General features: G+C 71.4%; 49 protein-coding genes and 1 tRNA gene (2 of these 50 running past the window's edge). 20 read left to right on the forward strand and 30 right to left on the reverse strand.

Annotated elements, in window-relative coordinates:
• Positions 1-545: the 3' portion of a histidine phosphatase family protein gene (locus tag IE269_RS18285; RefSeq protein ID WP_189824066.1), read on the forward strand. The gene continues 58 nt to the left of window position 1, outside the view; the window shows 545 of its 603 coding nt (coding positions 59-603); its start codon lies off the left edge, out of view; it ends in the stop codon at positions 543-545.
• A gap of 11 nt (positions 546-556) precedes the next feature.
• Here IE269_RS18285 and IE269_RS18290 read toward each other — a convergent pair whose 3' ends face one another.
• The gene (locus IE269_RS18290) at positions 557-2,014 is read right to left on the reverse strand and encodes an NsdA family TPR-like regulatory protein (RefSeq protein WP_189824067.1); all 1,458 of its coding nucleotides are present in this window, start codon (positions 2,012-2,014) and stop codon (positions 557-559) included.
• A 266-nt stretch (positions 2,015-2,280) separates the two neighbouring features.
• Here IE269_RS18290 and IE269_RS18295 point away from each other — a divergent pair, with 266 nt between their 5' ends.
• Both IE269_RS18295 and IE269_RS18300 read left to right on the forward strand, forming a co-directional pair.
• Positions 2,281-2,814, forward strand: coding sequence for a hypothetical protein (locus IE269_RS18295; protein ID WP_189824068.1), 534 nt, complete (start codon positions 2,281-2,283; stop codon positions 2,812-2,814).
• A 67-nt stretch (positions 2,815-2,881) separates the two neighbouring features.
• Positions 2,882-3,742 (forward strand): spermidine synthase, encoded by an 861-nt coding sequence (locus IE269_RS18300; protein WP_229897936.1) that lies wholly within the window; start codon positions 2,882-2,884, stop codon positions 3,740-3,742.
• Between the two features lie 67 nt (positions 3,743-3,809).
• Here the strand turns inward: IE269_RS18300 and IE269_RS18305 are convergent, their stop codons facing one another.
• The gene (locus IE269_RS18305; RefSeq protein WP_189824070.1) at positions 3,810-4,334 is read right to left on the reverse strand and encodes a hypothetical protein; all 525 of its coding nucleotides are present in this window, start codon (positions 4,332-4,334) and stop codon (positions 3,810-3,812) included.
• A gap of 124 nt (positions 4,335-4,458) precedes the next feature.
• Between IE269_RS18305 and IE269_RS18310 the strand changes: the two genes are divergently transcribed.
• From IE269_RS18310 to IE269_RS18320, 3 genes are all read left to right on the forward strand, one after another.
• Positions 4,459-5,148, forward strand: coding sequence for a response regulator transcription factor (locus IE269_RS18310; RefSeq protein WP_189824071.1), 690 nt, complete (start codon positions 4,459-4,461; stop codon positions 5,146-5,148).
• Positions 5,145-6,569 (forward strand): HAMP domain-containing sensor histidine kinase, encoded by a 1,425-nt coding sequence (locus IE269_RS18315; RefSeq protein ID WP_189824072.1) that lies wholly within the window; start codon positions 5,145-5,147, stop codon positions 6,567-6,569. The genes IE269_RS18310 and IE269_RS18315 overlap by 4 nt, the downstream gene beginning before the upstream one ends.
• An 86-nt stretch (positions 6,570-6,655) precedes the next feature.
• Entirely contained in the window at positions 6,656-7,522 is an 867-nt protein-coding gene (locus IE269_RS18320) for an alpha/beta fold hydrolase (protein ID WP_189824073.1), read from the forward strand.
• On the opposite strand, the gene IE269_RS18325 is transcribed toward IE269_RS18320, so the two are convergent.
• From IE269_RS18325 to IE269_RS18345, 5 genes are all read right to left on the reverse strand, one after another.
• On the reverse strand, positions 7,512-8,624 hold the full coding sequence (locus IE269_RS18325; RefSeq protein ID WP_189824074.1) for a hypothetical protein: 1,113 nt from the start codon (positions 8,622-8,624) through the stop codon (positions 7,512-7,514). The genes IE269_RS18320 and IE269_RS18325 overlap by 11 nt on opposite strands.
• 31 nt (positions 8,625-8,655) lie before the next feature.
• Entirely contained in the window at positions 8,656-10,071 is a 1,416-nt protein-coding gene (locus IE269_RS18330; RefSeq protein WP_189824075.1) for a GH1 family beta-glucosidase, read from the reverse strand.
• A 45-nt stretch (positions 10,072-10,116) separates the two neighbouring features.
• Positions 10,117-11,019, reverse strand: coding sequence for a carbohydrate ABC transporter permease (locus tag IE269_RS18335; protein ID WP_189824076.1), 903 nt, complete (start codon positions 11,017-11,019; stop codon positions 10,117-10,119).
• On the reverse strand, positions 11,019-12,017 hold the full coding sequence (locus IE269_RS18340) for a carbohydrate ABC transporter permease (RefSeq protein WP_189824077.1): 999 nt from the start codon (positions 12,015-12,017) through the stop codon (positions 11,019-11,021). Before IE269_RS18340 ends, IE269_RS18335 begins: the two co-directional genes overlap by 1 nt.
• 65 nt (positions 12,018-12,082) lie before the next feature.
• A complete protein-coding gene (locus IE269_RS18345) occupies positions 12,083-13,429 on the reverse strand; it encodes an ABC transporter substrate-binding protein (protein ID WP_189824078.1) in 1,347 nt (448 codons plus the stop codon).
• Positions 13,430-13,615: 186 nt separating this feature from the next.
• Between IE269_RS18345 and IE269_RS18350 the strand changes: the two genes are divergently transcribed.
• Positions 13,616-14,698: a LacI family DNA-binding transcriptional regulator gene (locus tag IE269_RS18350; protein WP_189824079.1), complete on the forward strand. Its 1,083-nt coding sequence runs from the start codon at positions 13,616-13,618 to the stop codon at positions 14,696-14,698.
• Positions 14,699-14,763: 65 nt separating this feature from the next.
• Here the strand turns inward: IE269_RS18350 and IE269_RS18355 are convergent.
• The 4 genes from IE269_RS18355 to IE269_RS43215 form a co-directional block, all read right to left on the reverse strand.
• Positions 14,764-14,836, reverse strand: a tRNA-His gene (locus IE269_RS18355).
• 124 nt (positions 14,837-14,960) lie between these two features.
• Complete coding sequence (gene orn, locus IE269_RS18360; protein ID WP_189824080.1) at positions 14,961-15,572, reverse strand: oligoribonuclease; 612 nt, start codon at positions 15,570-15,572, stop codon at positions 14,961-14,963.
• Positions 15,573-15,674: 102 nt separating this feature from the next.
• Positions 15,675-16,841 carry a helix-turn-helix domain-containing protein gene (locus tag IE269_RS18365; protein WP_189824081.1) on the reverse strand — a complete coding sequence of 389 codons (1,167 nt, stop codon included), beginning with the start codon at positions 16,839-16,841 and terminating at the stop codon, positions 15,675-15,677.
• A 546-nt stretch (positions 16,842-17,387) separates the two neighbouring features.
• Positions 17,388-17,822 (reverse strand): hypothetical protein, encoded by a 435-nt coding sequence (locus IE269_RS43215; protein ID WP_308436966.1) that lies wholly within the window; start codon positions 17,820-17,822, stop codon positions 17,388-17,390.
• A 352-nt stretch (positions 17,823-18,174) separates the two neighbouring features.
• Here IE269_RS43215 and IE269_RS18375 point away from each other — a divergent pair, with 352 nt between their 5' ends.
• Positions 18,175-18,720, forward strand: a complete 546-nt coding sequence (locus tag IE269_RS18375; protein ID WP_189824082.1) for a universal stress protein — start codon at positions 18,175-18,177, stop codon at positions 18,718-18,720.
• A 178-nt stretch (positions 18,721-18,898) separates the two neighbouring features.
• The gene (locus tag IE269_RS18380) at positions 18,899-19,480 is read left to right on the forward strand and encodes an acetate uptake transporter (protein WP_189824083.1); all 582 of its coding nucleotides are present in this window, start codon (positions 18,899-18,901) and stop codon (positions 19,478-19,480) included.
• A 119-nt stretch (positions 19,481-19,599) separates the two neighbouring features.
• Here IE269_RS18380 and glmS read toward each other — a convergent pair whose 3' ends face one another.
• The 3 genes from glmS to IE269_RS18395 form a co-directional block, all read right to left on the reverse strand.
• Positions 19,600-21,417 (reverse strand): glutamine--fructose-6-phosphate transaminase (isomerizing), encoded by a 1,818-nt coding sequence (gene glmS, locus IE269_RS18385; protein WP_189824084.1) that lies wholly within the window; start codon positions 21,415-21,417, stop codon positions 19,600-19,602.
• 28 nt (positions 21,418-21,445) lie between these two features.
• On the reverse strand, positions 21,446-21,742 hold the full coding sequence (locus IE269_RS18390; protein ID WP_189824085.1) for a hypothetical protein: 297 nt from the start codon (positions 21,740-21,742) through the stop codon (positions 21,446-21,448).
• Positions 21,743-21,852: 110 nt separating this feature from the next.
• Positions 21,853-22,731 carry a DUF4429 domain-containing protein gene (locus tag IE269_RS18395; protein WP_189824296.1) on the reverse strand — a complete coding sequence of 293 codons (879 nt, stop codon included), beginning with the start codon at positions 22,729-22,731 and terminating at the stop codon, positions 21,853-21,855.
• Positions 22,732-22,857: 126 nt separating this feature from the next.
• Between IE269_RS18395 and IE269_RS18400 the strand changes: the two genes are divergently transcribed.
• Positions 22,858-24,525 carry a beta-N-acetylhexosaminidase gene (locus tag IE269_RS18400; RefSeq protein ID WP_438817580.1) on the forward strand — a complete coding sequence of 556 codons (1,668 nt, stop codon included), beginning with the start codon at positions 22,858-22,860 and terminating at the stop codon, positions 24,523-24,525.
• An 87-nt stretch (positions 24,526-24,612) separates the two neighbouring features.
• Here IE269_RS18400 and IE269_RS18405 read toward each other — a convergent pair whose 3' ends face one another.
• From IE269_RS18405 to IE269_RS18430, 6 genes are all read right to left on the reverse strand, one after another.
• Positions 24,613-25,449, reverse strand: a complete 837-nt coding sequence (locus IE269_RS18405; RefSeq protein WP_189824087.1) for a siderophore-interacting protein — start codon at positions 25,447-25,449, stop codon at positions 24,613-24,615.
• A 231-nt stretch (positions 25,450-25,680) separates the two neighbouring features.
• Positions 25,681-26,730 carry an ABC transporter substrate-binding protein gene (locus IE269_RS18410; protein WP_189824088.1) on the reverse strand — a complete coding sequence of 350 codons (1,050 nt, stop codon included), beginning with the start codon at positions 26,728-26,730 and terminating at the stop codon, positions 25,681-25,683.
• A 132-nt stretch (positions 26,731-26,862) separates the two neighbouring features.
• Positions 26,863-28,023, reverse strand: coding sequence for an acyl-CoA dehydrogenase family protein (locus IE269_RS18415; RefSeq protein WP_308436969.1), 1,161 nt, complete (start codon positions 28,021-28,023; stop codon positions 26,863-26,865).
• A gap of 12 nt (positions 28,024-28,035) precedes the next feature.
• Positions 28,036-28,971 (reverse strand): hydroxymethylglutaryl-CoA lyase, encoded by a 936-nt coding sequence (locus IE269_RS18420; protein WP_189824090.1) that lies wholly within the window; start codon positions 28,969-28,971, stop codon positions 28,036-28,038.
• On the reverse strand, positions 28,968-30,950 hold the full coding sequence (locus IE269_RS18425; protein ID WP_189824297.1) for an acetyl-CoA carboxylase biotin carboxylase subunit: 1,983 nt from the start codon (positions 30,948-30,950) through the stop codon (positions 28,968-28,970). Before IE269_RS18425 ends, IE269_RS18420 begins: the two co-directional genes overlap by 4 nt.
• A 17-nt stretch (positions 30,951-30,967) precedes the next feature.
• Complete coding sequence (locus tag IE269_RS18430; protein ID WP_189824091.1) at positions 30,968-32,584, reverse strand: carboxyl transferase domain-containing protein; 1,617 nt, start codon at positions 32,582-32,584, stop codon at positions 30,968-30,970.
• Between the two features lie 272 nt (positions 32,585-32,856).
• On the opposite strand from IE269_RS18430, the gene IE269_RS18435 reads away from it, so the two are divergent.
• From IE269_RS18435 to IE269_RS18445, 3 genes are all read left to right on the forward strand, one after another.
• A complete protein-coding gene (locus tag IE269_RS18435) occupies positions 32,857-34,239 on the forward strand; it encodes a DUF418 domain-containing protein (protein WP_189824092.1) in 1,383 nt (460 codons plus the stop codon).
• Positions 34,240-34,261: 22 nt separating this feature from the next.
• Positions 34,262-34,870, forward strand: a complete 609-nt coding sequence (locus IE269_RS18440) for an SACE_7040 family transcriptional regulator (protein WP_189824093.1) — start codon at positions 34,262-34,264, stop codon at positions 34,868-34,870.
• An 88-nt stretch (positions 34,871-34,958) separates the two neighbouring features.
• Positions 34,959-35,738 carry a phosphatase gene (locus IE269_RS18445; protein WP_189824094.1) on the forward strand — a complete coding sequence of 260 codons (780 nt, stop codon included), beginning with the start codon at positions 34,959-34,961 and terminating at the stop codon, positions 35,736-35,738.
• On the opposite strand, the gene IE269_RS18450 is transcribed toward IE269_RS18445, so the two are convergent.
• From IE269_RS18450 to IE269_RS18460, 3 genes are read right to left on the reverse strand one after another with little or no spacing between them, the layout of a single operon-like run.
• Entirely contained in the window at positions 35,708-36,691 is a 984-nt protein-coding gene (locus IE269_RS18450; RefSeq protein ID WP_189824095.1) for a cation diffusion facilitator family transporter, read from the reverse strand. The two genes, IE269_RS18445 and IE269_RS18450, sit on opposite strands and share 31 nt — an antisense overlap.
• A gap of 20 nt (positions 36,692-36,711) precedes the next feature.
• On the reverse strand, positions 36,712-37,584 hold the full coding sequence (tesB, locus tag IE269_RS18455; RefSeq protein WP_189824096.1) for an acyl-CoA thioesterase II: 873 nt from the start codon (positions 37,582-37,584) through the stop codon (positions 36,712-36,714).
• A 24-nt stretch (positions 37,585-37,608) separates the two neighbouring features.
• Positions 37,609-38,766 carry an acyl-CoA dehydrogenase family protein gene (locus tag IE269_RS18460; protein WP_189824097.1) on the reverse strand — a complete coding sequence of 386 codons (1,158 nt, stop codon included), beginning with the start codon at positions 38,764-38,766 and terminating at the stop codon, positions 37,609-37,611.
• Between the two features lie 253 nt (positions 38,767-39,019).
• Here IE269_RS18460 and speB point away from each other — a divergent pair, with 253 nt between their 5' ends.
• Together speB and IE269_RS18470 are read left to right on the forward strand one after the other, a co-directional pair.
• On the forward strand, positions 39,020-39,991 hold the full coding sequence (speB, locus tag IE269_RS18465; RefSeq protein WP_189824098.1) for an agmatinase: 972 nt from the start codon (positions 39,020-39,022) through the stop codon (positions 39,989-39,991).
• Between the two features lie 389 nt (positions 39,992-40,380).
• The gene (locus tag IE269_RS18470; RefSeq protein WP_189824099.1) at positions 40,381-42,066 is read left to right on the forward strand and encodes a thiamine pyrophosphate-binding protein; all 1,686 of its coding nucleotides are present in this window, start codon (positions 40,381-40,383) and stop codon (positions 42,064-42,066) included.
• A 10-nt stretch (positions 42,067-42,076) separates the two neighbouring features.
• Here IE269_RS18470 and IE269_RS18475 read toward each other — a convergent pair whose 3' ends face one another.
• Entirely contained in the window at positions 42,077-42,511 is a 435-nt protein-coding gene (locus tag IE269_RS18475; protein WP_189824100.1) for a helix-turn-helix domain-containing protein, read from the reverse strand.
• Between the two features lie 14 nt (positions 42,512-42,525).
• Positions 42,526-42,894 (reverse strand): type II toxin-antitoxin system RelE/ParE family toxin, encoded by a 369-nt coding sequence (locus IE269_RS18480; RefSeq protein ID WP_189824101.1) that lies wholly within the window; start codon positions 42,892-42,894, stop codon positions 42,526-42,528.
• A gap of 217 nt (positions 42,895-43,111) precedes the next feature.
• Between IE269_RS18480 and IE269_RS18485 the strand changes: the two genes are divergently transcribed.
• Entirely contained in the window at positions 43,112-44,071 is a 960-nt protein-coding gene (locus tag IE269_RS18485) for a serine hydrolase (protein ID WP_189824102.1), read from the forward strand.
• Positions 44,072-44,173: 102 nt separating this feature from the next.
• On the forward strand, positions 44,174-47,911 hold the full coding sequence (locus tag IE269_RS18490) for an ABC transporter ATP-binding protein (RefSeq protein WP_189824103.1): 3,738 nt from the start codon (positions 44,174-44,176) through the stop codon (positions 47,909-47,911).
• A 206-nt stretch (positions 47,912-48,117) separates the two neighbouring features.
• Here the strand turns inward: IE269_RS18490 and IE269_RS18495 are convergent, their stop codons facing one another.
• The 4 genes from IE269_RS18495 to IE269_RS18510 form a co-directional block, all read right to left on the reverse strand.
• A complete protein-coding gene (locus IE269_RS18495; RefSeq protein ID WP_189824104.1) occupies positions 48,118-48,771 on the reverse strand; it encodes a hypothetical protein in 654 nt (217 codons plus the stop codon).
• The gene (locus tag IE269_RS18500) at positions 48,768-50,024 is read right to left on the reverse strand and encodes a hypothetical protein (protein WP_189824105.1); all 1,257 of its coding nucleotides are present in this window, start codon (positions 50,022-50,024) and stop codon (positions 48,768-48,770) included. Before IE269_RS18500 ends, IE269_RS18495 begins: the two co-directional genes overlap by 4 nt.
• Entirely contained in the window at positions 50,021-50,722 is a 702-nt protein-coding gene (locus tag IE269_RS18505) for an ATP-binding cassette domain-containing protein (RefSeq protein WP_189824106.1), read from the reverse strand. Before IE269_RS18505 ends, IE269_RS18500 begins: the two co-directional genes overlap by 4 nt.
• 156 nt (positions 50,723-50,878) lie before the next feature.
• Positions 50,879-51,337, reverse strand: a complete 459-nt coding sequence (locus IE269_RS18510) for a hypothetical protein (protein ID WP_189824107.1) — start codon at positions 51,335-51,337, stop codon at positions 50,879-50,881.
• 450 nt (positions 51,338-51,787) lie between these two features.
• Here IE269_RS18510 and IE269_RS18515 point away from each other — a divergent pair, with 450 nt between their 5' ends.
• Positions 51,788-52,168, forward strand: a complete 381-nt coding sequence (locus IE269_RS18515) for a hypothetical protein (protein WP_189824108.1) — start codon at positions 51,788-51,790, stop codon at positions 52,166-52,168.
• 92 nt (positions 52,169-52,260) lie between these two features.
• A complete protein-coding gene (locus IE269_RS18520; RefSeq protein ID WP_189824109.1) occupies positions 52,261-53,709 on the forward strand; it encodes a S28 family serine protease in 1,449 nt (482 codons plus the stop codon).
• Between the two features lie 6 nt (positions 53,710-53,715).
• Here IE269_RS18520 and IE269_RS18525 read toward each other — a convergent pair whose 3' ends face one another.
• Complete coding sequence (locus IE269_RS18525) at positions 53,716-54,381, reverse strand: hypothetical protein (RefSeq protein ID WP_229897910.1); 666 nt, start codon at positions 54,379-54,381, stop codon at positions 53,716-53,718.
• 522 nt (positions 54,382-54,903) lie between these two features.
• On the opposite strand from IE269_RS18525, the gene IE269_RS18530 reads away from it, so the two are divergent.
• Positions 54,904-56,336 carry the 5' portion of a glycoside hydrolase family 3 protein gene (locus IE269_RS18530; RefSeq protein WP_189824110.1) on the forward strand. Its footprint extends 412 nt past the window's final position, so the window shows 1,433 of its 1,845 coding nt (coding positions 1-1,433); it begins with the start codon at positions 54,904-54,906; the stop codon falls past the right edge of the window.

A 56,336-nucleotide genomic window follows, 5' to 3' on the forward strand; every position in this document is an offset into this window, starting at 1 on the left:
AGCACACCGGCCGGACCGACATCCCGCTCCTCGACGAGGGCCGCCACGGCGCGAAGGTGCTCGGCGAGCGACTGCACCGCGCCCCCTGGAACGGCCTCCCGGACGTCGAGGTCCGCACCAGCCCCCTGCTGCGCGCCGCCGAGACCTGCGAGATCGCCGGCTTCGGCGACCGGGCGCAGAACTGGGACGCGCTCATGGAGTGGGACTACGGCGCCTATGAGGGCCTGACCCCGGCCGAGATCCATGCCCACAAGCCCGGCTGGATGATCTGGCGCGACGGCGCCCCGGACGGCGAGACCCTCGCCGACGTCACCGCCCGCGTGGACGCGGTGATCGAGTGGGCCCGCTCCGCCGACCGCGACGTCCTGGTCTTCGCCCACGGTCACGTCCTGCGCTCGCTGGGCGCCCGCTGGCTGGGCCTGGGCATCGGCTTCGGCGCGCACATCCGCCTCGACCCGACCTCGCTGTCCGTCCTCGGCTGGGCGTACGGCGAACCGGCCGTCGAGCGGTGGAACGACACCGGCCACCTGGACGCCCAGCGCTGAGTTCGCGCAGGTCAGATCCGGCGCACCGTGTTCGCGTGCCGGGTCAGGAAGGCCCCGATCACCGGGGACCTGCGATGCGGCAGCAGCGTACGGATCGTCTGCGCCAGCATCGTGTGGACGCGGGAGGACTGGACCTGTTCCAGCAGGTCCAGCACCCGCTGGCCAACGGCCGCCGCCTCGTCCGGCACCCCGGACCTGGCCAGGTCGTCGGCCAGCTCCGCGCTGTAGAGCGCCAGGTTGCGGGTGAAGTGCGGGTCCTGGAGGGCGGCCGCCCGGTGCGCGAACCGGGCAGCCCTGCGCCAGTCGCCCAGCGCCGACCAGCACTGCGCCTCCAGCCCGGCCAGCTCGGCGGGCCCGAAGAAGCTCATCCACTCCGGGTCGTTCTCCGAAGCCCCGCACTGGAACAGCGACTTCGCCCGTACGAGCGCCTCCACGCAGCCCGTACGATCCCCGAGCGCCGCCCAGCCCGCCGCCTCCCGCAGCGTCAGCAGCGACAGCAGCCGCATCGAGCCGAGCCCGCGCGCCGCCTGCAACCCGGCCTGCGCCGCCCGCAGCGCCTCCCGGGGCCGCCCCGCGTCCCTGGCCAGGAACGACGTGTTGCAGAACGCGTGCGCCTCCAGAGCCGGATCGCCGGCCACCCGGGCCGTGGCGAGGGCCTCCGCGTAGTGCGAGCGGGCCTCCTCGAAGCGGCCCGAGTCGTGCGCCAACCAGCCGACGGACAGGGCGAGTTCACCGGTCCCCGCGTGCAGCCGGTCCGACACCGTGCGGCGCACGGTGCCCGCGTCGAGCAGGGCGTACGCCGCCTGGAGGGGCTTGGCCGCGTGCCGGTAGAGGGCGTCGGCGCCGTGCCGGTCGTCCAGCAGGCGGATCTGCCGCACCGCCTCCTCGACGGCGGCGGCCTCGGACGTGCCCGCCCGGGCGGGGCCGCCGCCGGAGTCCGCCCAGGCCTGGTCGAGCGGGCCGAGGGCCCCCAGTGGTCCGAAGGCGGCGGTGGTCGCCACCGCGGCGGACCCGTGCGAAATGAATGCGCGACGCAGCACGTCGCTCTCCTCGTCGGTATGGGACAGGTGGGGTGTGCGCGCACCGGGCACCGCCGGGGCCGCGGCGGGCGTACCGGAGTGCGGCAAGGGCGTGTTCACACCCCCGCGCGCCCCTCGTCCGCGTACCGCCTCCCGGGCCGTGAACCCCAGGTCCGTCAGTGTCAGACCCGGGAACATGTGCAGGAACACCCGCTCGTACGCATAGTTCGGGCAGCGGATCTCGCCCGCCTCCACCCGTCCGATGTACCGGGCGTCGCACGCCACCTGCTCGCCGATCTCGCGGGCCGCGCGCCGCACCGCCGCGGCGAATTCCCCGGGTGAACGGTGTCCCCGCAGGGCCCGGAAGACGAGGTTGGGTTCACCCCGTCGGGGGTGGGCCCCGGGGCGGGCGGATGCGGAAGGCCGATGATTCGCTGGTGACGACGCCATGGCCAAGCCCTCTCTGGCGGATGGTGCTGTGGTGCTCTCCGGGACGGATGCGCACACCCCGGACGGGGCATGAACGTACCGGCTGTGACGGCGTCGCCACGCGGAGTTTGCCTACAAACCGGATATCTCATCCACGATCTGCCATGAACTGCCATCCTTTGCGGCGGCGCGTTGCCGTAGCCGTTGACGCCGTCGCCGCGTTGACAGGGAACGGAGGGGGTGCGGCTCCCTCTCGAACGAGGAGGGTTCCCTTGTTGGAGGCCGGCATGGAGACCGCTGTTTCGGGCGCAGAGGGATGCGAGGGGCGTGCGGGTGCCTCGCACGCGACGGCGCAGCACTGGCCGAGCCCCCAGTCCAGCGCGGCTCCCGAGGCCCCTGAGGCGCCCGAGGCCTTCGAGGCTTCCGAGGCCTTCGAGGACGAGCCGCTCGACCTGGTCACCGTGCCCGCGCGGCAGGGGCTGGAGGCGGTGGACATCCTGCGCAGGGCGGCGTCTGTGTCCGGGGCGGTGGGGCCCGTCCTGCACGACGGGCCGTGCGACACGGTCGGCTTCCTGGTCCCGCCGGGTACGGCGGACGGGTGGGACATGCCGGGCAGCGCGTGTACGCAGACGCTGGGGCGGGGGGTGTCCTTCGACATTCCGGCGCCGGGGGCTCCGGAGCCGGAGCCGGAGCCGCCCGTCACGGGGACGGGGTGGCTTCTTCCGCCGACGGACACGGTTCCGGTCACTGATCCGACGGCTCTTCGGCGTGCGCTCGGGGAGGCGGCGCGGCTCATCGAAGCGGCGGATCGCTGTCGCTGAGCGTTCGGGCCCAAAGGGCGCGTCACCTGGCGGTACGGCTGATACTGGGGCCGTGGCCAAGAAGAACATTCCGAAGTCCCGGGTGCGGGCAGTCGCGCCCGAGGCCCTCGTCGAGACCGTGGACGGCGGGCTCGCCGAGCTCATACCCGACCGGGACCGGCCCCGCGCCTGGACCCTGCTCCTGGACGGTGCCCCGCAGTCCCACGTCGATCTCGACGACCCCACCCACCTCGACTTCGCCTACCAGCGCCGCCTCGGCCACATCGTCGACCTGATCGCCCCGGCCAAGCAGCCCCTCCAGGTCCTCCACCTCGGTGGCGGCGCCTTCACGATGGCGCGGTACGTCGCCGCCACCCGGCCCCGCTCCACCCAGCAGGTCGTGGAGATCGACGTGCCGCTGGCCCAACTGGTCCGCAAGCACCTCCCGTTGGATCCGAACGCGCGGATCCGGGTGCGGGGGGTCGACGCGCGGGAAGGGCTCGGGAAGGTTCCGGACGGGTGGGCGGACCTGGTGGTCGCCGACGTCTTCAGTGGGGCGCGGACGCCCGCGCACCTCACGAGCAGAGAGTTCCTGGGGGAGGTGCGGAGGGTGCTCAAGCCGGGTGGGCACTACGCCGCGAACCTGGCCGACGGGCCGCCGCTGGCGCATCTCCGGGGGCAGATCGCCACCGCCGCGGCCGTCTTCCCGCAGCTCGCGCTCGCCGCCGATCCCGCCGTGCTGCGGGGCAAGCGGTTCGGGAACGCGGTGCTGCTCGCCTCCGAGCTGGCGCTGCCGGTCGCCGAGTGGACCCGGCGGGTGGCCACCGACCCCCACCCGGGGCGGGTCGAGCACGGGCGGGACCTGGCCGACTTCACCGGCGGGGCCGTGCCCGTCGTGGACGCGAGCGCCCAGCCCTCACCCGTACCGCCGTCGTCCGTCTTCAAGTGAGAGTGACGAAGCGGGGCTCCTGAGGCGGACGTCAAGCCTCCGGTGGTGCGCAACCACCCCCATACGGCTAGGACTTGGTGATCTCCACCAGCGGCGGATGATCGTGCCACGAGCAGAACACCGTCAGCCGGGCCGCCCCCGCCGTGTACTCCACCCGGATCCAGGACGGGTCCTTCCACACCTGCATCGCCCATCCCGCGTTCGGGACCGCCGACACCAGCTTCGCCGAGTCCTCGCCCATCGAGAACACCACCCGGCCCGCATCCGTGTTCACCGGCTTCAGGCGGCCCGTGGCGGCAGGGGGCGGCGGCTTCTCCGGCTGCCGGTCGGGGGTGGCCGTGCGGCGCTCCGGGGGCCGGGACGGCGGCCGCTTGGTGGCGGGCGGCTCCGAGGGGCGGTGCGTGGAGGAGGACTGCGGGGTCGCCACTTCGGCGAGGCTGCCGCGCTCGGGGGCGGCGCTCGGAATGGGCAGGGCGCGCGGCGGGTCGTACACCGTTCCCGACATCACCGTGTGCACGCCCCACCACGACAGGGTGACCGCGGCACCGGTGGCCAGCAGCCAGGCCCCGGTGTGTATGAGTCCTCGTCGCATCCGTGCCATCCTGCACCACGCGTCACCCGGCCGTGTCAGGGGGCGTCGCAGCCGGGTCACGAGCGGGTCGCGGCTGCCGTCCCTGGGGGCGTCCGGCGCACCCCGATGGCGTACGGTGCGGCCCATGGCAAGTGTGCTCGTGGTCGAGGACGACCAGTTCGTACGCTCCGCCCTCATCCGGCATCTGACCGAGGCGTCCCACACCGTGCGGAGCGTCGGTACGGCCCTGGAGGCGTTGCGCGAGGTCGCTCATTTCCGCTTCGACGTGGTCGTACTGGACCTCGGACTGCCCGACCTGGACGGGGCCGAAGCGCTCAAGATGCTGCGCTCGATCACCGACGTACCGGTGATCATCGCGACCGCGCGGGACGACGAGGCCGAGATCGTACGGCTGTTGAACGACGGCGCGGACGACTACCTGACGAAACCTTTCTCAGTCGAGCACCTGTCCGCCCGCATGGCCGCCGTCCTGCGCAGGTCCCGGTCCACCGCGAGCGCCGAGCCCGCGCCCAGCGTGATCCGGGTCGGCGCTCTCGCCATCGACCCGCTCCGGCGGCAGGCCGAGCTGGACGGCGTACGACTGGACCTGACCCGGCGCGAGTTCGACCTGCTGACCTTCCTCGCCGGACGGCCCGGGGTGGTCGTGCCGCGCAAGGAACTCCTCGCCGAGGTCTGGCAGCAGAGCTACGGCGACGACCAGACTATTGACGTGCATCTGTCGTGGTTGCGTCGCAAGTTGGGTGAAACCGCCGCCAATCCCCGCTATCTGCACACCCTTCGGGGTGTGGGCGTCAAGCTGGAGCCCCCCGCGTGAGGTGGGCCCTGGTGAAGGTCTGCCTCGCCGTCACCGCCATGGTCGTGGTCGCCTTCGCGGTGCCGCTGGGGCTGGTGATCCGGGAGATGGCGGGCGACCGCGCCATCTCGGGTGCCGAGCGGCAGGCGGCGTCCATCGGCCCGACCCTGTCCATCACCACCGACCGCGAGCCGCTGGAACGCGCGATGGCCATCACCGAACCCGGCAGCAAGGGCTGGATGGCCCTGCACATACCGGAGGTGAAGGAGGCGGGCCGCACGGTGCGCCCCGCGCTGGAGATCGGCACGAGCCGCTCCACCGCGAAGGACATCGCCTCCACCCGCCGCATCGGCCGCGCCTACACCGCGCAGGTGCCGGGCGGCTCCGTCCTCCTCCAGCCGACCGCCCTGGCCAGCGGCAGCATCGCCGTCGTCGAGGTCTTCGTCCCGGAGTCGGACGTCAGCAACGGCGTCGCGACCGCCTGGCTGGTGCTCGCCGGGGTCGGTCTCGCGCTGATCGTCGGGTCCGTGGCGGTCGCGGACCGGCTCGGTGTACGGATGGTCCAGCCCGCCCAGCGGCTCGCGGGCGCGGCACAGGACCTGGGGGAGGGGAAGCTGGGCGCGCGGGTCCCGGAGGAGGGCCCGACCGAACTCAAGTCGGCCGCCGTCGCCTTCAACTCCATGGCCGACCAGGTCGTACAACTCCTGGAGAACGAAAGGGAGTTGGCGGCCGACCTCTCGCACCGGCTGCGCACCCCCCTCACCGTGCTGCGGCTGAACGCGGCCTCCCTCGGCGACGGCCCCGCGGCCGACCAGACCCGGGCCGCCGTCGAGCAGCTGGAGCGCGAGGTCGACACCATCATCCGCACCGCCCGCGAACACCGCCCGCAGACCCTGCCGGCGGGGGCGGGCGCGGGCTGCGACGTCTCCGAAGTCATCCGGGAACGGATGGAGTTCTGGTCGGCGCTCGCGGAGGACGAGGGCCGGGAGGTGCGGCTCGCGGGCGTGGACCGTCCGGTACGCATCCCCGTCGCGCGCCCCGAACTGGCGGCGGCCCTGGACGCCCTCCTCGGCAACATCTTCCGGCACACCCCCGAGGGCACCCCCTTCTCCCTGGACGTCCACAACGGCGACGACGCGGTCATCGTCCTGGTCTCGGACGCGGGCCCGGGGATAGCGGACCCCGAGGCCGCGCTCGCCCGCGGCAACAAGGGCGACCGGGCCGGCTCGACGGGCCTCGGCCTGGACATCGTCCGCCGGGTCGCGGAGTCCACCGGGGGCGACGTCCGGATAGGCCGCTCCGTCCTCGGCGGCACGGAGGTCCGCATCTGGCTCGCCCTGGACGCGGGCCGCGGCCCCCGCTCCTCCCGCCGCGCCCACCGGGTGGTCCGCCGCCCGTCCCGCCTGCGCCGCACCTCTCCGCAGCCCCGCCCCTTCCCCTGACCGGCCCCCACGGAATCCGCGCTTACCCCACCCCCACCCGGGCAGACGCCCCGTGTCCGCGCCCCACCACGCTCCCCGGAGTCCCCATGCCCGCCCCCTGGCTCCTGCCCCACACCCACCCCACCGCCTCGGGCGACGTGCGCTGGAACGTTCTCGGGGACCCCGGCGGTCCGCCCGTCGTCCTCCTGCACGGCACGCCCTTCTCCTCGTACGTCTGGCGGGCCGTCGCCCGCACCCTGGCCGCCCGCGGGCACCGCGTCTTCGTCTGGGACATGCCCGGGTACGGGCAGTCCGCCCAGTACGAGGGGCAGGACGTCTCGCTCGGCGCCCAGGGCCGGGTCTTCGCCGAACTGCTCGCCCACTGGGACCTGCCCGGACCGCCCGCCGTCGTCGCCCACGACTTCGGCGGCGCGACCGCGCTGCGCGCCCATCTCCTGCACGGCGCCGCCTACCGCAGGCTCGCCCTCGTCGACCCCGTCGCCCTCGCCCCCTGGGGCTCGCCCTTCTTCCGGCTCGTCCGCGAGAACGCCGACGTGTTCGCCCGGCTGCCGCCGCACCTGCACGCCGCCCTCGTCCGCGAGTACCTGGTGTCGGCGTCCTCGCCCGGACTCCACCCGGCCGTCGCCGAACAGCTCGCCGCCCCGTGGCTCGGGCCCGTCGGGCAAGGAGCGTTCTACCGGCAGATCGCCCAGGCCGACCAGCGCTGGACCGACGAGATCGAGCCCCGGTACGGGGAGCTCTCCCTCCCCGTCCGCATCCTGTGGGGCGAGGACGACACCTGGATCCCCCTGGAGCGCGGACAGGCCCTCGCCGCCCGCATCCCGGGAGCGTCCCTCGTGCCCGTACCGGGCGCGGGCCACCTCGTCCAGGAGGACGCCCCGGCCGAACTGGCCGGAGCGCTGCTGGAGTTCCTCACGGAGGACGGCGGAGGAGGCACGACGACTACGGCCTGAGCCGCGCCCGCTCCGCCAGCGCCCCCACCACCCACGGCGCGTCCCGCTTGTGCACGCCGAGCAGCACCGTCCGCCCGCCGTCCCGCAGCTCCACCACCCGCCCGTGCTTGCGCTCGCCCGCGTCGGCCGGGCAGTCCGGGTCGTCGTCGTTCCAGTGGCGTACGTGGACGAGCGCGAGCGAGGCGGGCAGCTCCTCGCGGCGGAACTTCCCCGTGGGGTCCACCGTGAACGCCAGCAGCCCGCCGGGACCCGCCACCAGGTGGGTGTGCCGGGGGAAACCGCCCGGACCGCTCCGGTCGCCCAGGAGCTGTACCGGGAAGGTCCGGTCGCGGTCGGGGTGTCTGGCTTCGACCGGCACCGGGCCGGTGGGCGGGGCCGGGCGCACGCGCAGCCAGAGGGCCATCAGGCCCCCGATCGGCACGGCCGCCGCCACCATCCACCCCGTCCAGCCCAGGACCTGTCCGACCGGGGCGCCGTCGAGGGCGAGCACACCCGCACAGATCCCCACCAGGACGAGCATCAGCGAGGGCACCTGCAAGGCCGTCAGGGTGCCCGGAACGCTGCCTTCCCGTGAGCCGCCCGGTGCGTGACGCAGCGCGTACAGGCCCAGCAGGAGGACACCCGCGCCGCAGAAGGCCAGCCCCAGGCCCACGGCCATGTCCATGCCGTGGGCCGTGCGCGGGTTGGCGGCGGTGAAGAGCGTCCGGGAGGTCCGGCCGTCCGCGCCGACGAGGTTGAGGTGGCGCACCTCGCCGCGCCAGCTCACCATCCGTACGTCGGTCCCCTTGGCGAGGGTGGCGCGCTGCCCCCGGTCCAGGCGGAACTCCTGGTTCCCGTTCTTGGCGGCGACCTCCACATACTGGCTGGGGGAGCGGCCGCTGCCCATCCAGGTGCGTTCCACGGTTCCGGGCCGCCCGCTCAGGCAGTCGCCCGACACCCCCGCCGGGCAGCCGGACGCAGCGTCGTACGCCCGCCCCTGAAGCACCTTCTGCGGCACCGCGACCCCCAGCAGCCACCCGGCCACCGCCAGGGCGACCAGGCTCAGGGCCACCGGGAGCAGGCGGCCGTACGGGAGGGACCGGGGGACATTTCGGGGCGTCACGCCTCCCCAGGGTACGGGGCCGCCCCAGGCGTCACTCCTGCCCCAACGGCGGCAGCACCCCCTCCCTCGCCACCTCCCCGTACCACCGCGCACTCGCCTTCGGCGTCCGCTTCTGGGTGGCGAAGTCCACGTGCACCGCCCCGAAGCGCTTGCCGTACCCGTACGCCCACTCGAAGTTGTCCATCAGCGACCACAGGAAATACCCGCGCACGTCCGCGCCGACCGCGACCGCCCGCCGCACCGCGTCCAGGTGCGCGTGCAGGTAGGCGATGCGCTCGGGGTCCTGGACCGTGCCGTCGGCCTCCGGCTTGTCGTCGTACGCCGCGCCGTTCTCGGTGACGTACAGGGGCACGCCGGGGGCGTCCTGCCCGTACTGGACGAGGAGTTCGTACAGGCCCGAGGGGTCGATCGACCAGCCCATCGCCGTCCGCTCGCCCGGCGGCTGGTGGAAGGCGACCGTGTCCGCGCCCGGCCAGGGGGAGTGGTCGCTGACGCCGTGGCCGTCGGTGCGCGGGACGTCGTCGCCGGGGGCGTGGGAGACGACGGCCGGGGTGTAGTAGTTGATGCCCAGCCAGTCCAGGCGCTGCTTGGACAGCTTCTCGTCGTCACGGCCGACGAACGACCAGTCGGTGAGGTGGGCGGTGTCCGCGAGGAGGTCTGGCGGGTACGCCCCGTGCAGCAGCGGGCCCGTGAAGACGCGGTTGGCGAGGGCGTCGATGCGGCGGGCCGCGTCCAGGTCCGCCGACGACGACGGATCCAGCGGGCGTACGACGCTGGGGTTCAGGCTGATGCCGATCTTCGCCTTCGCGGGGAGGCGGGAGCGCAGCGCCTGCGTGCCGAGGCCGTGCGCGAGGTTGAGGTGGTGGGCGGCCCGCAGGGCGGCCACCGGGTCCGTACGGCCGGGGGCGTGCACGCCCGACCCGTACCCCAGGAAGGCGCTGCACCAGGGCTCGTTGAGGGTGGTCCACAGCTCGACCCGGTCGTCCAGGGCCTCCGCCACCAGGTCCGCGTACTCCGCGAACCGGTACGCGGTGTCCCGCTCCGGCCAGCCGCCCGCGTCCTCCAGCTCCTGGGGGAGGTCCCAGTGGTAGAGGGTGAGCGCCGGGGTGATGCCGTGGTCGAGGAGGTCGTCGACGAGGGCGCGGTAGAAGTCCAGGCCGCGCTGGACGGCCGGGCCCCGGCCGGTCGGCTGGACGCGCGGCCAGGAGACCGAGAAGCGGTACGCGGTCAGGCCCAGGTCCGCCATCATCGCGACGTCCTCGGCCCGCCGGTGGTAGTGGTCGCAGGCCACGTCGCCGGTGTCGCCGTTCTCGGTGCGGCCGGGCGTGCGGGAGAAGGTGTCCCAAATGGAGGGGGTGCGTCCGCCTTCCCCGGCGGCCCCCTCCACCTGGTAGGCGGCGGTCGCGGACCCCCACAGGAAGCCGGGCGGAAAGCTGCCAGAAGACATGATTCAACTCCGGTGAAAGAAAAGGGTGTTGGTGCGGGAGGGAGGTCAGCCCTTGACCGCGCCCTGCATGATTCCGCCGACGATCTGCTTGCCGAACACCACGAACGCGATCAGCAGCGGCAGCGTCCCCAGCAACGCGCCCGCCATGATGACCGACTGGTCGGGGATGTACCCGCGCCCGAGCCCGGTCAACGCGACCTGCACGGTCGGGTTGCCGTTCTGGGTGAGCGCGATGATCGGCCAGAAGAAGTCGTTCCACGCCATGACGAAGGTGAGCATCCCCAGCACCGCCATCGCGGGCCGCGCCGCCGGGAACACCACGTGCCACATGATCCGCAGGCTGCTCGCCCCGTCGACCCGCGCCGCCTCGATCAGCTCGGTGGGCAGCGCCTCCATCAGGTACTGCCGCATGAAGAACACCCCGAAGGCGCCCACCAGCGTCGGCAGGATCACCGACTGCAGCTGATCGGTCCACGAGAGCTTGGCGACCATCATGTACAGCGGTACGACGCTGAGCTGCGGCGGCACCATCATCGTGCCGATCACCAGCAGCAGCAGTGCGTTCTTGAACTTGAACCGCAGCTTGGCGAAGGCGAACCCGGCGAACGTCGAGAACAAAACCGTCCCCGCCGCCACCGTGGTCGCCACCACCAGGGTGTTGAGCAGCGCCACGCCCATGTTGGCGTCGGTCCAGGCGATTTCCAGGTTCTTGAAGAGGTTCCCGCCGAACCAGAACGGCGGCGGTGTCTGCGCGAGCCGGGTGTTGTTGCGGGAGGCGGCGATCGCCGTCCACACCAGCGGGAACAGCGAGCCGACCGTGAACACGATCAGGATCGCGTACGTGATCCTCCCGCCGTGCCGCTGCTTGCCCGCCTTGCGCACCCCGCGCCCCGCCCGCCGCGCCTCGGCAGGGGGCGGGGGTTGCTTCCGTACCGTCAGAGTGCTCATCAGCCGCGCCCCTCCGCGCTCTTGGCCAGTCGGCGCGAGATCAGCCAGTTCACCAGCCCGATCAGCAGCAGGATCAGGAACATCGTCCAGGCGATGGCCGAGGCCCGCCCCAGGTGCAGGTTCACCCAGCCCTGCTCGTACAGGTAAAGCCCCAGCGTCTGGAACTGGTGCTCCGAGCCGCCGGTCGCCCCCGCACTGCCGCTGAACAGCAGCGGCTCGCCGAAGAGCTGGGTCGCGCCGATCGTCGAGACGACCACCGTGAACAGGATCGTCGGCCGCAGCGACGGGATCGTCACGTGCCGGAACTGCTGCCAGCGCGACGCCCCGTCCAGCTCCGCCGACTCGTACAGGTCGTGCGGGATGGCCTGCATGGCCGCCAGGTAGATCAGCGCGTTGTAGCCGGTCCACCGCCAGATGACGATCGTGGACACCGCGAGCTGCGAGGTCCAGGTCCCGTTCTGCCAGTCCACCGGGTCCAGGCCGACCGCCCCCAGCGCCCAGTTGATCATCCCGTAGTCGCGCCCGAAGAGGAGCACGAAGACCAGGGTCGCCGCCGCCACCGAGGTGGCGTACGGAGTCAGGGCGGCGACCCGGAAGAACGACGAACCGCGCAGCTTGAAGTTCAGCAGATGCGCGATGCCGAGCGCGATGAGCAGTTGCGGAACGGTCGACAGGAGCCCGATGGTGACCGTGTTCCTCAGCGCGTTCCAGAAGAACTCGTCGCTCATCAGCCGGCTGAAGTTCCGGAAGCCGACCCAGTTCATGTCGGTCGGCGCCGTCAGCTCCACCTGGTGGAGCGAGGCCCACCCGGTGTAGAGGAGCGGGAAGAGCCCGAAGGCCAGGAAGAAGACGAAGAACGGTGCCACGAAGGCGTACGGGCTGAACTTCACGTCCCAGCGGTGCCGCCTGCTGCGCCACCCCGACCGCACACCTTCCTTCCCCGCAGTCTCTTCCCCCGCCGGGGCGGCCGGGACGGACTCACTGCTCACGCTGCTCATCGGCGTACCCTCCCCGCTCGCCCGTCCGACCCGCCCGGCCCTTCAGTCCCACGTGTCCCACCCGCTCACTGGTCGAGTGCGTTGTCGATCGCCTTCACGGCCGCGTTCCAGCCATCCTCGGGCGACTTGCCCTTCTGGTCGACCTGGAGCATCCCGATGTCCGCCATATTGGTGTTGATCACCAGGTCCTTCGGGCCGAGGATCTGCACCGGCACCCCCTTCGCGGCAGCCGAGAAGATCTCCCCGATGGGCGCGCCCCCGAAGTACTCGTGCTTCGCCCCCGACACCACCGGGTCGGCGTACGCCGTCTGGGCGCTCGGGAAGCTGCCGCGCTTGGCGAACAGGGTGGCCTGCTGGGCCGGCGCGGTCAGCCAGGCGGCCAGCTTCGCGGCCTCCGCCTTGTTCTTCCCGGCCTCCGGGACGGTCAGGAAGGCTCCGCCCCAGTTGGAGGGCTTCGGCGCGGGGGCCACGTCCCACTTGCCCTTGCCCGCCGCTCCCGCCTTGTCCTGGATGTAGCCGAGCATCCACGGCGGGCAGGAGACGGTGGCGAACTGGCCGTTGGCGAAGCCCTGGTCCCAGCCCTTCTGGAACTGCTGGTGCTTGGCGCTCAGCCCGGCCGTCGCGGACTCGGCCGCGACGGCCCAGGCCTCCTTCACCGCCGGGTTCGACTTGTAGATGACCTTGCCGTCGGCGTCGTAGAACCGCTTCTCGTTGCCGCCCATCACCGCGGCCAGCAGCCCGGACGCCGAGTCCAGGAACTTCGTCCCGTCGGGCGCTTTCGCCTTGTACTGCTTGCCGACCTCCAGGTACTTCTTCCAGTCCCCGGCCCACAGCTTCCCGACCGCGGCCCGCTCGGTCGGCAGCCCGGCCTTCTGGAAGAGGTCCTTCCGGTAGCAGATCCCCATCGGCCCGACGTCCGTCCCGAGCCCGACCGTCTTGCCGTCCTTGCTCGTGCCCTGCGCCCACTTCCACGGCAGGAACGCGTCCTTCGTGACCCCCTGCACCTTCCCCAGGTCCATCAGCTTCGCGGACTGGGTCGCCGTGATCTCGGCGATGTTGTTGACCTCGACGGCCTGGATGTCGGAGAGCCCGCTGCCGCTGGTCAGGTGGTTCAGGAGTTGCGGGTAGTAGTTCTCGTTGCGCTCGATCGAGTTCTGCTCGATCACGACGTTCGGGTTGGCCTTCATGTACGCATCGAAGAGCCCGGCCTCCTTCATGCCGAAGGCCCCGAAGACCCCGACCTTCAGTACGGTCTTCCCCTTCTGCCCGGCCCCCGTGCCCCCGGTGGAGCCCCCGCCCGCCGGATCGTCCGACGCACAGCCGGACAGCAGGGCGCCGCAGAGGAGCGCGGCGGTGGCGGACAGCGCGACGGCGCTCTTCGAACGGGTCCTGCGCACAAGCTTGATCTGCATAGCGTCCTCCTGAAGCCCGATGGGTCAGGTACGGTGGGAGCGCTCCCACGAGTGATGTGTTGAAGGTTCGCGGCTCCCCGCAGGGGTGTCAAGGCACCGGACAGCGAGACTTGGCGTCACAAGCATGCGGACACAGCCGACCATGGGGTGTCCGCACGCGCGGACGGGCCGGGAGGGGTCGATTCAATGGCGATACGGGAAACGGGCGGCCGGAACACCACGGCACGGGGCACACGCGGCGCGGGCCGCCCCACGCTGGAGGAGGTCGCCGCCAGGGCGGGCGTCGGCCGGGGCACGGTCTCCCGGGTGGTCAACGGCTCGCCCCGGGTCAGCGAACGCACCAGAGCCGCCGTCGAGGCGGCCGTCGCCGAACTGGGTTACGTCCCCAACCGTGCCGCCCGCGCCCTGGCCGCCAACCGCACGGACGCGATAGCCCTGGTCGTCCCCGAGGCGGAACACCGCTTCTTCGTCGAGCCCTACTTCTCCGACATCCTGCGCGGCGTCAACCACGCCCTCGCCGACACCGACATGCAGCTCCTGCTCACCATCGTCGGCAACGACCGCGACCGCGCCCGCCTCGCCCACTACCTGGCCGGCCACCGCGTCGACGGGGTCCTGGTCGTCTCGCTGCGCGCCGACGACCCCCTCCCCGACCTCCTCACCGACCTCGGCATCCCCGCCGTCATCAGCGGCCGGCGCTCCGCCGCCGAACCCCTCCCGTGGGTGGACGCCGACAACGTCTCCGGCGCCCGCCAGGCCGTCGCCCACCTGGCCGCACGCGGCCGCCGCCGGATAGCCACCATCACCGGCCGCCTGGACATCTACGGTGCCCGCTGCCGCCTGGACGGCTACCGCGACGGCCTCGCCGAGGCGGGCCTCGAGGCCGACGACTCCCTGATCGCCCCCGGCGACTTCACGGAGGAGGCGGGCCGCACGGCCATGGAGTCCCTCCTCGCCCTCCCCGAGATCCCCGACGCGGTCTTCGTCGGCTCGGACGTGATGGCGGTCGGCGCCCGCCAGGTCCTGCGCGAACGCGGCCTCCGGGTCCCCGAGGACATCGCCCTGGTCGGCTTCGACGACACCTCGATCGCCCGCCACATGGACCCGCCGCTGACGAGCGTGCGCCAGCCCATCGAGGAAATGGGCCGCCTGATGGCGCTGACCCTGCTCTCGGAAATAGCCAGGACCACGCTCCCGGTGGGCGTCCCGCGCCCGCCCCAGCCGCAGCTGATGCTCCCGACGGAGCTGATCGCCCGCACGTCGTCCTGACAGCGACAGGGGGCGGAAAACGACCAAGGCCCCGGTTCTTCCGAACCGGGGCCTTGACCCTTCAGGGTGAGTGACGGGACTTGAACCCGCGGCCACCTGGACCACAACCAGGTGCTCTACCAACTGAGCTACACCCACCATGACCGGTCTTGTACTGCGTTCTTCCGACCGGCTGAGAAAAAGTGTACAGGGTTCGCGAGGGTGCTCGCGCCCAGGTTTTCCGGGGCCCCTTCCAGGGCCCCCTCAACCTCCTGCTTGGCTCCTACTCGCCCCCCTCAGCAGGGATGACGTACTTGGCGGCGATCGCCTTCGCGGTGTCGGAGTCCGGCCCCGGCTGCGGCACGAAGACCGCCTCCCGGTAGTAGCGCAGCTCCGCGATCGAGTCGCGGATGTCGGCGAGCGCCCGGTGGTTGCCGTTCTTGTCCGGACTGTTGAAGTACGCCCGCGGGAACCAGCGCCGCGCCAGCTCCTTCACCGACGACACGTCGACGATCCGGTAGTGGAGGTACCCCTCCAGCTCCCGCATGTCCCGCGCGAGGAACCCGCGGTCCGTCCCCACGGAGTTCCCGCAGAGCGGAGCCTTGCCCGGCTCCTTCACATGCTCCTTGATGTACGCGAGGACCTGCGCCTCGGCGTCGGCCAGCGTCGTGCCGCCCGCCAGCTCGTCCAGCAGCCCGGAGGACGTGTGCATCTGGCGCACGATCTCCGGCATGGTCTCCAGGGCGGCGTCCGGCGGGCGGATCACGATGTCCACGCCGTCGCCGAGCACGTTGAGCTCCGAGTCGGTGACCAGTGCGGCCACCTCGATAAGTGCGTCGTCCGTCAGCGAGAGCCCGGTCATCTCGCAGTCGATCCACACCATGCGATCGTTCATGCGCCTCACCCTACGGCTCCCACCCCGCCTCCCGTGCCCCCAGGACGCATGCGGCGAGGGCCCGCCCCCCCCCGGTGGGGAGCGGGCCCAGGGCCGCGGGGCTCAGCCCCGGCGGGCGTACGCCTCGGGCTTGCCCGGGTCGGGGGCGGGGGCCGTGGCGCCCAGCGGGAGGGCGGCGGAGGCCGCCGCCGCCCGGCGGACCTGCTGCGGGACGGCGTCCGCCAGCGGGGCGCCCAGGGCGACGGGATCGCCCGCGGGACGCCGGGCCCGGTAGGCCGCCCGGTAGGCCGCGGGGGAGGACCCCAGCTGCCGCCGGAAGTGCCCGCGCAGCGCCACCGGGGAGCGGAACCCGCACCGTCCGGCGACCTCGTCGACCGAGTAGTCGGAGGTCTCCAGGAGCCGCTGCGCCTGCAGCACCCGCTGGGTGATCAGCCACTGGAGTGGAGCGCTCCCAGTGAGCGACCTGAAACGCCGGTCGAAGGTGCGGCGGCTCATGTACGCACGCGCGGCGAGCGTCTCCACGTCGAACTGCTCGTGGAGGTGCTCCAGCGCCCAGGCGACGACCTCGGCCAGCGGATCCGCCCCGATCTCTTCGGGTAAAGACCGATCGAGGTAGCGCTCCTGACCGCCACTGCGCCGGGGCGGCACGACGAGCCGGCGCGCCAGCGCGCCCGCCGCCTCCGTCCCGTGGTCGGTCCGCACGATGTGCAGACACAGGTCGATCCCGGCGGCCGTCCCCGCCGACGTCAGCACGTCGCCGTCGTCGACGAACAGCTCCCGCGGATCCACGTGCACCGACGGATAGCGCTTGGCGAGCGTCGGCGCGTACATCCAGTGCGTGGTGGCGGGCCGCCCGTCGAGCAGGCCGGCGGCGGCGAGCACGAAGGCCCCCGTGCACAGCCCGACGATCCGGGCCCCCTCCTCATGCGCCCGGCGCAGCGCCTCCAACGCCTGCGGCGGCGGCGGCGATGTGATGGACCGCCAGGCCGGTACGACGACCGTCCCGGCGCGACTCATCGCCTCCAGGCCGTAGGGCGCGGTGAGTTCGAGTCCCCCTGTGGTCCGCAGGGGTCCCTCCTCGCCGGCGCACACCAGCAGTCGATAGCGCGGAACCCCTGCGTCCTGCCGGTCGATGCCGAACACCGAGAGCGGGATGGAGCTCTCGAAGATGGGTCCCCCGCTGAATAGCAGCACCGCTACGATCTCCCGGCGGCGGCGCCCGGAGAGCTTCCGGGTGGCCTCCGGCGGTGCGGCCAAGTCCTGGCTCATGGCGCTAAGCCCCCCTCGCTGGTCGCGGCTCCCTGTTCGTGACGGGCCTGTCGCTCCTGCACACTGCTCCTCGAAGTCGCAGTCCCTCTAGGTCCTGCACGGTTCCCCCGCCGTCGAATAACCCATGATCGAATCTACTGTGTTGCATGGCGCTGTCGTGACAAGTTCCTAAAGCGCCGCTATGTCGACATGGCAACTTGGCGTGAAGCATTCGATCAGGAAGCGTTCCACTCCCGGGCCCCGCAGGGAAGTGCGCCTTTCGCTCATGGCCCGTCCCCGTAGGGTGCGCGGGCCGCCTGCGGTCCTTTCTTCCCTGGTGGCAGCAGGGTTGGCAGGCCATTTCGCCAAGGGTGGGGGAGGTCGGCGAAGTTGGCTGAAAAACTACGGGCGCGCATGTGCGATCCCGTCACTCACCCGGCGCACAACCCTGCGAAGAGCGCGTGATTCCGTTGATTCTTCACGCATTGTTCTCGTTTTGGGGCCGTGTGGAACGCGACCGGGAGTCGACCGAAACCGGTTGTGCGACCGGTGTTTGCCGGACAGCCCCTACCGGCCGCCGCGATGCGCTCCGGAACCGGTGCGGCTGTGCCGTCCGCGGTGGGTGCCCGCCTGGAGTTCCTCGGCGAGATCGCGGGCGGCGATCCGCTCGGAACGGCGCAGCAGGAGCCGGCAGACGACGGTGACGACGGCGAGCCCGCCGGCCGCGAGCGCGGCGCCGCCGGGCGGGGCTCCGTACACGAGGAGCACGACGGGGACGAGCAGACAGCTGAAGGCGGCCCAGCGGACCAGATCCGCCACCGAGCCGGAAGGGGCTGCCGGTGCGGGGTCCGCCCCGGCGGACGCGGGATGCCCGTGTGCGCCAGGCGCACCGTGGGAGCTGTGGGACGAGGGGGAGCCGTGTGACCCCTGGTGGTGGTGCGTCCCGTGGGGCCGGTCGCGTTCGTAGTCGTACGGAGACGGGAAGGGCGAGGGGCCGGGCACGGGGCTACCTCCTCCGGGGCTGGGGGTGCGGGCGGAACCTGATCAACGAACGGGCCACCCGTACGGTCACGTTGCCCCGCGTCCGTACGGACCAGCGGCAGACGCCTGTACGGGGCAGCGGGCATTGCGATAAGGCCCCGGGTCGTGCATGCTCCAGGAACCCCGCGGCCAAGCGGGGTCTGGGCAGTGGAGGAGTGCGGCCGTACCCTTGGGGGTATGGGCTTGGGAAGATGATTCCCGGACAGCTCCGCCGTCGCAGGGCTGTCACCCGTCCCGTCGCACCACCTGTTCCGCCGTCCCTTCCACCCGCTCCTTATGTCAGCTCCTTGAGGATTCAGACGCCGAGACACCGATGGCCGGTCACGAAACTCCCGAACCCGCGGACCGCAAGCAGGTCGCCGATCCCCGCGCCGAATACGGTGCGGAGCGCAGCGGTGACCTCTACGCGCTGGAAGAGCCGCGTCATTCCTGCGATCCCGCCTTCCGGCACGGTGTCGTCGTCGGCTTCGACGGCTCCACCTCCAGCGAGCGGGCGCTGGCCTACGCCATCGGCATGGCCCGAAGGCTCGGCCAGGGGCTGATCATCGTCCATGTCGCCAACCGGCTGCCGACCACGGTGTGGGCGGGCTGCGAGCCACCGGTCTTCGTGGACGTCCCCGACCACCGCACCGAGGTCCTCGGCCTCGAACTGGCCTGTGCGGACTACCTCGCCGAGGTGCCGTGGATCCTGGTCGAGCGGGGCGGCGACATCTGCCACGAGCTGGAGGAGGTCGGCCGGGAGTACGAGGCCGACGCGATCGTGGTGGGCTCCACCCAGGGCATCGTGGGACGCCTCTTCGGGTCGGTCGCGGGGCGGTTGGCGAAGCGGGCGCAGCGCCCGGTCGTCGTCATTCCGTAACGTTCCGTCAGTTTGAGTGCCCTGTAGGGCAGTTGGCGCATCCGCGCCCTTGACGTATTGCCGCGATTTCCCAAACTACCGCCGCGTAGGGGTGATTTGTGACCTTGTAAAGGGTAGATAAAGGTCGCTGGGAACACAGCAGAAGCGCAGCAACACTGCACGTGAAGGGAGCCCCGCCGTGGACAACGACGTCTCTGCGGGAAGCACATCGGCCTCCGCCTCCACTCTCGGACACCTCGCCCTCGGACTGACCCTGCTGGCCTTCGGGCTGGGTCACACCGGCGTCTTCGACGGCATCACGGCGGCGAGCGCCGCCACGGTCGCCATGTTCGTCGGCGGCATCACGCTCTTCGTCGCGGGACTCCTGGAGTTCCGGGGCGGCGATTCGTTCAACGGGACGGCCTTCGTCGGCCTTGGCGCCTTCTGGTTCACCTGGGGCGCCGCGTCCGGGGACACCGCGCTCAGCGGCGACGCGGCGGGTCTCTTCCTGCTGCTCTGGGCGCTGTTGGCGCTCAGCCTCACCCTGGGAGCAGCCGGCGGCGGTCTGCTCCCGCAGGTGATGTACGGGCTGCTGTTCGTGTCCCTGCTCCTGCTGGGCATCGCCCAGTTCGCGGAGCTCGGGACGCTGGCGAAGGTCGCGGGCTGGGTGGCCGCCCTCTCCGGGCTCCTCGCCTGGTACGGGGCCACGGCGGCGTGGGCGAAGTGGCCCACCGCCCTGCCGGGCCGCGCCGCGGGCCGGGGCGTGACGGCAACCGGCTGACAGCAGGTCAGATGCCAGAGCGGGGCCGGTAGTTGGGCGACACCGGCCCCCGGCGAGGAGAAGGGCCCCGTACGGCCGTGGTGGCGGCGTGCGGGGCCCTTCTCGTATGCGTGACGGACCTACTCGACCGTGACGGACTTCGCCAGGTTGCGCGGCTTGTCGATGTCGCGGCCCATCGCCAACGCGGTGTGGTAGGCGAGGAGTTGGAGCGGGATGCCCATCAGGATCGGGTCCAGCTCGGGCTCGTTCTTCGGCACCACAATGGTGTGGTCGGCCTTTTCCTGCTCGCGGTGGGCGACCGCCAGGATCCGGCCGCTGCGGGCCTTGATCTCCTCCAGGGCGGCGCGGTTCTTCTCCAGCAGGTCGTCGTCCGGGACGATGGCGACGGTCGGCAGGGCGGGCTCGATGAGGGCCAGCGGACCGTGCTTGAGCTCGGAGGCGGGGTAGGCCTCGGCGTGGATGTAGGAGATCTCCTTGAGCTTCAGGGAGGCCTCCAGGGCGACCGGGTAGCCGCGCACACGCCCGATGAACATCATCGACTGGGCGCCCGCGTACGCCTCGGCGATCTCCTTGACCTTGTCCTCGTCGCGGAGGATCTCGGAGATCTGCTCGGGCAGCTTGCGCAGGCCCTCGATGATCCGCTTGCCGTCGGAGACCGACAGGTCGCGGATGCGGCCCAGGTGCAGGGCGAGCAGCGCGAAGGCGACGACGGTGTTGGTGAAGCACTTGGTGGAGACGACGCAGACCTCGGGGCCCGCGTGCACGTACACGCCGCCGTCGGCCTCGCGGGCGATGGCCGAGCCGACCACGTTCACGACGCCCAGCACGCGGGCGCCCTTGCGCTTGAGCTCCTGCACGGCGGCCAGCACGTCGTACGTCTCACCGGACTGGGAGACCGCGATGTACAGGGTGTCGGGGTCCACGACCGGGTTGCGGTAGCGGAACTCCGAGGCGGGCTCGGCGTCGGCGGGGATGCGGGCCAGGGACTCGATGAGCCCGGCGCCGATCAGACCCGCGTGGTACGACGTGCCGCAGCCGAGGATCTTGATCCGGCGTACGCCGCGGGCCTCGCGGGCGTCCAGGTTCAGGCCGCCGAGGTGCACGGTGGAGAAGCGGTCGTCGATGCGGCCGCGCAGCACGCGGTCCACGGCGTCGGCCTGCTCGGAGATCTCCTTGTGCATGTACGTGTCGTGGCCGCCCATGTCGTACGACTCGGCCTCCCACTCCACGGTGGTCGGCGTCGAGGAGGTGGTCGAGCCCTCGGTGGTGTACGTGCGGAAGTCGTCGGCCTTCAGGGTCGCCATCTCGCCGTCGTCCAGGGTGACGATCTGGCGGGTGTGCGAGACCAGGGCGGCGACGTCGGAGGCGACGAACATCTCCTTCTCGCCGATGCCGAGGACGACCGGGGAGCCGTTGCGGGCCACCACGATGCGGTCGGGGAAGTCGGCGTGCATGACGGCCAGGCCGTAGGTGCCCTCGATGTGGCGCAGCGCCTCGCGGACCTTCTCCTCCAGGGTCTCGGCCTGGGCGCGGGCGATCAGGTGGACGACCGTCTCGGTGTCCGTCTCGGAGGCGAAGACCACGCCGTCCGCGAGCAGCTTGGCGCGCAGGTCGTCGGCGTTGTCGATGATGCCGTTGTGCACGACGGCTACCTTGGACTCGCCGTCCAGGTGCGGGTGCGAGTTCTCGTCGGAGGGCGCGCCGTGGGTGGCCCAGCGGGTGTGCGCGATGCCGGTGGTGCCCGCGAAGCGCTTGGGGACCTTGGCCTCCAGGTCACGGACCCGGCCCTTGGCCTTGACCATGCGCAGGGCGGGCGTCTTGGGGGTGTTGATGACCAGGCCCGCAGAGTCGTAACCCCGGTACTCCAGGCGCTGGAGGCCTTCCAGCAGCAGGGGCGCGACGTCGCGCTTGCCGATGTAACCGACGATTCCACACATAAAAACTGTCCTCCGAGTTCAGGGGTGCTCAGCCGTAGACGATGCGCCGCAGCTGGCGCAGCGAGAGCTCCGGGGGTGCGACCGCGCGGTGCGGCAGCTCGGCGGAGATCCGGTCGAAGATCTCCGCGTTCACGAGGCCGCCGGACTGGAGCTCGCGGTGGCGGCGGCGGACGAACTCCTCGGTCGTCTCGTCGAAGTACGCCAGGACGTCGAGCACGACCCGGGCCGCTTCGCCGCGTGGCAGGGCGGTGGAGCGGACCAGGTGGTCGACGAGGTCGGCGTGCGAATACGACGACGAGTCGGTGGGTGTACGGCGTTCGAGCACTCGTCGATACTGGGGTAGTGGAACCCCTTGTGCAAGAATCCTGCCCGATATCGGGCAGGATTCTTCTTGATCGCGTTATTGGTACGTACTAAGGGGGTGGCGGGGAGTCGTCAGAGCTGCTTCAGGACCGCCTGCTTCGCCAGCGCGAACTCCTCGTCGGTGAGGATTCCGGACTGGTGCAGTTCGCCCAGCTCGCGCAGGCGGCGCAGCAGGGTGTCGTGGTCCTGGGCAGCCGGGGGTGCGTCCTGGGGGGCCGCCGTCAGGGCGGCGGGGGCGGTGTCCTCGGGGGCGTTCGGGTGCGGCAGCCTGGCCACCACGGCCGACGCCGCGAGCACCATCAGGGGGTCCTTCTTGAAGCCGTAGACCTCCACGGCGAACCGGTCGAGGGCGGGCTTGGCCGTGGCCGGCGAGTGCGCGGTCCGGAAGCGGAGGTATCCCTCCTCCAGGCCCATGGCGGGAAGCCACTCCACGGCCTGGACGTCCTTCAGGGGGATGGTCTGCGCGCCGCCGGAGGACTTGGCCTCCTCCGTCTTCCAGTTCCACTCCAGCCGGATCAGGTCGCCGTCGAAGGTGAGCGCGCCGTCGCCCGCGCCGACGGTCAGCGGGATGTGCGGCCCGCGCAGGAGGTAGCGGTCCACCGGTCCGCTGTCGACCTGTTCCAGGAGCAGGGCGTTGCGCACCGCTTCGACGAAGTAGTCGGCGGTGCCCTGGAGGTCCTTGCCGACCGTCAGCCGGTAGGGGTCCGAGGACTCGTCCAGCCGTCCGCCGGTGATCTGCGTCAGCGCGCAGGCGCCCTCCCGCATCCGCATCCTGAGACTCCCGGACTTGCGGCCCGGCTCGAAGGAGATGCCCGCCAGGGCCTGGAGCGGCACCACGACCTCGCCCAGTGTCCGGCGCAGCAGGCCGACGCCCTTGTCGCCCCCGGGAACGATTCGGACGGCGTCGCCGTCGAAGCTCCAGGTCCCGTCTTTCGAAATGATTTCCGCCATCGCCATACGGGGATTCTCGCACCGGGCCCGGTTGCGCCGGAGGTGTGAGGGATTGGTCTACACCCTTGACCGGACCGTGACGTGGCGGGTAGCCATGTCCTGCCGCACACGCACCGCGTACATGCCATGCACATGCCACATCCGCGATGCCCGTCGAAGGGACGCCTTGTGAGACACCGCCGTACGCTCCCCAGCCTTCCGCGCCTCCTCGCCCCGCTGCTCCTGGTCGCCGTCGCCGGTACGGGGGCCGTGGGCGCCGCCCCCGCGCCCGGCTCCGGTGCCGCCGCGAAGGCCGCCGCACCCCGGCCGCTGGGCCAGATCATCCCGGCCCCCGCCTCGGTGCGGGCGACCGGTTCCCCGTACACGATCACCTCGGGCAGCCAGATCCGGGTCGGCTCCTCCGCCGAGGCCCGCAAGGTCGGTGAGGCGCTGGCGCAGGTGCTGCGGCCGTCCACCGGGTATGCGCTGCCCGTCACCTCGACGGCCGGCACGAGCGGCATCCGGCTCGTGCTGGACGCGAACGACGTCTCGCTCGGCGCGGAGGGCTACCGCCTCCAGTCCGGCAGCAGCGGCGTCACGATCACCGCGAACAAGCCCGCAGGCCTCTTCCACGGCATCCAGACCCTGCGCCAGCAGCTCCCGGCGAACGTCGAGGCGAAGACGAAGCAGACCGGCCCCTGGCAGGTCGCGGGCGGAACCATCACCGACGTACCGCGCTACGCGCACCGCGCCGCGATGGTGGACGTCGCCCGGCACTTCTTCTCCGTCGGCCAGCTCAAGCGCTACATGGACCAGTTGGCGCTCTACAAGGTCAACAAGCTGCATCTGCACCTCTCCGACGACCAGGGCTGGCGGATCGCCGTCGACTCCTGGCCCAGGCTCGCCACGTACGGCGGCTCCACACAGGTCGGCGGCGGCCCCGGCGGCTACTACACCAAGGCCCAGTACAAGGAGATCGTCGACTACGCGGCCGCCCGCCACCTGGAGGTCGTCCCCGAGATCGACACCCCGGGCCACACCAACTCGGCCCTCGCCTCCTACGCGGAGCTCAACTGCAACAACGTCGCCCCGCCCCTCTACACGGGCACCGACGTCGGCTTCAGTTCCCTGTGCGTCGGCAAGGACATCACGTACAAGTTCCTGGACGACGTGATCGGTGAGATCGCGGCGATGACCCCGGGCAAGGTCATCCACATCGGCGGCGACGAGGCGCACTCCACGCCGCACGAGGACTACGTGAAGTTCATGGCGAAGGCACAGGCCGTCGTCGGCAAGTACGGCAAGACGGTGATGGGCTGGCACCAGCTCGCCTCCGCGAACCCGGTCAAGGGCTCGATCATGCAGTACTGGGGCACCGACTCCGAGGCCGCCGAGCGCAAGAAGGTCGCCGACGCGACGGTCAACAACGGGGTGAAGGTCGTCATCTCGCCCGCCGACCGGACGTACCTCGACATGAAGTACAACAAGGACACCAAGCCGGGCCTGAAGTGGGCGGGTTACGTCGAGGCGCAGCGCTCCTACGACTGGAACCCGGGCTCGTACATCGAGAACGCGGCGCCGGGCTCGGTGATCGGCGTCGAGGCGCCGATGTGGTCCGAGAACATCGTCAACTCCGCGGAGATGGACTACATGCTCTTCCCGCGCCTGCCGGGCGTCGCGGAGCTGGGCTGGTCCCCGGCGTCCACGCACAACTGGGACCAGTACAAGACGCGCCTGGCGCAGCAGGGGCCGCGTTTCACGGCGCTGGGCATCGACTTCTACAAGTCGCCGCAGGTGCCGTGGGTGACGCAGTAGTCGTTCGTCGTACTTCGTCGTACTTCGTCGTACGAGGGAGGGGTGCGCCGGGACCGTCCGGTGCACCCCTCCCTCCGTCTTCGGGGGTTACGAGACCTCGTGCTCGGAGGTGGCCTCGCGGAGGCCGTCCTCGGTGAGGCCCTGGCGCCAGTAGCCGGTGAAGGTGATGCGGCGGCGGTCGTACCCGCGGTCGCCCACGAAGTGCCGCCGCAGGGCGCGTACGCAGGAGGCTTCGCCGGCGATCCAGACGTACGGGGCGGGGGTGGCGGGGAGGTGGGCCGCGGCGAGGGCGTCGACGGGGGCGGGGGCGTTCTCGTCCCGGATCAGATAGGTGATCTCGGCGTCGGCCTCCGTCTTCAACTCGACGGCGTCGTCCGGGTGCTGGACGGTGATCCAGGCCCGGACGGGCATCCCGGCGGGCAGTTGCTCCAGGGCGGCGGAGGTGGCGGGCAGGGCCGTCTCGTCGGCCCACAGGATCACCTGGTCGGTGTCCTGGCCCGGCCGGAAGCGGACGCCGGTGTTGTCGGCGACGGCGGGCCCGAGGACGGCCACGCGCTGCCCCGGGGCGGCCTGTTCGGCCCAGCGGCAGGCGGGGCCGCCGTCGGGGTGCAGCGCGAAGTCGATGTCGAGCTCGGCGGGGTCGCTGCGCTGGGCGCGGGCGGTGTAGGAGCGCATGACGGCGCGTATGCCGTCGGGCATGTTCCGGTACGAGGTGAACCAGTCGGGGTCGGTCTCCGGGGGGAGCGCGGGCTCGTCCTGTCCGGGGTGCGGCAGGAAGAGGGAGAGGGACTGGTCCCGGCCGCCGGAGGCGAAGCCGTCCAGCCCGTGTGCGCCGTGGCCGCCGAAGGTGACGCGGAGGAGGGAGGGGCTGAGGCGCTCGGTGCGCAGGACGCGGAGGGGGAAGAGGCGGAAGGGGGTGGTCATGGGGGCCTCCTGGCGGGGTGCGGGCCTTGGCCGGGGTCGGGGGTGGGGATGGCTGCCCGGAGGGCATGCCATCAGGGGCGCGGGGAACTGCGCGACCAGCCACCCACCCAGCCGCGCGGCAAGCGCTTTAGGTGAAGGGGCGGGGCTGGGGCGAAACCCGGGGGGTCGGGGGCGGAGCCCCCGGAAGGAAGAGCAACCACCCACCGCCCCGCACGGAACCCAAGCCCCCCGTCAGGAGACCTTCTTGGCCGTCTCGATGGCCTTCGCCAGGTCCTCCAGGATCGGCGCGCACTTCGCGTAGGAGTAGATGGGCTCGGTGACCCGGGGAATCACCTGGCCCGCCTTGACCGCCGGCAGCCCCGCCCACGTCGGCTTGCCCGCGATGTCCTTCGGCTGGAGGACCGCCGAGCGGTTGTCCATCATGATGACGTCGGCCTTGTACTTGCCGACGTTCTCCCAGCTCAGCCCCTCGAAGAAGCCCGCCTTGTCGACCTTCGGCTCGACGAACTTCACGCCCAGCTCCTGGAAGTACAGCGTGTCGGCGCTCATCTTCGCCAGCGAGACGTAGAAGAGGTCGGCGGAGGCGGAACCGATCATCACCGTGATGTCGGGGTGCGCCTTGGCCGCCGCGCGCAGCCGCGCCGAGGCCTTCTCGAAGCGGGACTTGGCGTCCACGGTCTTCGGGGCCTTCAGGTCCGCGCCCAGCGACGCCGCGAGGCCGGCCCGGCGGGCGAGGGCCTTCTCCATGTTGGTGCTGGACGCCCAGAGGGCGACCTGCGGGGCGAGCGAGTAGATCTTCTTCGCGGAGCCCTCGGGCACGTACCAGAGCTTGTCCTTCTCCCACATGTCGGAGATCAGCAGCTCGGGCATCAGCTTGGCGTACTTCTCGACGTCGAACTCGCCGAAGGTGTTGCCGATGATCTCGACCTTGGAGATGTCCAGGTCGCCGGCCTGCACGTCGGCCTTGCCGTCCTTGCCCTTGGTGGGGCCGAAGACGCCCTTGACCTCGACGCCGTAGTCGTGGAGGGCGGCGGCCATGCCGGTGAAGGCGACGATGTTCTTCGGGACGGCCTTCGTCTCGGCCTTGGTCCCGCGGTCGTCGGTGAAGGACCAGGGGCCGGACTTCTCGCCGGCGCCGGAACCCGTGTCCGACTTGCTGCCGGAGGCCTTCTCGCCGCCGCATGCGGCCAGAGCGGCGCCGATGCCGAGCGCACCGCCGACGGCGAGCAGGCCGCGACGGGTGGGGCGGGAGAGGCGGGGCGAGGAGGACTTGGCGGACATGGGGGATCGCTTTCGTACGGGCGGAGGCCGGAAAGAGCCGGAACCGTGGATTCCTGGGAAGGTTAGCCTAACCTTCCGGGCCCCTCGGGAGGCTGTCCGGTTTCCGCCCGTACAAATGCGCACAAGAAGGGGTCAGGCGGACATCCCCAGTTCCCGCGCGATCAGCATCCGCTGCACCTCGCTCGTCCCCTCCCCGATCTCCAGGATCTTGGAGTCGCGCCACATCCGGGCCACCGGGTACTCGTTCATGAAGCCGTACCCGCCGTGGATCTGCGTCGCCTCCCGCGCGTTGTCGACGGCCACGGTGGAGGAGTACAGCTTCGCGATGGCGGCCTGCTTCTTGAACGGCTCGCCGTTCACCAGCCGCGACGCCGCGTCGTACCAGCCGATCCGGGCCATGTGCGCCCGCATCTCCATGTCGGCGATCTTGAACTGGATGGCCTGGTTCTCGCCGATCGCCTTGCCGAAGGCGTGCCGTTCCTTCGCGTACTTCAGCGATTCGTCCACACACCCCTGCGCGAGCCCGGTGGCCAGCGCCGAGATGGCGATCCGGCCCTCGTCGAGGATGCGCAGGAACTGGGCGTAACCCCGCCCCTCCTCGCCGAGGAGGTTCGCCGCCGGGACCCGGACGTCGGAGAAGGACAGCTCCCGCGTGTCCGACGAATTCCAGCCGACCTTGGAGTACGGGGCCGCGACCGTGAAGCCGGGGGTCCCCGACGGCACGATGATCGAGGAGATCAGCGGCTTGCCGTCCGGCTTGCGGCCGGTGACGGCGGTGACGGTGACCAGGGCGGTGATGTCGGTGCCGGAGTTGGTGATGAAGCACTTCGACCCGTTGATCACCCACTCGTCGCCGTCCCGGACGGCAGTCGTGCGGGTCCCGCCCGCGTCCGACCCCCCGTCCGGCTCGGTCAGCCCGAACGCGCCGAGCGTCTGACCGGCGCACAGCTTCGGCAGCCACTCCTGCTTCTGCTCCTCGGTGCCGAACCGGTAGATCGGCATCGCACCGAGCGAGACCCCGGCCTCCAGGGTGATCGCGACGGACGAGTCGACCCGGGCCAGCTCCTCCAGGGCGATGCCGAGCGCGAGGTAGTCGCCGCCCATGCCGCCGTACTCCTCGGGGATGGGCAGCCCGAACAGGCCCATGCGGCCCATCTCGCGGACGATCTCGTACGGGAACTCGTGCCGCTCGTACAGGTCGCCGATCTTCGGGGCGACGACGTCGTGCGCGAACTCCTCGACGGTGCGCCGGAGTTCTTCGTGCTCGGGGGAAAGGCGGTGGTCCATCGTCAGTCCTTGGGGGAGTCAGTCCTTGTGGGACAGGGCGCGAACGGTACGGGACGGGCTGGGTCGGCCCAGTTGCTCCGCCATCCACACGCTGGTGGCGGTGAGGGCGGAGAGATCGACCCCGGTGTCGATGCCGAGGCCCTGGAGCATCCACACCAGGTCCTCGGTGGCGAGGTTGCCGGTGGCGGACTTGGCGTACGGGCAGCCGCCGAGCCCGCCGGCGGAGGCGTCGACGGTGGTGACGCCGTGCCGCAGGGCGGCCAGGGTGTTGGAGAGCGCCTGGCCGTACGTGTCGTGGAAGTGGACGCCGATGCGGTCGGTGGGCACACCGGCGGTGTTCAACGCGCCCAGCAGGGAGGCGACTTGACCGGGCGTGGCGACGCCGATGGTGTCGCCGAGGCTCAGCTCGTCGCAGCCCATGTCGATCAGCGCCCGGCAGACCTTCACAACCTGCGCCTCGGGCACGGCCCCTTCCCAGGGGTCGCCGAAGCACATCGACAGATAGCCCCTGACCTGCGCGTCCGCCGCCTTCGCCCGGCTGACGACCGGCTCGAACATCGCGAGCGCCTCGTCGACCGTACGGTTCAGATTGGCCTTGGCGAAGGACTCGGTGGCGCTGGCGAACACGGCGACATGCCGGGCACCGAGGGCCAGGGCCCGGTCGAGACCCCGCTCGTTCGGTACGAGGACGGGGAGGTCGACGGTGTCCCCGAGGTCCTGGACCTGGGGGAACAGGGCTTCGGCGTCGGCGAGTTGGGGCACCCACTTGGGGTGCACGAAGCTCGTCGCCTCGACGGTGGTGAGGCCCGAGGCGGCGAGGCGGTGGATGAACTCCGCCTTCACCTCGGTCGGGACGACGCCCTTCTCGTTCTGGAGCCCGTCGCGGGCCCCGACCTCGTAAATCCTTACCCGGGCGGGGAGCCCGGGGGCGCGCACGACCATGGGAAGTGTCATTCTCCGTCCGCCTCCTCGTCCGGGGTGACCACGGCCAGCACCTGGTCCATCGCGACGGTGGCCCCCGCCTTCACGTCGAGTTCGGCGACGGTGCCCGAGTGGGGGGCGGAGATGACGTGCTCCATCTTCATCGCCTCGACGACGAGCAGGCTCTGACCTGCGTCGACGTGGTCCCCGACGGCCACCTTCACCACGGTCACCGTGCCGGGCATGGGCGCGGTGAGCGCGTCCGCGCCGGAGTGGGCGGAACCGGTGAGGGTGGCGGCGACCGGGTCGTACGCCGTCAGGTGCCAGGCGTCGCCGTCGCGGCCCAGCCACTCGCCGTGGTGGCGGAGGGTGTGGGTGAGGCCGCCGACCTCGACGGTCAGGGTGCCGTCCGAGGAGGTGCTCAGGCGGGCCGGGAGGGCTTCGGAGCCGTCGACGCTCACCTCGCCTGCGCGGACCCGTACCGTCACGGGCTCCTGCCCGGACGCCTTGAAGTGGTGGGCGGTCCAGGCGGGTTCCCCGCCGAGCCGCCAGCCGCTCGCGGAGGAGAACGGGTCCGTCCACCCCTGTGCCGGGCGCTCCAGCCCCGCCTGCGCCAGCAGCCCCGCCGCCGCGTACACCTCCACCGGGACACCCGCGTCGACCAGCGATTCCGCGTCCCGCTCCACCAGCCCGGTGTCCAGGTCGCCCGCCACCACGTCCGGGTGGGCGAGCAGGCGGCGCAGGAAGCCCGCGTTGGTCGCCACGCCCAGGGTCACCGTCTCCGCGAGGGCCGCGCGCAGTTTGCGCAGTGCGGTGGGGCGGTCGGGACCGTACGCGATGACCTTGGACAGCATCGGGTCGTACAGGCTGCCGACCTCCGTGCCGACCGAGAGGCCGGAGTCGGTCCGCACGCCGCTGCCCTGCGGCTCGTTGAGGGCGAGGATGGTGCCGCCGGAGGGGAGGAAGCCGCGCGAGGGGTCCTCGGCGCAGATGCGGGCCTCGACGGCGTGCCCGGTGAGGGTGATGTCGGCCTGCGCGAAGGGGAGTTGTTCCCCTGCGGCCACCCGCAGCTGCCACTCCACCAGGTCGATGCCGGTGATCAGTTCGGTCACCGGGTGCTCGACCTGGAGGCGGGTGTTCATCTCCATGAAGTAGTACGAGGACGGATCGTCGCCCGGCACGATGAACTCCACCGTGCCCGCACCGCTGTAGCCGCAGGACCGGGCCGCCTGTACGGCCGCCTCGCCCATCGCGGCCCGGGTCGCCTCGTCGAGGAGGACCGACGGGGCCTCCTCGATGACCTTCTGGTGGCGGCGCTGGAGGGAGCACTCGCGCTCGCCGAGGTGGACGACGTTGCCGTGCCCGTCGGCGAGGACCTGGATCTCGATGTGCCGGGGGCGGTCGATCCACCGCTCCACCAGGAGGGTGTCGTCGCCGAAGGAGGAGCGGGCCTCGCGGCGGGCGGCGGCGATCTCGTCCCCCAGGAGCGATGAGTCGCGGACCAGCCGCATGCCCTTGCCGCCGCCGCCGGCGCTCGGCTTGAGGAGGACCGGCATGCCGATCTCCCGTGCGGAGTCGGCGAGTTGGGCGTCCGTCAGGCCGGAGCCCGAGGAGCCGGGAACGACCGGCACACCCGCCGCCTTCACCGTCTCCTTCGCCCGGATCTTGTCGCCCATGAGCGAGATCGCGGAGGCGGGAGGGCCGATGAAGACGAGTCCGGCCGACGCGCACACGGACGCGAACTCCGCGTTCTCCGCGAGGAATCCGTATCCCGGGTGGATCGCCTGCGCGCCCGAGCGGACCGCCGCCTCGACCAGGCGGTCGATGCGCAGATAGCTCTCCGAGGCGGCGGGCGGCCCGATGCGTACCGCCGTGTCCGCCTCGTGGACGTGCCGGGCGTCCGCGTCGGCGTCGCTGAACACGGCGACCGAGCGGATGCCCAGCTCGCGCAGGGTGCGGATGACGCGGACGGCGATCTCGCCGCGGTTGGCGACCAGGACCGTGTCGAACAGGGAAGTCATGTGTCGTCTCACATCCGGAAGACGCCGAAGGCGGGGTCGGCGAGCGGGGCGTTGGCGCAGGCGGTCAGGGCGAGGCCGAGGACCTGGCGGGTTTCCATCGGGTCGATCACGCCGTCGTCCCACAGGCGGGCGGAGGCGTAGTAGGCGTTGCCCTGGGTCTCGTACTGGGCGCGGATCGGGTCCTTGAAGGACTCCTCGTCCTCCGCGGCCCACTCCTCGCCGCGGCCCTCGATCTGGTCGCGCTTGACGGTGGCGAGGACGGAGGCGGCCTGCTCGCCGCCCATGACGGAGATCTTGGCGTTGGGCCACATCCACAGGAAGCGGGGGGAGTAGGCGCGGCCGCACATCGAGTAGTTGCCCGCGCCGTAGCTGCCGCCGACGACCACGGTCAGTTTCGGTACGCGGGTGCAGGCGACGGCCGTGACCATCTTCGCGCCGTGCTTGGCGATGCCGCCCGCCTCGTAGTCGCGGCCGACCATGAAGCCGGAGATGTTCTGGAGGAAGAGGAGGGGGATGCCGCGCTGGTCGCACAGCTCGATGAAGTGCGCGCCCTTCTGGGCGGACTCGGAGAAGAGGATGCCGTTGTTGGCGACGATCCCGACGGGGTGGCCGTGGATGCGGGCGAAGCCGGTGACGAGGGTCTGCCCGTACTCCGACTTGAACTCACTGAAGCGGGAGCCGTCGACGACGCGGCCGATCACCTCGCGTACGTCGTAGGGGGTGCGGGAGTCGACGGGGACCGCCCCGTAGAGACCGGCCGGGTCGACCTTCGGCTCCTCGACTGCCGTGACGGTCCAGGGGAGTTGGCCGCGTGCGGGGAGCGTCGCGACGATGTTGCGGACGATGCGCAGGGCGTGGGCGTCGTCCTCGGCGAGGTGGTCGGTGACGCCGGAGGTGCGGGAGTGGACCTCGCCGCCGCCCAGCTCCTCGGCGGTGACGACCTCGCCGGTGGCGGCCTTCACGAGGGGCGGGCCGCCGAGGAAGATCGTGCCCTGGTTGCGGACGATCACGGCCTCGTCGCTCATCGCGGGTACGTAGGCCCCGCCGGCCGTGCAGGAGCCGAGGACGGCGGCGATTTGGGGGATTCCGGCGCCGGACATCCGGGCCTGGTTGTAGAAGATCCGGCCGAAGTGCTCGCGGTCGGGGAAGACCTCGTCCTGCATGGGGAGGAAGGCGCCGCCGGAGTCGACCAGGTAGAGGCAGGGGAGGCGGTTCTCGAGGGCCACCTCTTGGGCGCGGAGGTGCTTTTTGACCGTCATGGGGTAGTACGTTCCGCCCTTGACGGTGGCGTCGTTGGCGACGATGACGCACTCGCGGCCGGAGACCCGCCCGATTCCGGCGATCACTCCGGCGGCCGGGGCCTGGTCGTCGTACATGCCGTTCGCGGCGAAGGGGGCCAGCTCCAGGAAGGGGGAGCCCGGGTCCAGCAGGGTGTCCACCCGGTCCCGGGGCAGCAGCTTGCCGCGGGCGACGTGCCGGGCGCGGGACTTCTCGCCGCCGCCCTGCCGCGCGGTGGCGAGGCGGGTGCGGAGGTCGTCCGCGAGGGCCTGGTGGGCGGCCTCGTTGGCCTGCCAGGCGGGTGAGGAGGGGTCCGCGGTGCTGGTCAGCACCGGTGCTTCCTGCATGGTGTCGAGCTCCCTTGCCCGGGGGGTGTGCGGGGTGCGCGGGGGCGCGCGGAGTTAGTGAGCGTTAACCTTGTTGCGAGGTTAACGAGCGCTAACGGGTCTGTCCAGGGGGACTTGGGGGTGGGGGGTGCTGTTCCGGCCGGGGGCGCTGCCCCCGGACCCCCGGATTTCGCCCCGGTCCCGCCCCTTTCCCTAAAGCGCTCGCCGCGCGGCTTGTTTGTGGTTGCTCGCGCAGTTCCCCGCGCCCCTGAAGGGGCTGGGATCATTCGGGTATGAGTACGAACGACCCGACGGGGATACCGGGCCCCGCCCAGAGGCCGCCGCACCCCGTAACCGTCCAACCGGCCCCGCCTGCGGGGTTCGGGCCGCACCAGCCGCTCGCCGGGGGTGCCCCCTGGCCCCCGCATCCCCCGGCCCGGGATCCGCTTCCCGCGCTTCCCGCGCCCCGGCGGATCGTCGAGGTCGACGGGCTGCGCGGGTTCGCGTTGCTCGGGATTCTGCTGGTCAACGTGCTCATGATGAGCGGCGCGGTCGACATCGGCGGCGGGGCCGGGGCGGTCGCCGCAGGAGGCCCGGGTGCGGCCGAGGACGTCGGCGGTGGGGTCGACTCCGTCGTGGCGTGGCTGGTCGCGTTCCTCGTGCAGGGGAAGTTCTATCTGCTGTTCGCCTTCCTCTTCGGGTACAGCTTCACCGTCCAGATGGCCTCCGCCGAGCGGTCCGGGGCCCGTGTGGTGCCCCGCACCCTGCGCCGGACCGCCGGGCTCCTCGTCCTCGGGGTGCTGCACGCCGTGCTGCTGTTCAGCGGCGACATCCTCACCGCGTACGGGCTCCTCGGGCTGATCCTGCTCGCCTCCCGCAACGCCTCCCCGCGCGCCGCGCGCACCGCCGCGTACTGGGTGTGGGGCAGCTTCAGCGCGCTCCTGCTCCTGATGTCCGCGCTGATGGCGCTCGTCCCGCCGACCGCCGCCGACCTCGCCGAGGGCGACGCCGACTCCGCCGCGCTCGCCGCCGCCTACCGGGGGTCCTTCGGCGACGTCCTCGGTGCGAACCTCGACCAGTTGCCGTTCGTGCTCCTCGCGGCCGTGCTCGGCACCGGGACGATCCTCCCCGCGTTCCTGTTCGGGCTGGCCGCCGGGCGCTCCGGCTGGTTCGACCGTACGGACCCGGCCAAGCTGCTCCGTACCGTACGCATCGGACTCGCCGTCGGCGTGCCCACCGCCGCACTCGCCGCGACCCTGGAGCTCGGCGCCGTGCGCTGGTCGATGCTCGGCTCGGCGCTGGGCGTGCTCACCGCCCCGGCGCTCACGGCCGCCTACCTCGCCGGGATGCTGCTCTTCTTCCGCACCCGCCCCGGCCGCCGTGTCCTCGCGGTCCTCGCCCCGGCAGGGCGCATGTCCCTGACGAACTACCTCACCCAGTCGCTGGTCATGGCGCTGGTCTTCACCGGGTACGGGTTCGGGCTGTACGGGAAGCTGGGGGTCGCGGTGCCGGTGCTGATGGCCCTCGTCCTGTACGGGGTCCAGCTCGCCGTCAGCGGACCCCTGATGCGGCGCCACCGGCACGGGCCGGTGGAGTGGCTGCTGCGTGCGGTCACGCTCGCCGGACGGCCCGGCGGCCGGTCCCGGCAAGATGTCGGTCAAGTTAACGAGCGCTAACGCACCGGTCTAGAATGCTGCCATGAGCACCCAAGCCGCCCCCGGCGGAACCTCCCGGGTCGCGGCCCCCACCCGCCGCGAGCAGATCCTCAAGGAAGCCGCGCGCCTCTTCGCCGAGCGCGGCTTCCACGGGGTCGGCGTCGACGAGATAGGCGCGGCGGTGGGAATCAGCGGGCCGGGACTCTACCGGCACTTCCCCGGCAAGGACGCGATGCTCGCGGAGCTGCTGGTGGGGATCAGCGAGCGGCTGCTGGAGGGGGGCCGGGCCCGGGTCGCCGCCGCCCCCGAGGACCCGGCGGCGCTCCTGGCCGCCCTCGTCGACGGCCACATCGACTTCGCCCTCGACGACCGCCCCCTGATCACCCTGCACGACCGCGAGCTGGACCGGCTGCGCGACGCGGACCGGCGCCGGGTGCGTCAACTCCAGCGCCAGTACGTGGAGTTGTGGGTCACGGCGGTCCGCGACCTGCACCCCGCCACCCCGGAGTCGGAGGCCCGTGCGGCCGTCCACGCGGTCTTCGGGCTCCTCAACTCCACCCCCCACCTGGGCTCGGGCCTGCCCGGCCGGGGCGCCACGGAGGCGCTGCTGCGCCGGCTGGCCCATGGGGCGTTCGGGGCGCTGGGGGACTGAGGGGCCGGGAGGGGGCGGGCGCGCCCGCCCTCGTCCATCCGTCGGAACCCTCCGTGCGTCCGTGAACACGCCCGGCAGAATGGATCCCATGCCGATACTCAGCCGTGCCGCCCTCGTCGACCATCTCGTCCGCACCCGCATCGCGGGGGATGTGGCCACGCCCCGTGACAACAACCTGTCGCACTACCGCAAGCTCGCGAACGGCGACCGTCACTACTGGCTCGGCATCGAGCTGGGCGACCGGTGGGCCGACGAGCAGGACGTGCTGGCCGTCATGGCCGAGCGGTGCGGGGTCAGCGACGACCCCGAGCACCGGCACGGGCAGGACACCATCGACCCCGAGCTGACCGTCGACGCCCTGGACCGGGCGGCGGCCCGGCTGCGGAAGGCCGCCGCCGACCGGCAGCGGGTGCTGTTCGCGACCGGCCACCCCGGTGCGCTGCTCAACGTGCACGGCGCGACCGCGAGAGCCCTGCGGGACGCCGGGTGCGACGTGGTGCGGATTCCGGGCGGGCTCACGGCCGACGAGGGGTATGTGGTGCAGTTCGCCGACGTCGCCGTCTTCGAGCGGGGGGCCAGCCTGTGGCACACCCACTCGCCCGCGCCGATGACCGCGATCCTGGACGGCCTGGAGCGCAACGGTGAGCCGTTGCCGGACCTGGTCTTCGCCGACCACGGATGGGCCGGATGCGCGGGTCAGCGCGGGATCGACTCGATCGGGTACGCCGACTGCAACGACCCCGCCCTGTTCCTGGGCGAGGCCGAGGGGACCATGGCGGTCACCATTCCGCTCGACGACCACGTCGTGGACCCGTTCTTCTACGAGCCCATGACCGACTACTTGCTGGACGCCGCCGGCCTGCGCTGACCCCGGCGCGGGGTCGGGTCCAGGTAGACCCGGGCGATGGCCGGGTAGCGCTCGCGCAACTGCGCCTCCGCCTCCTCGCAGGCCCACTCCACCTCGGCCGCCGACGAGACGTCCCGGAAGTCGATCTTCGCGGCGACGAGGATCTCGGACGGGCCCTGGATCAGCGTCGTCAGCTCGATGACGTCCACGATGTGGGGTACGGAGAGCAGCTCCTCCCGTACCCCCGCCCGCATCTCCGGCGGCAGCGCCCGGCCGATCAGCAGTTGCGCGTTGCTGCGGCCCAGCACCCAGGCGACGTACGCCAGGAGCAGACCGATGAGGACCGAGGCGATGCCGTCCCAGACGCCGGAACCCGTCAGCTGGCCGAGCCCCAGGCCCGCCGCCGCGAGCAGCAGGCCGACGAGGGCCGCCGAGTCCTCCATGACGACCGCCTTGACCGCCGTGTCGGGGGTCAGCCGGAAGTAGCGGCCCACGGGTGCGCCCAGCCGGGCGGCCTCGGCGCGGATCTGCTGGATCCCCGTACGGAGCGAGTAGCCCTCCAGCAGGAAGGCGACGGCGAGGACGATGTAGGAGACCAGGGGGTTTCCGAGCTCCTCGCCGTGGGTGAGGGTGTGGATGCCGTCGTAGATCGAGAAGACCGCGCCGCCGACGAAGGTGGCGACGGAGGCGAGCATCGCCCAGATGTAGCGCTCCGGGCCGTGTCCCAGCGGGTGCTGGGCGTCGGCGGGCTTCTCGCTGCGTTTGAGGGCGGTCAGCAGGAGGAGTTCGGTGACCGTGTCGGCCACCGAGTGCGCGGCCTCCGACAGCATCGCGCTGGAGCCGCTGATCGCGCCCGCGACCGCCTTCGCGACGGCGATGCCGAGGTTGGCGACCGCCGCGACGATCACCGTGAAGGTGCTCTCGCCGCCGCCGGTGGATGCGGGTGCGCTGTCCGTGTTGTTGTCCTCCGCCATGGTTCGGACCGTATGCCCGATCAGCGCGGTACGCGAACGACGCCCTCCTGGATGACCGAGATCGCCAGCCGCCCGTCCCGGGTGTAGATCCGGGCCTGGCCCAGGCCCCGGCTGCCCGAGGCGGAGGGGGACTCCTGGTCGTACAGCAGCCACTCGTCGGCCCGGAAGGGGCGGTGGAACCACATCGCGTGGTCCAGGGACGCCCCGACGACGTCGCCGGTCGCCCAGCCGCCCCGGCCGTGCGCGAGCAGTACGGAGTCGAGGAGCGTCATGTCGGAGACGTACGTCGCCAGGCAGACGTGCAGGAGGTGGTCGTCGGCGAGCTTGCCGTTCGTACGGAACCAGACCTGCGAGCGCGGTTCGCGGGGCTCGCCGACCGTGGCGTACGGGGGCGAGTCGACGTAACGGAGGTCGATCGCGGCACGGGCCTCGAGCAGACGGTCCACCGTGCCCGGGTCGACGAAGCGGTCCGTGTAGCGGGGGAGGGTCTCGGCGGCCGTGGGGAGCGAGTCCGGGTCGGTCGACGGCGGCATCGGGGCCTGGTGCTCCATGCCCTCCTCGTACGTCTGGAACGACGCCGAGAGGTGGAAGATCGGCTGGCCGTGCTGGACCGCGACGACCCGGCGCGTGGTGAACGAGCGGCCGTCGCGGATCCGGTCGACCGTGTAGACGATCGGGGCCGACGGGTCGCCCGTGCGCAGGAAGTAGGCGTGGAGGGAGTGGGTGAAGCGGTCCTCGGGGACCGTCCGCCCGGCGGCGACCAGGGCCTGGGCCGCGACCTGGCCGCCGAACACGCGGGGGACGATGGCCGAGCGGCTCACGCCCCGGAAGATGTCCTGCTCGATCCGCTCCAGGTCGAGCAGATCGAGCAGGTTCTCAAGTGCCTTGTTCATGGCAGTAGTTGTACAGGGCCTCTTTTACAGGCCCATGTCCTTGGCGATGATCATCTTCATGACCTCGCTGGTGCCGCCGTAGATGCGGTTCACGCGGTTGTCCGCGTACAGGCGGGCGATCGGGTACTCGTTCATGAAGCCGTAGCCGCCGTGCAGCTGGAGGCAGCGGTCGATGACGCGGTGCGCGACCTCGGTGCAGAACAGCTTCGCGGAGGCGGCCTCGGCGGCGGTCAGCTCACCGGCGTCGAGCGCTTCCAGCGCGCGGTCGGCGACCGCCTCGGCGGCGTCCACCTCGGCCTGGCAGGCGGCCAGCTCGAACTTGGTGTTCTGGAAGGTGGCGACCGGCTTGCCGAAGACGGTGCGGTCCTGGACGTACTGCTGGGTGAAGCGGATGGCGGCCTTGGCCTGGGCGTACGCGCCGTACGCGATGCCCCAGCGCTCGGAGGCGAGGTTGTGGCCGAGGTAGCCGAAGCCCTTGTTCTCCTCGCCGAGGAGGTCCTCGACCGGCACCTTCACGTCGACGAACGCCAGCTCGGCGGTGTCGGAGGTGCGCAGGCCCAGCTTGTCGAGCTTGCGGCCGACCGAGTAGCCCTCGGACTTCGTGTCGACGGCGAACAGCGAGATGCCGAAGCGGCGGTCGTCCTCGCGCGGGGCGGAGGTGCGGGCGCAGACGATCACGCGGTCGGCGTGCACGCCGCCGGTGATGAAGGTCTTCGCGCCGTTGAGGACGTAGTGCGAGCCGTCCTCGGAGAGCTTGGCGGTCGTCTTCATGCCCGCGACGTCGGAGCCGGTGCCCGGCTCGGTCATGGCGAGCGCCCACATCTCCTCGCCGGTGACGAACTTCTCCAGGTACCGCTTCTTCTGCTCGTCGGTGGCGAGCATGAGGATGTAAGGGAGGCCCAGGAGGACGTGGACGCCCGAGCCGCCGAAGGTGACGCCCGCGCGGGCGGTCTCCTCGGTCAGGACCGCCTCGAACTTGTGCGTCTCCAGGCCGGCGCCGCCGAACTCCTCGGGCACGTTGATGCCGAAGACGCCCAGCTCGCCGAGCTTGTAGTAGAAGTCGCGGGGGGCCTGGCCTGCGGCGAACCACTCGTCGTAGACGGGGACGACCTCGGCCTCGATGAACGCCCGGAGGGTCTCCCGGAACGCCTCGTGGTCCTCGTTGAATACGGTACGGCGCACGTGACGCTCCCTCTGCGAGTGGTGATCCCTGTCCTTGAGCGAGGCCCGCCCGGCCGTGACCGCTAAGCGCTTGCTCAGATACCCGGCAAAAGTTACCGGCCGGTCACTGGGGTGTCCAGGGGTGGGGGGTGTTGGAGGGGCCACACGGGTGGGGCGTGGGTGGGGGGGCTTCTGTCCGTCCCGTACAGGTGCGGCGGGCTCTTCATCCATCCGTACATGTGCGGAATCCGCAGGTCTGCCTACGCTCGAAGGCATGAACACTCCCTCTTCCGAGCCCCGTGGCCCCGTCGACTCGTCCCGCATTCCCCGGTACGCCGGTCCGGCGACGTTCGCCAGGCTGCCGCGACTGGACGAGGTCGGCGGGCGTACCGATGTCGCTGTTGTCGGTGTGCCCTTCGACACCGGCGTTTCCTACCGGCCGGGTGCCCGTTTCGGCGGCAACGCCATTCGTGAGGCGTCGCGGCTGCTGAGGCCGTACAACCCGGCGCAGGACGCGTCGCCGTTCGCGCTGGCGCAGGTGGCGGATGCCGGGGACATCGCGGCGAATCCGTTCAACATCAACGAGGCCGTCGAGACGATCGAGGCCGCGGCCGACGACCTGCTCGGGTCGGGCGCGCGGATGATGACGCTGGGTGGCGACCACACCATCGCGCTGCCGTTGCTGCGGTCGGTGGCGAAGAAGCACGGGCCGGTGGCTCTGTTGCACTTCGATGCGCACCTGGACACGTGGGACACGTACTTCGGTGCGGAGTACACGCACGGGACGCCGTTCCGGCGGGCCGTCGAGGAGGGGATTCTCGACACCGAGGCGCTGTCGCACGTCGGGACGCGCGGGCCGCTGTACGGCAAGCAGGACCTGCGGGACGACGAGAAGATGGGCTTCGGCATCGTGACGTCCGCCGATGTCATGCGGCGGGGCGTGGACGAGGTCGCCGATCAGCTGCGGCAGCGGATCGGAGACCGGCCGCTGTACATCTCGATCGACATCGACGTGCTGGATCCGGCGCATGCGCCCGGTACGGGGACGCCGGAGGCGGGTGGGCTCACCTCGCGTGAGCTGCTGGAGATCATTCGGGGGCTGGCCTCGTGCAACCTCGTGTCGGCGGACGTGGTGGAGGTGGCTCCGGCGTACGACCACGCCGAGATCACGTCGGTGGCGGCCTCCCACACGGCGTATGAGCTGACGACGATCATGTCGCGGCAGATTGCGGCTGCGCGGGGCTGAGCGGGGGGATTTGTGCGGGGTGGGTGGGTGGTTGCTGTTCCTTCCGGGGGCGCTGCCCCCGGACCCCCGGGTTCGCCCCGGTCCCGCCCCTTCACCTAAACCCGCGGGGCTGTGGGGGGTCTCTGTTCTGTGCGGGTGCGTCGTGGCTGGGCGCGCAGTTCCCCGCGCCCCTGATGGCGTGCCCTTCGGGCAGCCATCCCCACCCTCGTCCCCTTGGGCGGCGGGGCCGCCCCCCGGGGGCGGGACGGGCGGGCAAGGGGGCGGTACGCCCGATCCGGGCCCGCCCCGGTTCCGGCCCCTGCCCGCGCGTCCGGTACCGGGCAAGACCCGACGGCCCCCGGCCCGGGCCCGTACCCCTCGTCCCCGCCCCATGCGCGAAGCTGGACCGTATGACCCACGATCACGATCTCGTCCTGCGGCCCACCCCCGCGCAGACCGCCGCCGCCCTCGCCCCGCCCGCCGGGCGTACCGGTGGGGATCTTGTCGTGGAGACCCTGCGCGGGCTCGGTGCCACCACCGTGTTCGGGTTGCCGGGGCAGCATGCCCTGGCGCTGTTCGATGCCCTGCGGCGGTCGCAGCTCACGTACATCGGGCTGCGGGTCGAGAACAATGCCGGGTTCGCGGCGGACGGGTACGGGCGGGTCACCGGCGAGGCCGCCCCGCTGTTCCTGTCGACCGGGCCCGGGGCGCTGACTTCGCTGCCCGCGCTCCAGGAGGCCGCCGCCGCCTCCGCCCCCGTCCTCGCGATCTCCAGCCAGGTTCCCTCGGCAGGGCTGGGCGGCGGCCGGCGCGGGCATCTGCACGAGCTGCGCGACCAGCAGGCATCCTTCCGGGACGTCGTGAAGTCCGTGCACATCGCGCGTACGCAGTCGCAGATTCCGTCCGTGATCGCCGAGGCGTGGGAGTCCGCGCTGACCGCCCCGCACGGGCCCGTCTGGGTCGAGATCCCGCAGGACGTGCTGGCTGCGGAGACGGCGGTTCCGGTCGTCGTCGCGCCCGACGGCATCCCGCACGAGCTCCCGCCTCGGCCCGAACTCACCGCTGTGGCAGCCCATTTGCTGGCCGGTGCGCGGCGGCCCGTCATCGTCGCCGGTGGGGGAGTCGTGCGGTCGGACGCGTCGAAGAAGCTGAAGCAGCTTGCCGAGCGGCTGAACGCGCCGGTCGTGACCACCTTCGGCGGGAAGGGGGCCTTTCCGTGGCATCACCCGCTCTCCCTCCAGTCCTGGCTGGAGGACCGGCACATGACCGAGTTCCTGGAGGAGGCCGACGTTCTTCTCGTTGTCGGGTCCGGGCTCGGTGAACTCACCACCAATTACCGGACGTTCGCCCCGCGCGGGCGGGTTGTTCAGATCGATGCCGATCTGGGGAAGCTGGAGGCGAACTACCCGGCCATCGGCATCCACGCCGACGCCCGCCTCGCCCTCACCGCCCTCCTGGAGACCGTCGAGGAGGTGCGGGCCGACGACACCGCCGCCGCTGCCGTACGGGACGTACTCGACAGGATCCGGGACCGGATCGACGGGCAGGGGCTCCGGCTGGAGCAGGAGGTGCTCGCCGCCGTCCGGGAGGCGCTGCCCGCCGCCGCGCCCAGCTTCTGGGACATGACGATCCTGACGTACTGGGCCTGGTCCGCCTTCGACGCCGCCCGGCCCAACACCATGCACTCCGCGCAGGGGGCGGGCGGGCTCGGGTACGCCCTCCCGGCCGCCCTCGGTGCGGCGGTCGCCGACCCGGACTCGCCCGTGCTCGCCGTGTCGGGCGACGGCGGCGCCATGTACTCGATCGCCGAGCTCGCCACCGCCCGCCAGCACGACCTGCCGGTGACCTGGCTGATCGTGGACGACGGGGGGTACGGGATTCTGCGCGAGTACGCGGGGGAGGCGTACGGGGAGTCCGTCGGGACCGAGCTGGCCCGGCCCGACTTCGTCGCGCTCGCCGAGTCCTTCGGGGTGCCCGGGGTGCGTACGACACCCGAGTCCCTGGCCGCCGACCTGGCGGCGGCGCTCAAGGCGCCGGGGCCCTCGGTCGTCGTCCTGCCGGTGCGGCTGCGGATGTTCGCGCCGACGCACGAGTAGGCAGGGCTGCCTACGCCTGTGCGGCCACCGTCACCTCGGGCGGCCGGTCCTCCTCGTGGTCCGGGGAGTCGGGGGTCGGTGCGTCGTGGTCCGGTGCGCCGGAGGCCGGGGCCTCGGTGAGGGGCTGGAACTCGACCGTCCAGGTGTCGCCGCTCAACCGCATCGTCAGCGCCGCCTCCAGCGCCCGGGCCAGCCGGCCCAGCAGCGGCAGGGTCGGCACGGTCCCGCCCAGTTCCATCTTGGAGAGCTGGGGCTGGGACATGCCCGCCCGGCGGGCCAGCACGGTCTGCGAGAGCCCGAGTGCGGTGCGCCTGTCATAGATGATCTGCCCGAGGTCCCAGGCGAGGTCGCGCTCCTTGCGCCGCCGCTCCCGCTCGGGGTCCTCGGCAATCCCCTCGACGACCTTGCGGTCCCGGGATCGCTTCCACTCCGCATGACTGACCATGGGGTCATCCTCCCTCAATCGGTACGGCTGAATTCCTGTTCCGCCGGATCGTGCTGTGCCTCGCACTCGGCCTTGGCCCGCCGCGCGCGGGCCACTTCGGCGGTCTCCCGCTGCCGCTTCTTGCGGAAGACGGTCAGCATGACGACCCGGCGGCCGGGGGCGAGCCAGTACGTGATGCGGACGGCGGCGCGGTCGTGGCCGATGTGGAAGCGCAGCTCCCGGACGCCGTCCCCCAGGTAGCGGGAGTAGGGCTCCCGCAAGGACGAGGCGTTGAGGCGGAGTCGTTCCGCCGCGTCCTCGACGGCCTCGTAGTCGTCGGCCGGCAGGTTCATCAGCCACAGCCGAACCTCCGACTCGATCTCGATCTCGAATGGATCACTCATGGGCGAGAACGTATAGATCGCTGAGTGTATATACGGGAGAACAGCTATGGGGTCCCCCGAAGGTGTGATTCCCTCATCCCCGCTGACGCCGCCGCCCCGCCCCCACCGATTCCCCTGTGACGTACAACCTTTTCCGTCCCCCTGAGTCATGTGAGGCGGGAGTGCCGGAAAGGCACTCCCGAGTCGCTGAATCCAAGGCCCAGGGGGACGGGGAAGCATGTCCGCACGCACCACCGGCAACATCACTCACACGCACCGCCGAATATCCAGAGGCCTCACCGCCGCAGCTCTCGCCACCGGGGTCCTGGTGGCCTCCGCGGCCCCCGCCACCGCCGCCGCACCCCAGGTGACGTGCAGCTCCAACAAGGCCGGGCTCGCCAAGAAGATGGCCGCCGACCTCACCGCCGCCCTGCGCGGCCGGCCCGGCACCACCGCCCTCGCCGTGTACGAGCGGGCCACCGGCACGTACTGCTCCCTGCGCTCCTGGGACTCGTACGACTCGGCCAGCATCGTCAAGGTCACCGTCATGGGTGCGCTGCTGCAGGACTCGCAGAAGCGCAAGCGCGCCCTGTCCACGCGGGAGCGGGACCTCGTCACCGCCATGATCACCAAGTCCGACAACAACGCCACCAGCACCCTGTGGAAGCAGCTCGGAACGGGCAAGATCAACACCTTCCTCAAGGCCGCCGGGGCCACCCGCACCAAGCCGGGGGCGAACGGCTACTGGGGCCTCACCCAGGTCAACGCCTCCGAGCAGAGCAAGATCCTCGCCCTGCTCACCAAGCCCAACGCCGTCCTCACCGACGCCTCCCGCGCCTACGCCCTGGACCGCATGGCCCGCGTCGTCCCCGCCCAGCGCTGGGGCACCCCCGCCGGTGCCCCCGGCAACACCAAGGTCCAGGTCAAGAACGGCTGGCTGCCGCGCGCCACCAAGGGCTGGCGGGTGCACTCGCTCGGTGTCTTCACCGGCCAGGGCCACGACTACACCATCACCGTCCTCACCCACGGCAACAAGACGATGCAGCAGGGCGTCGACACCATCCAGGCCGTCTCCCGCGCCGTCCACCGCGACCTGAATCCCGCCTCCAAGGCCCGCACCTTCCAGGCCCCCGAGGTCGTCCCGCCCGTCGCACCGCACGAGGTCATCCCGCCGACCCCGGAGGCTCCGGCGCACTGAAGTCCCGCGCCGCACTTCCGCCCGAATGTTGCGGCGGGATGAAATCCGCAGCTCGCGGCGTTGGTGCCTTCCGGTGGGACAAGAACCAACGGGAGGCACCACGTGGCAGACCAAGAGCAGCAGGCCGTACGAGAACGGGGCTGGGCGCGCCGCCTGACCGGCTACGCCTGGCGTTACCGCACCAATGTCCTGCTCGCCCTCGGCTCCTCCCTCGGCGGCATGGCCGTCATGGCCCTCGTTCCGCTGATCACCAAGGTCGTCATCGACGACGTGATCGGCAAGGGGTCCCGGTCGCTCGCCGTGTGGACCGGGCTGCTCATAGCCGCGGCCGTCGTCGTGTACGTGCTCACGTACATACGCCGGTACTACGGCGGCAAGCTCGCCCTCGACGTCCAGCACGACCTCCGTACCGAGATGTACGGGACGATCACCCGCCTCGACGGCCGCCGCCAGGACGAGCTGTCCACCGGGCAGGTCGTCGGCCGCGCCACCAGCGACCTCCAGCTCATCCAGGGCCTGCTCTTCATGCTCCCGATGACCATCGGGAACGTCCTGCTCTTCCTCATCTCCCTCGTGATCATGGCGTGGCTCTCCCCGCTCCTCACCCTGGTCGCCCTCGCCGTCGCCCCCGCCCTCTGGTTCATCGCCCGGCTCAGCAAGAAGCGTCTCTTCCCTGCCACCTGGTACGCCCAGGGCCAGGCCGCCGCCGTCGCCGGAGTGGTCGACGGGGCCGTGTCCGGCGTCCGTGTCGTGAAGGGCTTCGGGCAGGAGGACCAGGAGACCGGGAAGCTCAGGGAGGTCTCGCGACGGCTGTTCGCGGGGCGCCTGCGGACCGTCAAGCTCAACTCCCGGTACACCCCCGCCCTCCAGGCCGTCCCCGCGCTCGGGCAGGTCGCCATGCTGGCCCTCGGCGGCTGGCTCGCCACCCGGGGGCAGATCACCCTCGGTACGTTCGTCGCGTTCTCGACCTACCTCGCGCAGCTCGTCGGGCCGGTGCGGATGCTCGCCATGGTGCTCACCGTCGGGCAGCAGGCGCGGGCCGGTGTCGAGCGGGTCCTTGAGCTGATCGACACCGAGCCGTCCATCGAGGACGGGACCAAGGAGCTTCCCGCGGACGCTCCCGCCACCGTCGAGTTCGACTCGGTCGCCTTCTCGTACGAGGAGGGGCGCCCGGTCCTGGACGGGTTCTCCCTGGAGATACGCGAGGGCGAGACCGTCGCCGTCGTCGGGTCCTCCGGCAGCGGGAAGTCAACGGTCTCGCTCCTGCTTCCCCGTTTTTACGACGTGTCGCGCGGCGCGGTCCTGGTCGGCGGCCACGACGTACGCGAACTGACGCTGGAATCGCTGCGGGCCGCGATCGGGCTCGTGCCGGAGGACAGCTTCCTCTTCTCCGACACCGTGCGTGCCAATCTCGCGTACGGCCATCCCGACGCGACGGACGAGCAGATCCACGCAGCGGCGCGTGCCGCCCAGGCCGATCGCTTCATCGACGAGCTGCCGAACGGGTACGACACCAAGGTCGGCGAGCAGGGGCTGACCCTGTCGGGCGGGCAGCGGCAGCGGCTGTCGCTGGCCCGTGCCATCCTCACCGATCCGCGTCTGCTGCTCCTGGACGACGCCACCTCCGCCGTCGACGCCCGCGTCGAGCACGAGATCCACGAGGCGCTGAAGTCGGTCATGGCGGGGCGCACGACCCTCCTCATCGCCCACCGCCGGTCCACCCTCAACCTCGCCGACCGCATCGCCGTCCTCGACAAGGGGCGCCTCGCCGACATCGGCACCCACGAGGAGCTGGAGCAGCGCTCGGCCCTCTACCGCCGCCTCCTCACCGACCCCGACGAGCTCGGCGGCGTATCGCCCGGGCACATCCTCCAGAAGGCCCCCGTCGAGGACGACCGGTCCGTGCAGGCGGAGCTGGACGCCGAGTTCGACGCCGAGCGCGGCATCACCCCCGACCTGTGGATACGGGACGAGACCGACCCGGCGAAGGACACCGACCACGCCCCCGGGATGCCCGCCACGCCCGAACTGCTGGCGCAGGTGGACGCCCTGCCGCCCGCCAACGACGTACCGAACATCGACGAGGCCCGCGCCGTCGCGCCCGAGGACTCGTACAACCTCCGTCGTCTGCTGCGCGGATTCGGGCTGCCGCTGCTGGTCAGCCTGGGCCTGGTCGCCGTCGACGCGGGGATGGGGCTGCTGCTGCCGGTGCTGATCCGCCACGGCATCGACGAGGGTGTCACCCGGCTCGCGCTCGGCGCGGTGTGGACGGCGGCGGGGCTCGCGCTGCTCGCCGTGCTGGTGCAGTGGGGGGCGCAGGTCAGCGAGGCCCGCATGACGGGACGTACCGGCGAGCGGGTGCTGTACTCGCTGCGGCTGAAGATCTTCGCGCAGCTCCAGCGGCTCGGACTCGACTACTACGAAAGGGAGTTGACCGGGCGGATAATGACCCGGATGACGACGGACGTGGACGCGCTGTCCACGTTCCTCCAGACCGGGCTCGTCACCGCCTTCGTGTCCGTCGTGACCTTCCTCGGCGTGATGGTGGCGCTGGTCGTCATCGACGTCGAGCTGGCGCTGGTCGTCTTCGCGACGCTTCCGCTGCTGGTCGTCGGCACGTACTTCTTCCGGAAGAAGAGCGTCCAGGCGTACGAACTGGCCCGCGACCGGGTCTCCGTCGTCAACGCCGACCTCCAGGAGTCGGTGGCCGGGCTGCGCATCGTGCAGGCCTTCGGGCGGGAGCGGGCGGGGCGCGAGCGGTTCGCCGAGAACAGCCGCAGCTACCGGCAGGCGCGGGTGCGCGGCCAGTGGCTGATCTCCGTGTACTTCCCGTTCGTACAGCTCCTCGCGTCGGTCGCGGCGGCCGCCGTGATGATCGTCGGGGCCGGGCGGATCGAGGCCGGGACGCTGACGGCGGGCGCGCTCGTCGCGTACCTCCTCTACATCGACCTCTTCTTCGCGCCGGTGCAGCAGCTCTCGCAGGTCTTCGACGGGTACCAGCAGGCGACCGTCTCGCTCAAGCGCATCCAGGAGCTGCTGCGCGAGCCGACCTCCACGGTCGGTGCGGACGCGCCGAAGGACGTGCTCTCCCTGCGCGGGGAGATCGCCTTCGAGGACGTGTCGTTCAAGTACGGCGAGGAAGAGGAGGCGCTGTCGAACGTCTCCCTCCACATACCGGCAGGTCAGACCGTCGCCTTCGTCGGCGAGACGGGTGCCGGGAAGTCGACCCTGGTCAAGCTGGTCGCGCGGTTCTACGACCCGACTTCCGGCCGGGTCACCGCCGACGGCTCCGATCTGCGCGACCTCGACATGACCGCGTACCGGCACCGCCTCGGTGTCGTCCCGCAGGAGGCGTACCTCTTCGCCGGGACCGTCCGCGACGCCATCGCCTACGGCCGCCCCGACGCCACCGACGCCTCCGTCGAGGCGGCGGCCCGCGCGGTCGGCGCGCACGACATGATCGCCACCCTCGACGGCGGCTACCTGCACGCCGTCGCCGAACGCGGCCGCAACCTCTCCGCAGGTCAGCGCCAGCTCATCGCGCTCGCCCGCGCCGAACTCGTCGACCCCGACGTGCTGCTCCTCGACGAGGCCACCGCCGCCCTCGACCTCGCCACCGAGGCCCAGGTCAACCAGGCCACCGACCGGCTCACCGGCCGGCGCACCACCCTGGTCGTCGCCCACCGGCTGACCACGGCGGCCCGCGCGGACCGGGTCGTGGTGATGGACCACGGCCGCGTCGCCGAGGACGGCACGCACGACGAACTCCTCGCCCTGGACGGGAAGTACGCCCGCCTGTGGCGGACCTTCGTGGGGGAGGACGAACCGGCGGCGGTCTGATCCCGGCCGGGGGCGCGACCCGCCCCCGGCTATCCCCGGCGGCGTACGCGGAACCGCTGCACCTTCAGGAAGGCCATGGCCAGCAGGAACCCCACGGCGTGAAACGCGGCCACCCAGACGACGACGGTCCAGACGTCTTCCATGGGGGTCTCCTCGGCACTCCGGTGTTCCCGATGGTGACCGGGTTCTACCCGCAGGGGGCGGAACTAGCCGTTGGCGGTGGGGCGTTGCCGGAGCGGGAAGCGGCCCGCGTGGGGCGCGGCCCGTGGATGCAGGACGTGGACCAGGGCCGCGAGGAGGAAGAGCGCGGTCGTCCCCGCCCACTGCGTCGGGCTGACGGTCTCCTCCATGACCGCCGCCCACCAGTAGTACCCGGGTTTCGACGGGGGATAGCCGAAGAACATGCACAGCAGGGTCAGGGCCACCGAAGGCACCCACGCCGTCGCGGAGCCGACGAGAGTGACAGCGAGCACCGTCAGCGCGGCATGCACGAGCAGGTTGCGCAAGCAGGCCTGCCAGTCGACCGCCGGGCCGGCCAGCTGGCCCACAGACACCGCGACGCCCGCCGCCGCCGTGAGGGCGAGCAGCCACACGAGCCGGGCCGCCAGGAGCCGCAGCGGCTCGGGCAGCGGAATGCGTGCGGTGTTCTCCGTCCCCATGCCGACCCCGATGCCCGCCAGCACGGGTACGAGCAGCAGGAGCGAAACCGGCGTCTCGAAGACCAGGAACCCCAGACTGCTGATCATCGCCTGCGCGCTGAGCAGCGACAGCAGGCCGCTGACCGCGAGCAGGACGAGGGCGGGGCGGCCCGCGTGCACTCCGATCCAGGCCCGGACCGTTCGCAGGCCGTCCGACGTCACGTCCCCTCCAGGTCGCAGGTCGCGTAGTCGTCCTTGATGTCCTGCACCTCCTTGGGGGTTAGGGGACGTGCGGGTTCCGGGAATTCGCGGGGGTCCACCGTGATCCCCGCCGTGTTCAGGAGCGTGGCGTACAGCGAGAACTCGCGTTGCCAGTAGGCGGGTCCCGGGCCGGGCTCCTCGTAGAGGGCGGGGCAGTGCAGGGGGCGGACCAGTCCGGAGGCCACGTCCTTGAGGGCGACCCTGCCGGACACGTAGGCGTCGGCGGGGAGTTCCAGGCCTGCGGTTCCCGGGGTTCTCACGCGGTAGGAGCGGCTGAGCTCCTCGACCCGGTCGGGAACCAGGGCGCGGTAGCCGCGGGAGCGTGCGGCGGCCGACAGGGTCTGCACGTGCCGCACCGTCTCGTTCTGGAAGCGCCGGTGTTCGGCGTACACGCACACCACGGGGGCGGAGCCGGTGCAGGAATCCGGGGACTCGGCCTGCTCGGTCAGCCGCTGCCCGGGGAACGCGTACTGGCCGCCGACGACGAACACGGCCGCGAGCACGAGGGCTCCGGCTCCCGCGCGGGTGGGCAGTCTCCGTCCGGACCGCAGGTGCAGAGGCAGGAGCAGCAGAACGGCCCCGGTCAGGGTGAAGACGGCGATCTGCGACAGGAGATACCCGGGTGCGTACTGGTAGCCGAGCCGGGAGACCGTGGCGCCGCCGAGGGCGAGGGGTTCGAAGCGGCCGGTGCTGCCTTCGCCGAGGAGATAGAGGAGGCTGAAGGCGCCGACGGCTGCCGCGGCTCCGGCGGGCAGGGGTCCGGCAAGTCTGCCGACGGCGGAGCCGATCGCCACGTACCAGCAGATCGCCAGGCACTGGACGAGGACGGCTCCGGCGAGCACGAACCACTGCGGGCTGCCGTGGATGCCGCTCACCGCCAGGCCCACGGCGAGGGTCAGGAGGTGGACGCAGAGGACGGGAACGGCACACCAGGCGGCGGCCCGCAGATAAGGACGGTGGGGGCGGGCGGTGGCCAGGACGAGATGGATGTTGCCTGCCTTCGACAGCCGGGAGGCGTCGACGGCCGCGGCGCCGGCGAGCAGCGGCCCGACGACGAACAGGGCGATGGCGAACCAGTCGACGGTCCACAGGGACTCTCCCCGCCAGGGCATCCCGCGCTGGAGGAAGTTCATGACCTCCAGTACGACGACGGGAAGGACGGCCCACGGGCCGAGCAGTGTCCTGAACGCGTACCGCAGGGCGGGGGAGCTCATTCCTGGGCTCCCATCAACGTGGCGATGGCCCGCTCCAGGTCGGTGTCCCCGGGAGCGTCGGGGTCGGCCTTTCCCTCCAGCGTCGGTATGTCGCCGTCGAACACGACCTCGCCGGTGTCCAGGATGATGACCCGGTCCGCCAGATTGCGGACGTCCTCCACCAGGTGCGTGGAGATGATCACGACCCGGTGCGCGGCGATGGAGGTGATCGTTTCGCGCAGTGCGATGCGCTGGCGCGGGTCGAGCCCGACCGTGGGTTCGTCGAGCAGCAGCAGTGCGGGGTCGTGGATCAGCGCCTGGGCGATGCCGAGGCGGCGGATCATGCCGCCGGAGAGGGTCCGGATCTTGTGGGTGGCGCGGTCGGTGAGGCGGGTGAGGCCGAGTGCGGTGGCCACGGCCTCCTTCCTGTGCCGGGCGGGAACCCGGTGCACCCACGCGACGTAGTGCAGGAACTCCTCGCAGGTCGCCCCCTGGGGGAGTTCGGGGTCCTGGGGCAGGAAGCCCAAGGCCGCCGCCCGGCCCGTACGGGGGTCCGAGTGGAGTTCCAGCGTGCCGGACGACGGCTTCTCCAGTCCCGCGGCGAGCCGGAAGAAGGTCGACTTCCCGGCGCCGTTCGGACCGACGAGGCAGGTCACCCCCTCGGTCACGTCCAGGGTCAACGGCCCGAGTTGGAAGACGCCCCCGTGGTCCTTGACCACTCTGTCGCATCTCAGACGATGTTGGTTCACTGCACCTGCTTCCACCTGGCGGTCCCTGGGAGCGGCGGGGCGTCCGGCCCCGAGGGCCGGACGCCCCGCCGGACGGTCCTTGCGGTACCCGGCCGGTCCGTTGCGCGGACCGGCCGGGGCAGAGCGTCAGTACTTGTCGCCGCCGTCGGTGTACGACCAGCCGGTCATGGGGTCCGTCCGCCACGGGATGTCGAGTCCCGCACGGACCTTGCCCCGGGCGTAGTCGGCGGAGCCGGCGACCCCGGTGGAAGCGGTCTTGTAGGTGTACGACTTGCTGCTGTGGTGGGCGGTTTCCGTGTCGTCGTGGTCCCAGTACTTCTGTGTGCAGTTCATGTACTTGCTGGCCTGGACGCAGTAGCCGGCGTTCACCTGCGTTTCGAGCTCGATGTAGACCTTGTGGTCGTCCGCGTTCGACAGCTTGCTGTAGCTGAAGACCTGGGAGCGGGTGCCGTTGGAGGTGTTGTGCACCTTCCACGTGCCGAAGGCGTAGCCGCTGCTTCCGTATCCGGTCACCTTGAGCGGGGTGCTTCTGGAGTTCCAGGTGCGTTCGGCGCCGAGCGCTTGGGCCGCGGTGGGCAGAGCCATTGCGGCGAGGATTGCGATCGCACCGATTTCGGCGATGCGTCGGAGTGCGGTGGAGCGCGGTGCAAGAGCCACTTCTCCCCCAACTGGGTTGGTGTTGCCCGTGCGCGGCCGACGAGCGGTCGAACGTTCCGTCGATCGCGTGGGAGGCTGACGATATAGCCTCGTGAAGGATGTGGGGAGGGGTTGTCGACGTTGCTTGAGGAGAATCTGAGGCGCTGCTTCGTACGAGGGAAGCGGAGGATGAGCTTCGGGTTCCGTGGCGGGGCCTTGCGTGACGATCGACCATCGCTTTGCCTGTGCAAATAGGCTGATGCAACCAAAATGCGACCGTGGGCGTCGTAGGTGCAGTCGTACGTGCATACGATCCTTGGGTCGCCGAGGCGCGTATGTGCGAGGCGATGGACGTGTTCGGCGGGGAGGGCGGGGGCAGACGTGGGTTCGATGGGACGGATGAGACGAAAGGTGACCGGAGTGCTCGCGGTGGCGGTCGCGGCCGGAGTGCTGACCGTGGGCGGGCCCGCGGTCGGTGCGGCGGACGCGGCGGCGGCCTCGTGCGCCGGGTCACGTGTCAAGACGTACGGGTTCACGACCGGAGAGGTCCGGGTCTACCGGGGCGGCTCCTACGTGTGCGCCATGACGTACGCCAAGAGGTCGGGCGTGCGGCAGCAGATGCGGGTCAGCGTGCAGGCGCGGGGGAGCCGGGCGGCGGTCGACTCGGGGACGTACACGCAGCGGGCGGGACCGGTGACGGTGTACGCGAAGGCCCGGTGCGTGCGGGTGGAGGGGTCGGTGGCCGGGAGGGGGACGGCGTCCGGCTGGATCCTGTGTTGAGGGCGGGCGTCCAACTTCCCTGGTGACAAAGGGGTTTGTGGGGCACTAGGTTCCCCCTGTTGTCCGTGTGCCGACAGGGGAGTGGTTCGTTCATGCGCAAGACGATTCGGGGAGTGGTCGCGGGAGCGGTGCTCATAGGCACCGTCGGAGCGACCGGAGGGGCCGTTCAGGCCGCGCCCGTCGAGCCGAGACCCGCCGCCGCGCAGCCGGCCGCCGCCGACATCAAGGACCGCCTCCTGGCGATACCGGGCATGAGCCTGATCGAGGAGAAGCCGGTCAACGGCTACCGCTTCTTCGTGTTGAACTACACGCAGCCGGTGGACCACGCCCGCCCCTGGAAGGGCACCTTCCAGCAGCGGCTGACCATCCTGCACAAGGACGTGAACCGACCGTCCGTCTTCTTCACCAGCGGGTACGACCTCTACACCAACCCCTCGCGCAGCGAGCCGACCCGGCTGATCGACGGCAACCAGGTGTCCCTGGAGTACCGTTTCTTCACCCCGTCCCGCCCGCAGCCCGCCGACTGGTCGAAGCTCGACATCAAGCAGGCCGCCGACGACCAGCACCGCGTCTTCACCGCGCTGAAGTCGATCTACGGCAAGAAGTGGCTCGCCACCGGCGGCTCCAAGGGCGGCATGACGGCGACGTACTACGAGCGCTTCCACCCCCGCGACATGGACGGCGTCGTCGCCTACGTCGCCCCGAACGACGTCAACAACCGCGAGGACTCGGCGTACGACCGCTTCTTCCGCACCGTCTCCACCAAGGAGTGCCGCGACAAGCTGGGCGCGGTCCAGCGCGAGGCCCTCGTCCGGCGCGGCCCGCTCACCGCCAAGCTGAAGAAGTGGGCGGCGGAGAACAAGGCCACCTTCCGCACCGTCGGCAGCCTCGACAAGTCCTACGAGTCGTCCGTCCTCGACTTCGTCTGGGCGTTCTGGCAGTACAGCGACGAGTCCGAGTGCGCCGACGTCCCCGCCGCGAACTCCTCCGACGACGTCATCTACAACTACATCGACGCCAAGTCGCCGTTCTCCTCCTACACCGACCAGGACCTGGAGAAGTACACCCCGTACTACTACCAGGCAGGCACCCAGCTCGGCGCCCCCCAGTACAAGTACCCGCACCTCAAGGGCCTGATGAAGTACGGCCCCGACTACTTCCAGCCGCGCGCCTTCGTGCCGCGCGAGATCAGCATGAAGTGGCAGGAAGGCGTCATGAAGGACGTCGACCGCTGGGTGAACCGCAACGCCCGCCAGATGATGTACGTGTACGGGGCCAACGACCCGTGGGGCGCGGAGCGCTTCCGTCCCGCGCGGGGCGGCGACAACGCCGTCTACACCGTGCCGGGCGCCAACCACGGCGCGAGCATCTCGGGCCTGCCCGTCGGCGAGCGTGCCGCCGCCACCGCACAGATCCTCAAGTGGGCCGACGCCGCGCCCGCCGCCGTCCAGGCCGACCCGTCGCAGGCCAAGCGCCTCACCGCGTACGACGCGGCCCTCGACCGGACCGAGCTGAACCGGGAGCAGTCGCTGCGCCCGTAAGGCCCGCTACACCGGCCGGGCGCACCCCACCGGCCGCCCGCCGCCCAGCTGCACGTACAGCCGGGTGGCGGGAGGGCACTCGGGGCGGGCGTCCACGGCGCTGCTCACCTTGTACTCCGGGGAGCGCTTGCCCGAGCCGTCGCACGGGGTCTCCTTCACCTGGCCGCCGCCCGCCCCGTACAGGCAGTCCCCGACGATCGTGTGCGGGCCGCCGCCACCGCCGGGGTCGCCCGGGTGCGGGGCGACGAGGTTGCGCATGCAGGCGTAGCCGCGCGGCACCACACCGTCGCCGTTCTCGTCGCCCTTGGTGTCGCCGGGCGGCCGGGACTCCGAGATGTGCAGCACGAAGTCGGTGGTGGCGGGGCACGAAGGGCCGTTCCCCGCCTGCCCGTTGTAGCGGGCGGTGACCTTCGCGGCGGCGCGCTCGCTGCCGCAGGAGACCTCCCGGGGAGTCTTCCCGTACGAACTGCACTCCCGTACGTCGAGGAAGACCGCCCCGTAGCCGGACGGGGTGGCGGGCAGCGAGTCGACGGTCCGCGCCGGATCGTCGTCGTCGAACGGGTTCTGGCAGCCGGTGAGCGCGGTGGCGGCCAGCAGTGCGGCCGCCAGCCCCCGCAGGAGGGTCCCGGATGTGACGGTCCCCGATGCGACGGTCCCCGATGTCGTGCGCATGCAGCATCCCCCCGAAACGCTCTGCACTTTTTGCCCAGAGTGGGCCGTCCTGCCGGGCGCACGCCAGGCTCACGGGGGCGATTACGTCGTACGAGGCACGCGCCGGGGCATTCCGGCCCCCTCCGCGGCCCTGTGTTCGACCACTTCCGTCACTCTGTGCGCCCGCTGTCACCCCCGTACCAATTCCCGGAAAACCATGAAATCCCGGGAACCCGGTCGCACCCCGCTCCGTCCAATCGCCGTACTGCTGGTGAGTCTCCGCAGAGCGGTGTCGGCCCACGCTGCTGGCTGCGTTCGCTGACTCCCCTCTCCAACCGCCTGCGGCCAGCAGCACGGCCGTCACCGGCGCGCCCCCCTCCGAATGCGCCGGTGGCGGCCCCCTCTTCCCCTGTGGCGGAAGCCCCAACTCCGTACCCCTGCACCACTCTTGACGGGTACTTACTTTCAGGGAAGCGTGACCCCGCTGGAAGTTTCCGTCAAGGACCGACGCGTCCGTCGAAGGCTTCACAAAGGGGCACCGCCATGCCGGAGAACAGTTTCGGGCCATCCCGCCGCACCCTGCTGGGCGCGAGCGCCGCCGCAGTGGCCGCGGCCGTCACGGGAGTCGCTCCCGTCGCCGCCGCCGAACGAGGACCGACGTACACCGACGCCCGTCTCAGACGGATCATCTCCGGCCTGACGCTGGAGGAGAAGGTCGGGCAGCTCTTCGTGATGCGGGTGTACGGGCACTCCGCGACCGCCCCCGACCAGGTGGACATCGACGCGAACCTCAAGGAAATGGGAGTGCGCACCGCCGCCGAGCTGATCGCGAAGTACCACCTCGGGGGGATCATCTACTTCGCCTGGGCGCACAACACCCGCGACCCGCACCAGATCGCCGACCTCTCCAACGGCATCCAGAAAGCCGGGTTGGCCGAACGCCACCGCATACCGCTCCTCATATCCACCGACCAGGAACACGGCATCGTCGCCCGCGTCGGCAAGCCCGCCACCCTGATGCCCGGCGCCATGGCCCTCGGCGCGGGCGCCTCCCGGCGCGGCACCCAAGACGCCCGGGAGGCCGCCCGGATCGCCGGCGCGGAACTCCTCGCGCTCGGCATCCGCCAGAACTACGCCCCCGACGCCGACGTCAACGTCGACCCCGCCAACCCGGTCATCGGCGTCCGCTCCTTCGGGTCGGAGCCGAAGGCGGTGGCGGGGCTGGTCGCGGCGCAGGTCAAGGGCTACCAGGGGGCCGGCATCGCCACCGCAGCCAAGCACTTCCCCGGCCACGGCGACACCAAGGACGACAGCCACGACCAGCTCCCGCATATCGACCACACCCGCGAGGAGTGGGAGGCCCTGGACGCCCCGCCCTTCCGGGCCGCCATCGCCGCCGGGATCGACTCGATCATGACGGCGCACATCGTGGTCCCCTCCCTCGACCCCGCCGAGGACCCGGCGACGCTGTCCCGCCCCATCCTGACCGGGGTCCTGCGGGAGCAGCTGGGCTACCGGGGTGTGGTGGTGACCGACTCGCTGGGCATGCAGGGGGTGCGCACCAAGTACGGGGACGACCGCGTCCCGGTCCTCGCCCTGAAGGCGGGCTGCGACCAGCTCCTCAACCCGCCGAACCTGGCGGTGGCGTGGAACGCGGTCCTGGCGGCGGTCAGGGGCGGCGAACTCACCGAGGCCCGCCTCGACGAGTCGATCCTGCGCATCCTGCGCATGAAGGCCCGCCGGGGCCTCTTCGACCGCCCGTACGTCACCCACCGGGGTGTCGACCGCACGGTCGGCATCCGCTCCCACCTGGCGGCGGCGGACCGCATCGCGGACGCGACGACGACGGTCCTGGTGAACGAGGGCGGGACGCTGCCGCTCTCCCGCCGCAAGCACCGCCGGGTGCTGGTCGTCGGCGTCGACCCGGCGTCCCCCTCGGGCACCACGGGCCCGCCGACGGCCGTGCTGGCCCGGGT

The organism is Streptomyces spiroverticillatus, from assembly GCA_014650415.1.
Lineage (GTDB): Bacteria > Actinomycetota > Actinomycetes > Streptomycetales > Streptomycetaceae > Streptomyces > Streptomyces spiroverticillatus.

What these genes read in the sequence shown, in the direction of transcription:
- IE269_RS18290 (WP_189824067.1), bottom strand. Translation starts at nt 2,014, where the DNA reads ATGGCGTCGTCACCAGCGAATCATCGGCCTTCCGCATCCGCCCGCCCC.
- IE269_RS18295 (WP_189824068.1), top strand. Translation starts at nt 2,281, where the DNA reads ATGGAGACCGCTGTTTCGGGCGCAGAGGGATGCGAGGGGCGTGCGGGT.
- IE269_RS18305 (WP_189824070.1), bottom strand. Translation starts at nt 4,334, where the DNA reads ATGCGACGAGGACTCATACACACCGGGGCCTGGCTGCTGGCCACCGGT.
- IE269_RS18310 (WP_189824071.1), top strand. Translation starts at nt 4,459, where the DNA reads ATGGCAAGTGTGCTCGTGGTCGAGGACGACCAGTTCGTACGCTCCGCC.
- IE269_RS18320 (WP_189824073.1), top strand. Translation starts at nt 6,656, where the DNA reads ATGCCCGCCCCCTGGCTCCTGCCCCACACCCACCCCACCGCCTCGGGC.
- IE269_RS18330 (WP_189824075.1), bottom strand. Translation starts at nt 10,071, where the DNA reads ATGTCTTCTGGCAGCTTTCCGCCCGGCTTCCTGTGGGGGTCCGCGACC.
- IE269_RS18335 (WP_189824076.1), bottom strand. Translation starts at nt 11,019, where the DNA reads ATGAGCACTCTGACGGTACGGAAGCAACCCCCGCCCCCTGCCGAGGCG.
- IE269_RS18340 (WP_189824077.1), bottom strand. Translation starts at nt 12,017, where the DNA reads ATGAGCAGCGTGAGCAGTGAGTCCGTCCCGGCCGCCCCGGCGGGGGAA.
- IE269_RS18345 (WP_189824078.1), bottom strand. Translation starts at nt 13,429, where the DNA reads ATGCAGATCAAGCTTGTGCGCAGGACCCGTTCGAAGAGCGCCGTCGCG.
- IE269_RS18350 (WP_189824079.1), top strand. Translation starts at nt 13,616, where the DNA reads ATGGCGATACGGGAAACGGGCGGCCGGAACACCACGGCACGGGGCACA.
- orn (WP_189824080.1), bottom strand. Translation starts at nt 15,572, where the DNA reads ATGAACGATCGCATGGTGTGGATCGACTGCGAGATGACCGGGCTCTCG.
- IE269_RS18365 (WP_189824081.1), bottom strand. Translation starts at nt 16,841, where the DNA reads ATGAGCCAGGACTTGGCCGCACCGCCGGAGGCCACCCGGAAGCTCTCC.
- IE269_RS18375 (WP_189824082.1), top strand. Translation starts at nt 18,175, where the DNA reads ATGGCCGGTCACGAAACTCCCGAACCCGCGGACCGCAAGCAGGTCGCC.
- glmS (WP_189824084.1), bottom strand. Translation starts at nt 21,417, where the DNA reads ATGTGTGGAATCGTCGGTTACATCGGCAAGCGCGACGTCGCGCCCCTG.
- IE269_RS18395 (WP_189824296.1), bottom strand. Translation starts at nt 22,731, where the DNA reads ATGGCGGAAATCATTTCGAAAGACGGGACCTGGAGCTTCGACGGCGAC.
- IE269_RS18400 (WP_438817580.1), top strand. Translation starts at nt 22,858, where the DNA reads ATGCACATGCCACATCCGCGATGCCCGTCGAAGGGACGCCTTGTGAGA.
- IE269_RS18405 (WP_189824087.1), bottom strand. Translation starts at nt 25,449, where the DNA reads ATGACCACCCCCTTCCGCCTCTTCCCCCTCCGCGTCCTGCGCACCGAG.
- IE269_RS18410 (WP_189824088.1), bottom strand. Translation starts at nt 26,730, where the DNA reads ATGTCCGCCAAGTCCTCCTCGCCCCGCCTCTCCCGCCCCACCCGTCGC.
- IE269_RS18420 (WP_189824090.1), bottom strand. Translation starts at nt 28,971, where the DNA reads ATGACACTTCCCATGGTCGTGCGCGCCCCCGGGCTCCCCGCCCGGGTA.
- IE269_RS18430 (WP_189824091.1), bottom strand. Translation starts at nt 32,584, where the DNA reads ATGCAGGAAGCACCGGTGCTGACCAGCACCGCGGACCCCTCCTCACCC.
- IE269_RS18435 (WP_189824092.1), top strand. Translation starts at nt 32,857, where the DNA reads ATGAGTACGAACGACCCGACGGGGATACCGGGCCCCGCCCAGAGGCCG.
- IE269_RS18440 (WP_189824093.1), top strand. Translation starts at nt 34,262, where the DNA reads ATGAGCACCCAAGCCGCCCCCGGCGGAACCTCCCGGGTCGCGGCCCCC.
- IE269_RS18445 (WP_189824094.1), top strand. Translation starts at nt 34,959, where the DNA reads ATGCCGATACTCAGCCGTGCCGCCCTCGTCGACCATCTCGTCCGCACC.
- IE269_RS18450 (WP_189824095.1), bottom strand. Translation starts at nt 36,691, where the DNA reads ATGGCGGAGGACAACAACACGGACAGCGCACCCGCATCCACCGGCGGC.
- tesB (WP_189824096.1), bottom strand. Translation starts at nt 37,584, where the DNA reads ATGAACAAGGCACTTGAGAACCTGCTCGATCTGCTCGACCTGGAGCGG.
- speB (WP_189824098.1), top strand. Translation starts at nt 39,020, where the DNA reads ATGAACACTCCCTCTTCCGAGCCCCGTGGCCCCGTCGACTCGTCCCGC.
- IE269_RS18470 (WP_189824099.1), top strand. Translation starts at nt 40,381, where the DNA reads ATGACCCACGATCACGATCTCGTCCTGCGGCCCACCCCCGCGCAGACC.
- IE269_RS18475 (WP_189824100.1), bottom strand. Translation starts at nt 42,511, where the DNA reads ATGGTCAGTCATGCGGAGTGGAAGCGATCCCGGGACCGCAAGGTCGTC.
- IE269_RS18480 (WP_189824101.1), bottom strand. Translation starts at nt 42,894, where the DNA reads ATGAGTGATCCATTCGAGATCGAGATCGAGTCGGAGGTTCGGCTGTGG.
- IE269_RS18485 (WP_189824102.1), top strand. Translation starts at nt 43,112, where the DNA reads ATGTCCGCACGCACCACCGGCAACATCACTCACACGCACCGCCGAATA.
- IE269_RS18500 (WP_189824105.1), bottom strand. Translation starts at nt 50,024, where the DNA reads ATGAGCTCCCCCGCCCTGCGGTACGCGTTCAGGACACTGCTCGGCCCG.
- IE269_RS18510 (WP_189824107.1), bottom strand. Translation starts at nt 51,337, where the DNA reads ATGGCTCTGCCCACCGCGGCCCAAGCGCTCGGCGCCGAACGCACCTGG.
- IE269_RS18515 (WP_189824108.1), top strand. Translation starts at nt 51,788, where the DNA reads ATGAGACGAAAGGTGACCGGAGTGCTCGCGGTGGCGGTCGCGGCCGGA.
- IE269_RS18520 (WP_189824109.1), top strand. Translation starts at nt 52,261, where the DNA reads ATGCGCAAGACGATTCGGGGAGTGGTCGCGGGAGCGGTGCTCATAGGC.
- IE269_RS18525 (WP_229897910.1), bottom strand. Translation starts at nt 54,381, where the DNA reads ATGCGCACGACATCGGGGACCGTCGCATCGGGGACCGTCACATCCGGG.